This is a genomic window from Metabacillus halosaccharovorans, assembly GCF_002019635.1.
Taxonomy (GTDB): domain Bacteria; phylum Bacillota; class Bacilli; order Bacillales; family Bacillaceae; genus Metabacillus; species Metabacillus halosaccharovorans.
On record NZ_KV917372.1, the window covers coordinates 1 to 57671 of the forward strand.

Annotated in this window: 47 protein-coding genes and 4 pseudogenes (1 of these 51 running past the window's edge); 36 read left to right on the forward strand and 15 right to left on the reverse strand. The window is 34.9% G+C overall.

Annotation, left to right across the window (positions count from 1 at the left end; all coding sequences use genetic code 11):
• Nucleotides 1–230: 230 nt before the first annotated feature.
• Nucleotides 231–1241: pseudogene (locus tag BK577_RS14335) on the reverse strand (IS1595 family transposase).
• 228 nt (nt 1242–1469) lie between these two features.
• On the opposite strand from BK577_RS14335, the gene BK577_RS14340 reads away from it, so the two are divergent.
• The gene (locus BK577_RS14340; protein WP_078433586.1) at nt 1470–2429 is read left to right on the forward strand and encodes an NAD(P)H-dependent flavin oxidoreductase; all 960 of its coding nucleotides are present in this window, start codon (nt 1470–1472) and stop codon (nt 2427–2429) included.
• 116 nt (nt 2430–2545) lie between these two features.
• On the opposite strand, the gene BK577_RS14345 is transcribed toward BK577_RS14340, so the two are convergent.
• Entirely contained in the window at nt 2546–3079 is a 534-nt protein-coding gene (locus tag BK577_RS14345) for a GNAT family N-acetyltransferase (RefSeq protein WP_078433587.1), read from the reverse strand.
• 162 nt (nt 3080–3241) lie between these two features.
• On the opposite strand from BK577_RS14345, the gene BK577_RS14350 reads away from it, so the two are divergent.
• Entirely contained in the window at nt 3242–3712 is a 471-nt protein-coding gene (locus tag BK577_RS14350) for an HIT family protein (RefSeq protein WP_342743295.1), read from the forward strand.
• A gap of 152 nt (nt 3713–3864) precedes the next feature.
• Nucleotides 3865–4755 (forward strand): protein kinase domain-containing protein, encoded by an 891-nt coding sequence (locus BK577_RS14355; RefSeq protein ID WP_078433588.1) that lies wholly within the window; start codon nt 3865–3867, stop codon nt 4753–4755.
• 339 nt (nt 4756–5094) lie between these two features.
• Here BK577_RS14355 and BK577_RS14360 read toward each other — a convergent pair whose 3' ends face one another.
• Nucleotides 5095–6186 (reverse strand): NAD(P)H-dependent flavin oxidoreductase, encoded by a 1092-nt coding sequence (locus BK577_RS14360; RefSeq protein ID WP_078433589.1) that lies wholly within the window; start codon nt 6184–6186, stop codon nt 5095–5097.
• Nucleotides 6187–6375: 189 nt separating this feature from the next.
• Entirely contained in the window at nt 6376–6486 is a 111-nt protein-coding gene (locus tag BK577_RS26385; RefSeq protein WP_342743296.1) for a YbfB/YjiJ family MFS transporter, read from the reverse strand.
• A gap of 124 nt (nt 6487–6610) precedes the next feature.
• On the opposite strand from BK577_RS26385, the gene BK577_RS14370 reads away from it, so the two are divergent.
• From BK577_RS14370 to BK577_RS14385, 3 genes are all read left to right on the forward strand, one after another.
• The gene (locus BK577_RS14370) at nt 6611–7471 is read left to right on the forward strand and encodes a LysR family transcriptional regulator (RefSeq protein ID WP_078433590.1); all 861 of its coding nucleotides are present in this window, start codon (nt 6611–6613) and stop codon (nt 7469–7471) included.
• Nucleotides 7472–8152: 681 nt separating this feature from the next.
• Nucleotides 8153–8362 (forward strand): hypothetical protein, encoded by a 210-nt coding sequence (locus BK577_RS14380; RefSeq protein ID WP_078433592.1) that lies wholly within the window; start codon nt 8153–8155, stop codon nt 8360–8362.
• 93 nt (nt 8363–8455) lie between these two features.
• The gene (locus tag BK577_RS14385; RefSeq protein ID WP_078433593.1) at nt 8456–8770 is read left to right on the forward strand and encodes a hypothetical protein; all 315 of its coding nucleotides are present in this window, start codon (nt 8456–8458) and stop codon (nt 8768–8770) included.
• Nucleotides 8771–8950: 180 nt separating this feature from the next.
• Here BK577_RS14385 and BK577_RS14390 read toward each other — a convergent pair whose 3' ends face one another.
• Nucleotides 8951–10642 (reverse strand): sulfite exporter TauE/SafE family protein, encoded by a 1692-nt coding sequence (locus tag BK577_RS14390; protein WP_078433594.1) that lies wholly within the window; start codon nt 10640–10642, stop codon nt 8951–8953.
• A 268-nt stretch (nt 10643–10910) separates the two neighbouring features.
• Between BK577_RS14390 and BK577_RS14395 the strand changes: the two genes are divergently transcribed.
• Nucleotides 10911–12182 (forward strand): MFS transporter, encoded by a 1272-nt coding sequence (locus BK577_RS14395; RefSeq protein ID WP_078433595.1) that lies wholly within the window; start codon nt 10911–10913, stop codon nt 12180–12182.
• Nucleotides 12183–12341: 159 nt separating this feature from the next.
• Nucleotides 12342–15137: an alpha-L-rhamnosidase gene (locus tag BK577_RS14400; protein ID WP_078433596.1), complete on the forward strand. Its 2796-nt coding sequence runs from the start codon at nt 12342–12344 to the stop codon at nt 15135–15137.
• A gap of 245 nt (nt 15138–15382) precedes the next feature.
• Here BK577_RS14400 and BK577_RS14405 read toward each other — a convergent pair whose 3' ends face one another.
• On the reverse strand, nt 15383–16396 hold the full coding sequence (locus BK577_RS14405; protein ID WP_078433597.1) for an AraC family transcriptional regulator: 1014 nt from the start codon (nt 16394–16396) through the stop codon (nt 15383–15385).
• A 201-nt stretch (nt 16397–16597) separates the two neighbouring features.
• On the opposite strand from BK577_RS14405, the gene BK577_RS14410 reads away from it, so the two are divergent.
• The 5 genes from BK577_RS14410 to BK577_RS14430 all read left to right on the forward strand — a co-directional run bounded on the left by BK577_RS14410 (nt 16598) and on the right by BK577_RS14430 (nt 20429).
• A complete protein-coding gene (locus BK577_RS14410; RefSeq protein WP_078435255.1) occupies nt 16598–17530 on the forward strand; it encodes a DnaD domain protein in 933 nt (310 codons plus the stop codon).
• Nucleotides 17530–18765 carry a replicative DNA helicase gene (locus BK577_RS14415; RefSeq protein WP_078433598.1) on the forward strand — a complete coding sequence of 412 codons (1236 nt, stop codon included), beginning with the start codon at nt 17530–17532 and terminating at the stop codon, nt 18763–18765. Before BK577_RS14410 ends, BK577_RS14415 begins: the two co-directional genes overlap by 1 nt.
• A gap of 52 nt (nt 18766–18817) precedes the next feature.
• Entirely contained in the window at nt 18818–19288 is a 471-nt protein-coding gene (locus BK577_RS14420) for a hypothetical protein (protein WP_078433599.1), read from the forward strand.
• 106 nt (nt 19289–19394) lie between these two features.
• Entirely contained in the window at nt 19395–19793 is a 399-nt protein-coding gene (locus BK577_RS14425; protein ID WP_078433600.1) for a GyrI-like domain-containing protein, read from the forward strand.
• Between the two features lie 159 nt (nt 19794–19952).
• Nucleotides 19953–20429, forward strand: a complete 477-nt coding sequence (locus BK577_RS14430; protein WP_078433601.1) for a YusW family protein — start codon at nt 19953–19955, stop codon at nt 20427–20429.
• A gap of 40 nt (nt 20430–20469) precedes the next feature.
• Here BK577_RS14430 and BK577_RS14435 read toward each other — a convergent pair whose 3' ends face one another.
• The 5 genes from BK577_RS14435 to BK577_RS14455 form a co-directional block, all read right to left on the reverse strand.
• Nucleotides 20470–21699 carry a macrolide family glycosyltransferase gene (locus tag BK577_RS14435; protein WP_169908288.1) on the reverse strand — a complete coding sequence of 410 codons (1230 nt, stop codon included), beginning with the start codon at nt 21697–21699 and terminating at the stop codon, nt 20470–20472.
• Nucleotides 21700–21906: 207 nt separating this feature from the next.
• A complete protein-coding gene (locus tag BK577_RS14440; protein WP_078433603.1) occupies nt 21907–23325 on the reverse strand; it encodes a Na+/H+ antiporter NhaC family protein in 1419 nt (472 codons plus the stop codon).
• A gap of 79 nt (nt 23326–23404) precedes the next feature.
• Entirely contained in the window at nt 23405–24304 is a 900-nt protein-coding gene (gene bla / locus BK577_RS14445) for a class A beta-lactamase (protein WP_078433604.1), read from the reverse strand.
• A gap of 181 nt (nt 24305–24485) precedes the next feature.
• Nucleotides 24486–26282, reverse strand: a complete 1797-nt coding sequence (locus tag BK577_RS14450) for a BlaR1 family beta-lactam sensor/signal transducer (protein WP_078433605.1) — start codon at nt 26280–26282, stop codon at nt 24486–24488.
• Between the two features lies 1 nt (nt 26283).
• Complete coding sequence (locus BK577_RS14455; protein ID WP_078433606.1) at nt 26284–26670, reverse strand: BlaI/MecI/CopY family transcriptional regulator; 387 nt, start codon at nt 26668–26670, stop codon at nt 26284–26286.
• 168 nt (nt 26671–26838) lie between these two features.
• On the opposite strand from BK577_RS14455, the gene BK577_RS14460 reads away from it, so the two are divergent.
• The 3 genes from BK577_RS14460 (at nt 26839) to BK577_RS14470 (ending at nt 33010) form a co-directional block, all read left to right on the forward strand.
• The gene (locus BK577_RS14460) at nt 26839–28902 is read left to right on the forward strand and encodes a peptidoglycan D,D-transpeptidase FtsI family protein (protein WP_342743297.1); all 2064 of its coding nucleotides are present in this window, start codon (nt 26839–26841) and stop codon (nt 28900–28902) included.
• A 96-nt stretch (nt 28903–28998) separates the two neighbouring features.
• Nucleotides 28999–31005 carry a penicillin-binding transpeptidase domain-containing protein gene (locus tag BK577_RS14465; RefSeq protein ID WP_078433607.1) on the forward strand — a complete coding sequence of 669 codons (2007 nt, stop codon included), beginning with the start codon at nt 28999–29001 and terminating at the stop codon, nt 31003–31005.
• A 448-nt stretch (nt 31006–31453) separates the two neighbouring features.
• Entirely contained in the window at nt 31454–33010 is a 1557-nt protein-coding gene (locus BK577_RS14470) for a histidine kinase N-terminal 7TM domain-containing diguanylate cyclase (RefSeq protein WP_078433608.1), read from the forward strand.
• 102 nt (nt 33011–33112) lie between these two features.
• On the opposite strand, the gene BK577_RS14475 is transcribed toward BK577_RS14470, so the two are convergent.
• Nucleotides 33113–34132 carry an AraC family transcriptional regulator gene (locus tag BK577_RS14475; RefSeq protein WP_078433609.1) on the reverse strand — a complete coding sequence of 340 codons (1020 nt, stop codon included), beginning with the start codon at nt 34130–34132 and terminating at the stop codon, nt 33113–33115.
• 222 nt (nt 34133–34354) lie between these two features.
• Between BK577_RS14475 and BK577_RS14480 the strand changes: the two genes are divergently transcribed.
• The 9 genes and pseudogenes from BK577_RS14480 to BK577_RS14525 all read left to right on the forward strand — a co-directional run bounded on the left by BK577_RS14480 (nt 34355) and on the right by BK577_RS14525 (nt 44158).
• A complete protein-coding gene (locus BK577_RS14480; protein WP_078433610.1) occupies nt 34355–35635 on the forward strand; it encodes a glycoside hydrolase family 1 protein in 1281 nt (426 codons plus the stop codon).
• Between the two features lie 673 nt (nt 35636–36308).
• A complete protein-coding gene (locus BK577_RS14490) occupies nt 36309–36587 on the forward strand; it encodes a toxin-antitoxin system YwqK family antitoxin (RefSeq protein WP_078433612.1) in 279 nt (92 codons plus the stop codon).
• A 215-nt stretch (nt 36588–36802) separates the two neighbouring features.
• Nucleotides 36803–37128: pseudogene (locus BK577_RS14495) on the forward strand (UDP-N-acetylglucosamine--N-acetylmuramyl-(pentapeptide) pyrophosphoryl-undecaprenol N-acetylglucosamine transferase); the annotation flags it as partial.
• Between the two features lie 848 nt (nt 37129–37976).
• Complete coding sequence (locus tag BK577_RS14505) at nt 37977–38492, forward strand: AAA family ATPase (protein WP_078433614.1); 516 nt, start codon at nt 37977–37979, stop codon at nt 38490–38492.
• Between the two features lie 83 nt (nt 38493–38575).
• A pseudogene (locus BK577_RS26820) lies at nt 38576–38742 on the forward strand (TetR/AcrR family transcriptional regulator); the annotation flags it as partial.
• A gap of 126 nt (nt 38743–38868) precedes the next feature.
• Nucleotides 38869–40014 carry an MFS transporter gene (locus BK577_RS14510; RefSeq protein ID WP_078433615.1) on the forward strand — a complete coding sequence of 382 codons (1146 nt, stop codon included), beginning with the start codon at nt 38869–38871 and terminating at the stop codon, nt 40012–40014.
• A 265-nt stretch (nt 40015–40279) separates the two neighbouring features.
• Nucleotides 40280–40729, forward strand: a complete 450-nt coding sequence (locus BK577_RS14515) for a hypothetical protein (protein WP_078433616.1) — start codon at nt 40280–40282, stop codon at nt 40727–40729.
• A 90-nt stretch (nt 40730–40819) separates the two neighbouring features.
• The gene (locus BK577_RS14520; RefSeq protein WP_078435257.1) at nt 40820–41575 is read left to right on the forward strand and encodes a class I SAM-dependent methyltransferase; all 756 of its coding nucleotides are present in this window, start codon (nt 40820–40822) and stop codon (nt 41573–41575) included.
• Nucleotides 41576–41866: 291 nt separating this feature from the next.
• Nucleotides 41867–44158 carry a phosphatase PAP2 family protein gene (locus tag BK577_RS14525; protein ID WP_078433617.1) on the forward strand — a complete coding sequence of 764 codons (2292 nt, stop codon included), beginning with the start codon at nt 41867–41869 and terminating at the stop codon, nt 44156–44158.
• Between the two features lie 278 nt (nt 44159–44436).
• Here the strand turns inward: BK577_RS14525 and BK577_RS26390 are convergent.
• Nucleotides 44437–44604 (reverse strand): annotated as a pseudogene (locus tag BK577_RS26390) (HIT family protein); the annotation flags it as partial.
• A gap of 397 nt (nt 44605–45001) precedes the next feature.
• Here BK577_RS26390 and BK577_RS14535 point away from each other — a divergent pair.
• The gene (locus BK577_RS14535; protein ID WP_078433618.1) at nt 45002–45472 is read left to right on the forward strand and encodes a hypothetical protein; all 471 of its coding nucleotides are present in this window, start codon (nt 45002–45004) and stop codon (nt 45470–45472) included.
• A 357-nt stretch (nt 45473–45829) separates the two neighbouring features.
• Complete coding sequence (locus tag BK577_RS14540) at nt 45830–46156, forward strand: DUF3221 domain-containing protein (RefSeq protein ID WP_078433619.1); 327 nt, start codon at nt 45830–45832, stop codon at nt 46154–46156.
• Nucleotides 46157–46473: 317 nt separating this feature from the next.
• On the opposite strand, the gene BK577_RS14545 is transcribed toward BK577_RS14540, so the two are convergent.
• On the reverse strand, nt 46474–47040 hold the full coding sequence (locus tag BK577_RS14545; RefSeq protein WP_218970494.1) for a VanZ family protein: 567 nt from the start codon (nt 47038–47040) through the stop codon (nt 46474–46476).
• Nucleotides 47041–47240: 200 nt separating this feature from the next.
• Between BK577_RS14545 and ant(9) the strand changes: the two genes are divergently transcribed.
• From ant(9) to BK577_RS14590, 9 genes are all read left to right on the forward strand, one after another.
• Nucleotides 47241–48029, forward strand: a complete 789-nt coding sequence (ant(9), locus tag BK577_RS14550) for an aminoglycoside nucleotidyltransferase ANT(9) (RefSeq protein WP_078433620.1) — start codon at nt 47241–47243, stop codon at nt 48027–48029.
• Nucleotides 48030–48374: 345 nt separating this feature from the next.
• The gene (locus BK577_RS14555) at nt 48375–49634 is read left to right on the forward strand and encodes an FG-GAP repeat domain-containing protein (RefSeq protein ID WP_078433621.1); all 1260 of its coding nucleotides are present in this window, start codon (nt 48375–48377) and stop codon (nt 49632–49634) included.
• A gap of 13 nt (nt 49635–49647) precedes the next feature.
• The gene (locus BK577_RS14560; protein ID WP_078433622.1) at nt 49648–50346 is read left to right on the forward strand and encodes a response regulator transcription factor; all 699 of its coding nucleotides are present in this window, start codon (nt 49648–49650) and stop codon (nt 50344–50346) included.
• A complete protein-coding gene (locus BK577_RS14565; RefSeq protein WP_078433623.1) occupies nt 50343–51725 on the forward strand; it encodes a sensor histidine kinase in 1383 nt (460 codons plus the stop codon). The genes BK577_RS14560 and BK577_RS14565 overlap by 4 nt, the downstream gene beginning before the upstream one ends.
• A 27-nt stretch (nt 51726–51752) precedes the next feature.
• Nucleotides 51753–53651, forward strand: coding sequence for an asparagine synthase (glutamine-hydrolyzing) (gene asnB, locus BK577_RS14570; protein ID WP_078433624.1), 1899 nt, complete (start codon nt 51753–51755; stop codon nt 53649–53651).
• A 40-nt stretch (nt 53652–53691) separates the two neighbouring features.
• Nucleotides 53692–54198, forward strand: coding sequence for a lysozyme inhibitor LprI family protein (locus BK577_RS14575; RefSeq protein WP_078433625.1), 507 nt, complete (start codon nt 53692–53694; stop codon nt 54196–54198).
• A 230-nt stretch (nt 54199–54428) separates the two neighbouring features.
• Nucleotides 54429–54884, forward strand: a complete 456-nt coding sequence (locus BK577_RS26250) for a hypothetical protein (RefSeq protein ID WP_180321221.1) — start codon at nt 54429–54431, stop codon at nt 54882–54884.
• Between the two features lie 148 nt (nt 54885–55032).
• Entirely contained in the window at nt 55033–55512 is a 480-nt protein-coding gene (locus tag BK577_RS14585; RefSeq protein ID WP_078433626.1) for a YjdJ family protein, read from the forward strand.
• A 471-nt stretch (nt 55513–55983) separates the two neighbouring features.
• Complete coding sequence (locus BK577_RS14590) at nt 55984–56622, forward strand: DUF1349 domain-containing protein (protein WP_078433627.1); 639 nt, start codon at nt 55984–55986, stop codon at nt 56620–56622.
• A gap of 484 nt (nt 56623–57106) precedes the next feature.
• Here BK577_RS14590 and BK577_RS14595 read toward each other — a convergent pair whose 3' ends face one another.
• A protein-coding gene (locus tag BK577_RS14595) for a DUF3231 family protein (RefSeq protein WP_078433628.1) crosses the window boundary here: on the reverse strand, nt 57107–57671 show its 3' portion. The gene runs 443 nt beyond the window's last position; only the last 565 of its 1008 coding nucleotides appear in the window; its start codon lies off the right edge, out of view; it ends in the stop codon at nt 57107–57109.

The window sequence follows — 57671 nt, forward strand, 5'->3', positions numbered from 1 at the left end:
AATTAACACAAAACCTTCCAAATCTAAACAAACGGAAGGTTATTTGGCATGCTTATTTTTAGTATAGCATGATATATTTTAAGTTTTTAATGAAAAATATTGACAAACTATTAGCTGGTTTAGTTAAACAAGTTTATTTCGATTATACAAATTTTAACATAAGTTCTTAAAGAGGTTTCCGGCTTATTTCAAATTTTTGCACACCAAATATACCATCAAAAACGGAATTTTTAAGCAGTTCTTAATATCTTCACTGTAGAATGTTTGGAATTCCGGCAAGAACCTAAGAGGAGTTGTTTTACCCGTTCAGATTTGGCAATAGTTTTTGTTTGGTTAATATATTTGAACCAGAAAAGGTAGTTATCCAAGAACTTGGTCGCCACACCTTTAAATCTTTGCATAAATTTCTTGAGCTGAGCGTGATAAGCATTGACGTGTTGGATATGGTAAATTGACTTCTTGACGTAAATTCCCTTTCGAATATTCACAATTTCGTGCTTTAGCTCTTTTTCTGCTGCAAACTTCATATAATTGGTTGCGTTATCCGAGCATAACAAAGCGTTATTTTCTATAAATTGACCCAATACACGATCTATCTCAGTACTTTTAATTCTCCCTGTGCCGGCCATTTCCGAAATTACTTGTCCATTTCGATCCTGGGCTACAAGCACGCATATTTGTTCATTAGAAATGCCCCTTTTTGTAGCTACACCGCCTCATTTACGGGCCTCACGGTGGGAGATATCTTTTTTGCCTTTGTGACTTTCCAAAAAGTAAGTTTCATCACTCTCGACAATTCCTTTTAATTTACTGTGGCCTAATGACCTAAGAGCATTAAGGATTTTATGCCGCCAATAGAAAGCGGTTGAGCTATGTGTTTTTAAAACATCAGTGATTTTAGGCAACGTATAGCCATCAACCATCATCTTGAAGTATTCCATCCATTTACTTGGGTAATGGGTGCACGATAGGGGAGTGTTAGTCATATCATTGAACGTTTTCCCGCAATCTTTACAGAGGTATCATTGCCTTCCTCGATATTTTCCGTTCTTTTTAACCAAGACACTTCCACAATGTAAACAAGCATGGCCTTCGTGAAATCGACTTTCACGGATATCCTTAATTATCTTTGCTACGTATCCTTGATCTGCCGGAAACAATAGAAACTTAATCGCATTATATAACTTAAATTGTTCTGATTTAGGTAGTTCTGAGAATCCCTGGAATAAACTTTCCCACATTTTTACCGCCTCCTAGAACGCAATTATAGCAAGGTCCAATTAGTATCGGGAAAAAACAACAATCTATACGAAAACAGCCTTTGTAAAAAAGCGCTATAGTTTAAGTGATAAATGCGCCCATTTACCACAAAAATGCGCCTTTTAACAATCTTTCATAGGATTAATGAATCTTTCAGTCGAATATCTAATCTTATAGCATAGAACATTCTTAAAAGGAGTGAAGAGGTTATGAAAACACGTGTAACGGAGATATTCGGCATTAAGTACCCAATTGTCCAAGGAGGACTTGCTTACCTTGCTTATGCCAAACTAGCTGCAGCTGTATCAAATGCGGGAGGACTTGGACAAATAACTGCGGCAACACTACGTACACCTGAAAGACTTAGAGAGGAAATCCGTAAAGTACGGACACTCACCGATAAGCCCTTTGGTGTGAATCTAGCAATTGCAAAACACGATGGTCAATATAAAGAATTACTTGAAGTGGCTATTGAAGAAAAGGTACCAGCCATTTCGATAACTGGAGGTAACCCGCAACCAGTTTTAGAAAGAATAAAAGGATGCAATATTAAAACGCTAGTTTTAGTATCGGGAGTTAGACAAGCACAAAAAGCTGAAGAATTAGGTGCAGATGCTGTAATGGCAGTAGGTCAGGAAGGTGGAGGTCATTTAGGACGTGACGATATTGGCACAATGGTGCTTGTTCCTCGTGTCGTAGATTCTGTTTCCATCCCAGTATTAGCAAGTGGAGGTATTGGTGATGGGCGCGGGTTATTGTCAGCATTCGCTCTAGGTGCGGAAGGCATTGAAATGGGTACTCGTTTTATAGCTACTCAAGAATGTGTTCATGCAAATGAAATATACAAGCAGGAAATTCTTAGTGCGAAAGAGACAGATACAGTTGTGATAAAGAGAACATTAGGTTCACCGGGACGAGTGTTGAAAAGTCAATATGCGCTGGGTATTATCGAGCGTGAACAGGAAGGGGCAACCTATGAAGATCTGAAAGAAGTAATTAGCGGTAAAGCTAATACTAGATATATATATGATGGGGATGAAACAGAAGGGTTTGGGTGGGCTGGTCAGGTAATCGGTCTTATCGATCATATTCCAACAGTTCAAGATTTATTTGATGAAATGATATTAACTGCAGAAAAAGGATTGAGTCGTTTGCATAAGATTTTTTAACATTATAGTTTGATTACTTAGTTTTTTGGTATCTGTTAATTAGATAAATACACTTTGATAGAAGTACTCACGGATTATAAAAAAGATTGCTCAATATCCGTGAGTACTATTTCATGTTAGTTCCGTAAATCTAAGTCTGAACGTAACATCCCATATACAATGCTATCTGTCCATTCATTCTTATTCCAAAAATCCTGAATAAAATGAGCTTCTTTTCTCATTCCTATACGCTCACATAATTTTTGTGAAGCTTTATTTCTTGCATCAAGATTTGCTTGTATACGATGCACATTAAATGTATCAAATAACGTCTTGACTAAACTACTCACGGCTTCTGTAGCAAAACCCCTTCCTGAAGAATCATTAGAAAAGCTATAACCAATTTCAACGGTATCTTTCATAGATGTATACCAAACAGATAAATCACCAATTACTTTTGTATTGTTGACTACTGCCAAACTTAAAGATGTTTCTTTTGTAAGTTCTCTATTTTCTAGCTTTTTATTAAATTCTTCATGCATATTTTCAATTGTCCACTTATCATGTAAAAGATATTTACATGTATCATCGTTGTTATAAATAGTAAATACATCATGTAAGTCATTACTTGTATAAGGTCTGATTGTTAATCTTTCAGTTTTAAATTCCAAAAATGCTCCTCCTCTCTGATGCCTGAAAAAGGACTAGTTGACATCCTATTCCAATTTTAATCTATTATGATTATAAAATGAACAGGCAGTTTGATAAGAAGGTAATTTCTGATCAAGAAACAAAATATGCATAAAGAATGAAAAGGGATGGAGAGTGAAACTATGAGTGTGGATTGGAAAAAAGACCGTTTTAGAGCTATAGAACGTGGAGAAAATCCTTTGGTTATTGCAAAAATGAAAAGTGGTTATGCAGTAATTGGGGATACTCAGTTTTTGCCTGGATACTGTGTATTACTTGCATATCCGAAAGTTTACACTCTTAATGATTTAACAATTGAACAGAGAGGTGATTATTTAGTAGATATGAGTCTAATAGGTGATGCCATTCAATCTGTATGTAATCCAAGACGCTTAAATTATTCGATGTATGGAAATTCAGATGCGTTTTTGCATGCTCATATTTTTCCTCGCTATGAGTGGGAACCTGAGGATAAGAAACCTTATCCAGTTTGGCAGTATGGTGATTTATGGCATTGGGAAGAGCTGCAATACAGTGAGGAAAAACACGGTGAGTTAAGAAAGAAAATAAAAGAAAAATTAATTGAAATAATGAAGGAGAAATATGGTGATTAACCCTACCTTCTTTCCAACCGGTGCAAGAGTATTAAGACAAAAATAGCATTATGGCACCTTTTCTTCATGCAATAACACATCAAGTTAGTGCATGAAGGTAAAGTTTTTAATATTTATAGAATATGTCTTTAAAAGAAAAATGGAGGAGTTAAATGGGCGAAATGCAGGTTATCAATTTAGATAGAGTATCCTTTCAATTAAAAGAAAGACATAACTTCGAATGGCTAACAAACATGGGAGAAGTATTCAGTGTTTTTGATGAGCAAGACTCAGGGAATATATGTTTTGGTATTGAAAAAGATGGAGTAAAAAAATTTGTGAAGTATGCAGGTGCAAAAACAAAAGAATATACCGGACAACCAGAAAAAGCGATCGAGATATTAAAGAATTCAATTTCCCTATATGAAAATTTGCGACATAAACACTTGATAAATTTACTTGAGCATTTTGAAAAAGATACAGGATACGTGTTGGTTTTTGAGTGGTTTGAAGGTGAATGTCTTCACTCCCATTGGTCATTCCCGCCACCACATAAATACACTCACCCAGAGTCACCTTATTATCGGTTTAAAAAATTACCAATTGAACAACGTTTAAAGTCATTTAAAAATATAGTAGAATTCCATCTAAATGTAGAAAGGAATGATTATGTAGCAGTTGATTTTTACGATGGGAGTATTTTATATGACTTTAAAAATAATATCACGAAGATTTGTGACATTGATTTATATAAGAAAAAACCATTTATCAATCCAATGGGGCGACTGTGGGGATCATCTAGATTTATGTCCCCGGAAGAATTTGAGTTAGGTGCCAAAATTGACGAAAGAACAAACGTATTTAATATGGGAGCAATCGCATTTGGATTGTTAGGTGGAGAACTTGACCACTCATTTTCTAAGTGGGATGCTGGACAGGAACTTTATCAAGTAGCAAATAAGGCAGTTAAATTAGATAGAGTAGAAAGATATTCAACAATAGAAGAATTCCTATCTGCTTGGGAAACAGCTTCAAAACAGGGGGTGAAACCTAGGACAGTATAGCATATTAATCAGTAATCTTTATATGTATCGAGTAGTTTTTTCTTCAAGGAGTGCGTTATTGATTAACTACATTAAAGCGCTTTTCTTGAACAAAGAAAGGTGCTTTCTCATGTTAGGGACAGATTGGAGAAAATCACTTAGAATGGGAAGAGGGATTGTGATGCGTTTTACATAAAATACCGGAGCAGGGTAGTACAGTAACGGATATTGTGTTACTGTATTACCTTGCCTACTTTTATAGTAGAAATTAATAAAAAATGTCAACAAGAAATATTTGGTTGGCATTTCAAAACCTATAGGAATTAGTTTGAAAAGAGTTCTACATAGGACCCCAATGAGTTATAAGAACCTTTGTATATCTAAATTTATTTTGTTAGCTTCTGCAATAATATTTTTAATTAATGATTCAACTGTTTGACTTTTAGCTAATCTTGGGCTTTGACCAGACCAAAGTGACACGAAATCTAGATTATTTTGATCACTAGAAGTCTTCCTAATATCCTGGGTTAGTATATTAAGAACAGGGAAATCTGGCAAAAATCTTTCGTGCCTCTGCATTTCTAAAATAAATTTATTTTTTATTCCTCTTGCCCATTTACCAGAAAATGAACGAGTTAATACAGTATTATCCTCGGTAGCATTAAGTATTGCCTCTTTATGTATCTTATGTGCTCCACTTTCAATACAAGTCAGGAAAGCAGTACCCATTTGTACACCCTTTGCCCCTACACAAATTGAAGCCATTAACCCTCTTCCATCCATAATACCTCCTGCGGAAATAACCGGAATGTTTACATTGTCAACAACTTGTGGGATAAGTGACATTAAACCAACTAAACTCTCCTGATACCCATCGATAAAGTTCCCACGATGTCCACCGGCTTCACTTCCTTGAACAACAACAATATCCATTCCTGCTTTTTCATTTTCAACTGCTTCTCTAACAGTAGTAGCAGTACCCACCAAAATTATGTTATTTTTTTTCAGTTTAGCAATTACTTTCTTAGAAGGAATGCCAAATGTAAAGGAACAAATAGGAACCTTCTCTTCAATTACGACCCCTATTTGATCAATAAATGTTTCGAAAACAGTGTTAAAATTAGGGATTTCAACACTATCTTTTCCAGGTAAATCCAGTTGTTTGCGAATAGGGTTTAATATTTCGTTAACTGATTTTACTTCTTCCTCTATAACATCATATTCATCAGGAACAAATAGATTTATACCGAAAGGGTTTGATGTTAACTGTTTTATTTCTTTAATTTGTTCCCGCATTTGGTTAGGTGTCATATAACCTGCACCAATCATTCCTAGACCTCCAGAATTTGAAACCTCGGCTACTAATTTCGAAGTTGATACTCCGCCAGCCATAGGAGCTTGTATAATCGGATATTGAATTTGTAAAAGTTCTGTCATTTCATTCTTTAGCATAAATCTCACCTCGTGATTTTAAATACATTCTTTTTTTGTGATGATCCGTGGTATTCTCCTTAAATTGTATTCCAAATAAAAGTATTCCTGCTCCAATTAAAATGACACTAGCTGCTCCTATCAATGCTGTATTAAAATTATACTTCTTAAAAGGAAAGGAACCTGCTAAAATTGCCCCAAGCAAATATCCTAAGTAATATAACCAGCAATTGTATTTGAAAAAGAAAGTTCTTTTTGCATAAGTGGAAGAATAGGAGTATATGCAAATCTTCCAATCCCCATAGCAATGACTAAAGACAACATTCCTCCTAAAAAGTTACTCTATTTAAAGGATATCTGTTTTTTGGTATATTGAATAATACATAATAATGATAGTTGCTATCAGTTAATTAGATGGCTAAATGGAAGTTGGGGGAGTAATACAATGGATTTGCATACATTAAAAATTTTTCAGACTGTTGCTAAAATGGGAAGTATTTCTCAAGCAGCAAGAGAACTTCAATATGCACAGTCAAATATCACAATGAAAATACAGCAGTTGGAATCGGATCTTCAAACAACGCTTTTCTATAGACATAATCGCGGAACTGCATTAACAGCCAAAGGAAGCTTGTTGCTAACATATGCAGAAAAAATATTCGATCTTATTGAAGAAACTCAAAATATGATGACTGATGATCAAACACCAAGAGGTCCGTTAATCATTGGTTCAATGGAAACAACCGCTGCAGTTCGATTACCAAGCGTACTTTCAAAGTATCATAAAGACTTTCCTGAAGTAGATCTAACGATAAAAACAGGTTCTACGGAAGAAAATATTCAAGGAGTACTTCAGTATGAACTTGATGGAGCATTTGTAGCTGGACCTATTAAGCGCCCCGAACTGATTCAGAAGGAAATATTTGAAGAGGAATTGGTACTAGTTACTGATACAAAACATCCACCTATTTCTTCTATTAAAGATATTCAAACAAGGACGATGCTTGTATTCCGTACTGGATGTTCTTATCGGGAAAAGCTTGAACAATGGTTACAGCAAGAGAGGATAATCCCAAATAAAATAATGGAATTTGGCACCCTGGATGCAATCATTGGTTGTGTATGTGCTGGACTTGGTCTAAGTATGCTACCACTGAGTGTGGTTGCAAAGCATATACAAGAAGGAACCCTTAGACAGCATTCAATTCCGAATGAATATGGAATAGTAAAAACAATATTCATTTATAGAAAAGAAAGGTATGTAACTACGCCTTTATTTAAATTTATAAATACATTAGGTAATTAAAGTGAGCTTTTACGTTTAATGGGTTGAAAATTGTCTTAAATCAAAAGCTCTTGAAGGATTTACTTAACCTAACGGGTGATCTCGGATAATAACAGTCTTCAGCAATCAAGCTCTTTCCTGGAACAAGGAAAGGCGCTTATTTCAATTTAAATTCATTTTATTAAAGAAAATAGTGAAAGTAATTGGATATTTATGTTAAAATATTTTGGGATTGTGAGAAATGAGGTGTTACGGTTGATAAGTGCTTCTACTTGGTTTGATCCCTATGTTTTGGAAGTTCTTGAAATACCAATAGCTATTATTCTAGGAACGCTATCAGCATGGATTACCAGGATCGTAATACTTGGCCCGTTAATACATGTTTTACTGTCTTTGCTATTTTATATGTGGGTTTGGGGATATTTTTATTCATACAATTCATCACAATTTTTTGCTATACATATGAATCACTTGGAGTCATATCTAATAGAAGGATTTTTTATTGGTGTTACTTGGGTGTTATCAAAGGGCTTAGTAAGTACAAGAAAGAAGAATGTTTACTAATATAATAGTTTGAATACATACTTAATAACCTTAAGTCATCAAGCGCTTAGATTGAAGACCATGCCTTTAAGAAGAGGGATAATATATTCAATTGAAATATAATTTAAGCAATATTCTAATCTAAATAGGAGATAAATTATGAGGAAGTATTACTTATTGCTGTTATCATTTGCAATTATTATCATAAGTGGGTGCGGATATAATGGTGAATATGTACGTTGGGGAGATACTGTACCTGTTGTGAACACAGACAGACTAGAAAAGAATAATATTCCTTATAAGATTAAAGACAATAAAGTTTATATTCCAGAAGATGCCTTTGATAAAGCAATTTTTTGTTGTTCATAGTCCTTTTCATAAAAGTAGGTTAGCCAAAGAAGTACCGAGATTATAAACATGTATATGATTAAGAACAAATTCATATGAAAGGTGCTGCAAGTAATGAAAATCAAAATGATTATTTTTCTAACATCTTCAAAAAAAGAAAATACTACATCGGAATTAGTCATGAAAACAATTGAATCGACTATTCGTCCTGTTAAAGGAGATATAATTCATGACCCTGGATTTGACTCGAGATTTCATAATGGATATGAAGTTGTAAAAGTTACTATAAATTATGAAAGAAATGAATGCTATGTATCTCTACAACCCCTTGCAATAGAATTAGAGGAAATTGATATCAAAGACTATTTAGACAAACTTGTAGCAAATGAATGGCGTATTGTTTCAAAAGAAGAATTATTAATTTCATGAGTTATTGTTTGCTAAAGAGACAGGTTAGTTAACTTAAAAAAGAATAAAATATTGTGAGATAATATTATTGATTTTCTAGCTGTTATGGAGTTGAGAAAGTCAAAAAAAGAGAACCCGCCTAATTTTGGGCGAGTTCCTTTTATATGCTATTGTTTTTTTAGGCGTTTTTTATTAAAGCCCTTATTCCAACCCGTCGATCACCATTTCTTTAACCGGCAAGAAGTTTTCTCCCGTTTCCAGATAGGTTATCGTGACTTTGTCGTTTTCCTGGAGATATATGGCCAACGGTTGATTTTCAGATGAGATGACGAAATTTTTACGATTGTCTAAAAGAAATGAAACAATCGTGAAATCACCGGTTTTTTCTTTGTAAACACGTACTACTGTTCCTGTTACAGTTTTTTCTTCTGCATCAGATGTTCCATCTACACTGCTTCCACCTTTTTGCAAGGCGATTTTATAATTCTTTAATGCTTCGTTAGGTGTAGCGGCATATACAGATATTTCCGGATTGGCAGCAGAAACAATAAAGTAATTTTGTAAAAAGCCGTTAGAGTCTAAAACAGGTGTTAGCCAGCTGGCTTCTCCATAGAAATTATATAAAACAGGCATTTCGCCATGCCATTTTTTTTCGATGAATTTCTTTTCGATTATTTGCAGAGCGCCTTGGGAATCCATATATGATTCTTCAAGATTTCCAGTATAGTAAGTTGCTTTACCGGTTCTTGAGTTAGTGAGGGAGTATCCCAACATAGAATCGACGCCTTCTTTAGGGCTTGTAAAATCGGTAAAGTAATACATATCACCATTTTCATCAAAAATAGGGCTGACATTCGCTTCCGTTCCTTCATCAGAAGGCAGTTTTACATCAGATTTGCCAAAAATACTATTCCAAAATCCGTGTATATAATTTCCATAGTAGCTGTTCTGTAAGCTAACTGTTTCAGGGGAAACAGCTCCATCAATGAATGAAGGTACGTCAGCTAGTTTATAGTCTTTCGTATCCCCGTTTTTAGGATCTACCATAACAATTCCTTCCACCTTGAAACCATTACGTGCTGAAACATATTGGCCATAGGTACGGAGATAATATGGTTTTCCTTCTTCGTCAATTTCTAATTGAACATCTCCATAAAAAATATGTTTAGGGTAGTTCATTCGAATATGACGCTCCACTTTTTTATTAAAATAAGAGGAGGGTGTATAGGTCATTTCAGATTTAATAAATTTAGGGTTTTTTGATGAATCAGTAGCACTTAACGTGAAATATCCAGGTATTTCGTCACCATTAAGCCATTTGAAAAATCCGGAAAATTCAACAGGCGCGATATAAACAAACTCGCCATTTACCTTTTGAATTTGTAGATGTCCAAGTTCATAATAACTCGTATTTGGTACTTGACCAAATGCCTTTTTCATTTTATTTCTTGCAAACTCCGGCGGTACACTTGCAGGTGTTTTGGTTTCATCAAATGCTTTAATTTCGACCGATTCCTTCATATCAGCATATTCGAATTTTTCATTTGCATTAAAGAAAGGTGCTGAGAGAAGATATATGCCAAATACTAAACTTCCTAAGAAAATAACGCCCTTTATTATTCTTTCCTTACCTGAAGCAATCATTGCTCCCAATGCAGAAACAACTATCATAAAAATCCATAATGATGAAATATTGCGGTCTAAATTGCTCATGTAATAAAACGCAAACGTCCCGATCATAATGAGGGCGAGTAGTGTGCTAATAGCCCCTATACTGAGTGTTTTTTGAGCTGTTTTGTTTTCTTTCTTTGCTGGCTTTTTCTTTGTAAAAGGAATAATCAGAATGGCTGAAACGAGCCCAATAATAAGAGAAAAGATAAGAATATTGACCATGATGCTCTCCCTTCGGTTTGTGTATATTCTTAATACGGTTTACGTTCATGAATGGTTTCATTTATTTGTTGGTATCGTTTACCAGCATATTTGAGTCGTTAAAAGGAGGGGACGATTCCTCTCCATTTTTCATTTGGGGATTTAATAATGAAATGTTTGAAATGGATAGTTTTTGTGTCTTAAATCGCCATAGTTATTTAGGGCTACCTCTCCTAAAATAGAACTATAAGCGCTTTCAACAAATAAAAAGAGAAAGAAGGGGTTGGGAATGAATTCTAAAGCAATAACACCGTTTCCTAGATTGATAGCAGGCATTTCAATTGCAAACTTTGGGTACATTGTTGGGGCGATTGTTCCGATTGCATTATTACTTACAATGAAATTAGCTATGCTTGATCCTGAAAATGTAACCAAAAACTTTAGTATTGTATCAATTGTTAGTGCTTTAGTAGGGATTGCAGGTCTTTATTTGGCAGGGTATATAAGTGACCGTACATCGTGGAAATTTGGCCGGCGTCGTACTTGGATTTTAATAGGGGCATTAACAGGTGGTGCAGCACTTTACATGGTTGGTGCCGCTCAATCAGTAGTCATGGTGTGTGTGACATTCGCAATTGCTAAATTTTTGTTAAGTTTTATCATGAGCTCTGTATATGGACTAATTCCTGATCAGGTTGATGAAAGCAAGCGAGGTACTGCTTCGGGGATTATAGGGATCATCTCTCCACTCGGAATTATGCTTGGTATTAATGTCATGCTTATTTTCAACAGCTGGAGTATTGAATTTAAATTTTTGTTACTAGGGCTAGTTGTGATTGTATCCGCTATCATTTCTTGCGTTTTAGTAAAAGAAGAGCAAGTCATCTACCAAAAGCAGAAACAAACATCAGAATCAGTATCTTTTGGGCAAAAACTGGCACGTATTTACCCAAGTCCAAGAAAATACCCGAATTATTCGTTTGGGTTATTAACAAGATTTTTCATGGCAATCGGGTATGCAGCTTCAACATATACAAGTGTTTATTATTTAGAGCATTTCGGTGTTTCTCCTGAAAATCTGACACATTATGTATCAACAAGCATGAATATAACCGTTCCATTACTTGCCATCTTTAGTATACTTGGCGGTTTTCTATCAGATAAAGTTGGACGCCAAAAACCGTTTATTTATAGCTCGGCACTTGTAACGGCAATCGGAATTATAGGTTTTGGCTTTTCACCAAGTATTACGATTTCCTATATTGCGGCAGCGGTGATTTCGATGGGATTTGGAATGTTTTTAGCAGTCGATATTGCCATAATGACGAGAGTATTACCGAACAAAGAAGATGCAGGAAAAGACATGGGGATTGTCAATATAGCGAATGATATTGGTGCTCCATTTGCAAACTCGATCGCAAGCCCGCTCGTATCTGCAGGAGGTTATCCATTATTCTTCGGTGTCCTTTCTATTTTTGCAATATTGGCTGGAGCTGTTGTAAAACCAATACCGGAATTAGAAGTGAAAGAAGAGGATGACGATTTATTGATTGCTAAGTAATTTTAGGTGCTCCGCGTTTCCTTACGTGGAGTTTTATCTCTTTTATTTAGGAGGAGGGAAAAAATTGGCTATGATCATCACAATTGCAGCGCTGATATTACTGGAAATCTTTATAACACCATGGATGTTAAAAAGAAAAATGTTGAGGAGGAATAGAACATGATACAAATTACCCAACTTAGAACAGAAAATCAGGAACACTTATTTGGGACAGATATTTTACACCCCCGATTTAGCTGGACATTAAAAAGCAACAAACAAAATGTGATTCAACATGCGTATCAGATTCATGTGTTTGAAATCGATAGTTTTGGAAGAAAACAGATCATATGGGATACAGAAAAGGTTGAATCTGATGATTCTGTTCATATTTCTTATAAGGGTCCGCAACTGCGTAGTAGAGCACACTATTGTTGGAAGGTTCGAATATGGTTTTCTACCAATGAATACACATCATGGAGTAAAGAAGCCCATTGGGAAATGGGATTCCTAAATTCAAACGATTGGGTGGCAAAGTGGATTGAACCCATACAGGAGAGTGTAATAGAAGAACCGGAGCTTACATTGGAGGATATGTTTTTAAACAAGAAAAAAGGAGAGCAGATTTCGCCGGAAAAAAGGCTTCATCCACCTAAATTGGTGAGAAAATCATTTTCCATAAAAGAAAAGGAGATTGCTAGAGCAAGATTATATATTACTGCACATGGCCTCTATCATGCAAGAATCAACGGAAAAAAAATAACGGATGCTGAATTCACACCGGATTATACGTCTTACTCTAACTATCTTCAGTATCAAACATATGATGTCCTTCCTTTCTTGGAAAAAGGGGAAAATGTTCTAGGTGTTATTTTAGCGGATGGCTGGTATGCAGGCAGAATCAGTATTCCTGGGGGTAGTGCTCAATTTGGAAATAAATTGGGATTACTTGCTCAGTTGGAGATTACTTATAGTGATCAATCAAGTGAAGTGATTGGAACAGATTCCTCATTTATTTCTTCGGAAGGTGAATATATTTACAGTGATCTTTTTATCGGAGAAAAACAGGATCGTAACTTAGAGAAGGTGGGCTGGGATTGTCCAGGTTATGAAGACGTAGCTCAAAAGTGGAGAAACGTTGAAGTTACGAATGACACATTAGATCATTTACGTGCTCAATATGGTGAGTTTGTTAAACCAATGAAGAACATCTCGCCTATCAATATCTCGAAGGACAGTAATAACGTGTATGTAGTAGATTTTGGGCAAGTTATTGCAGGCAGAATTCGACTGCACTTACAAAGCACCAAAACACAAGAAATTAAAATCGAGCATAGTGAAGTGTTAAATGAACGAGGAGAATTTTTAAGCAATATTGTCGGTAGAAACAAAGATCAAACAGATTATTATCTTTCTCGTGGAGATGCTGAGGAAATATTCGAGCCTACTTTCACGTTTCACGGTTTTCGTTATGTTCGAATAACAGGGTATGATGGTGAGCTTCGTCCTGAAAATATTTCAGCGATTGTTTTGTATTCAGATTTGAGGGAAACAGGTAATTTTTCCACTTCAAACACGAGTATCAATCAACTTTGGAATAATATTCAATGGAGTCAACGCGGAAATATGTTATCGATACCAACCGATTGCCCTCAGCGGGAAAAGGCTGGTTGGACAGGTGATCTGCAAGTTTTCGCTCCAACGGCTGCATTTAATATGGAGGTTGACTCGTTTTTATCAAGGTGGCTATGGAATCTGATGGTAGAACAGACCGATGAGGGGGAAGTACTGAACTACTGTCCGGCGCCTAAGGATATTTGGAATGATCTAAAGTTTACCGGCTCGATTTCTTCAGCAGGCTGGGGAGATGCCATAATCATTGTTCCATGGATTCTTTATCAAAAATACGGAGATAAAAGAATTTTGGAGCAATGTTATCCGGCAATGGAAAAATGGATGAAGTATGTACAAGAAAGTGCAGCAGCTAATAAAGAAAGCGATATGTCACCCTATTTGTGGGACACAAAATTTCATTATGGCGACTGGATGATTCCGAGCTTTATGTTAGGTGAAAAACCGTTAGGACCAATTGAATCAGCCAAAGCCACGAAAGATAGTATGGCAACAGCTTTTTATGCTTATTCTGCTAAGCTTTTAAGTGATATTTCTATGGTGCTTACCAATTACGAAAAAGCTGAATCTTATCTTCACTTACATCAAAAAGTCAAGAATGCCTTTGTAAGTGCATATGTGAAAGACTCCGGGCTGTTAACAGCTGATTACCAGGGTGTATATACAATTGCACTTACTTTTAAATTATTGTCAGGAAAACAGAAAACAATGGCAGTGAATAGATTGGTAGAACTGATTCGAAACAATGATTATAAAATCGATACAGGATTTTTATCCGTTCCGTATATCATGGATGTTTTATGTGATCATGGCTATGAAGACATCGCCCATAAACTTCTTTTTCAGAGGGAGTGTCCTTCCTGGCTTTATGAAGTGGATCAAGGGGCCACAACAATTTGGGAATCGTGGGAAGCAATTAAACCGGATGGCACAGTCGGAGATTTTTCCTTTAACCACTATGCATTTGGATGTATCGGTGACTGGTTGGTGCGTTACTTTGGCGGATTAACTCAAATAGAACCTGGATACAAAGTGTTTAAGGTTGAACCACATTGGTGTGATCAAATAAAAGAAGTAAAAACAGAGTATAAATCCGTTTATGGACAGATTAGAGTCGAATGGAAAATTGTTAGTGGAAATGAAATGGTTCTTAACGTAGAGGTTCCGCCAAATTCAAGTGCACTTATTTCATTACAACATATAAATCTAAAGGATCTTTCGAGATTTGAGGAACAATTTGAAGGATATACAGAGCTTGAAAGTGATAGCCATTTAAAGTTCACAGTACCTAATGGTAAATATGAATGGCGTTATCAATTAGATGGTCAATTTGTTAGGAGTTAAATAATATATATGTAGACCGTACCATGGTGTACGTGTAAAAAAACTGTAATTGATAAGCTTTATTTTCTATTTTCTTAATATATTTACTATTATCAAAATTTATTTACTATTTTTCTAGTTTATTTTCGATTATTGAATTTTATAAACTATTTGTCAAATTTCGACAAGTTTCAACGTGATTACAAAAAAAAAGTCTGTCTCAATAAAATAGTTCAAAATTAAAAACCAACGGCTTAATCAACTAATTATTGATTAAGCCGTTGGTTTTCTTTTCGGTATTTGGCAGGTGTAACTCCATGGAACTTTTTAAACGTTTTATAAAAGAACGTAATATTTGTATAGCCGGTTTTATTGGCAATTTGATCAACGGTTAGATCCGTGTTTTCAAGCATTGTACAAGCATTTTTTATTTTTAATTGATGTGAAAGGTCAATAAACGTTTTATTTAGATTTGTTTTGAGCAATCTGGTTAAATGGTTTGGATGGAAGTGGAAATATTCCGCTGTTTTTTCTAATGTGAGAGTGTCATAGTTTTTTTCCATGTAATCTAAGATCTCAGAAATAATTCCTTTTTTCATAACCGGTTGATCGATGTTATGAGGAGAGTCATGATAGATCCTGACTAATTCCGTGAAAATTAACAGCATGTATGAATTTATCGCTTCTTTGGAACATAATTGCGGTTGGCTGTATTCTAATAATGCCTGTAAAATTAACTCTCTTAATTTGCTAGTAGAGTGCTTTGAGAAAATAATGTATCTGCTATCTTCTTTATGTTTATAGATGGTGTTAACAAAAAAGTCTGTAAGTAAATCATTTCCTGATAGTCGTCTAAGTAACGCCGAATCAAAATAACTTGTTCGAATCATAATGTTAATCACAATGTCATTCTCCCCGGCTTGATCAATCGCATGTGTCACATTGGTATCCAGCAGGCACAAATCTCCTTCTTTCAACATCACTTCTTTTCCATTAATCATTTGTTTACAGGATCCCGAAAGGACATAATTCATTTCAATAAATGAATGTTTGTGTGTCGAGAATTTTATATATCGGGGATGTTTTAAAAAGACAACATTCTGCTCCGGTTTGAAAAAGTACTCAGTAGGGACAACGTCTGGTACTTCATTTTGTGGAGACAGGACGAGTTCGGATCCAATAAGTGTAGAAAAACTGTTTGGTTTTTCAGGGGTTCCGGAATACTTTTGTTCGAAACTGTTCATTATCTTTAATTGTTTTTCAAGAAGTGTAGCATTCACTGGGAGACCCCTTTCATATGTGGTGTTTTCTTTCTATTATAATAAAAAACTTGATATTCCCCAAATTGAATTAGTTGAGAAAAAAATATTTTGAAAAATTTTTAAAAAAGTACGCTACTCTTCTTCGTAATTTTTATATATAGGGGGTGAAAGAAAACTTATAAGAAGAAAGGGTAGTGATGAAACATGGCGAGATACCGGATGATTAATACTGATTTTTGGATGACACCGATTGTAGGGGAGGAGTTGACAGCAGATGAAAGGTATTTATATATCTATCTTCTGACAAACTATCATACAACTCAAATTGGAATCTATCGTATTTTAAAGAAACAAATAGCAGTGGAAATGGGGTTTTCGTTAGAGCATATTGAATCTTTAATGGAAAGTTTAGATCAGCAGCACAATTTGATTCGTTACAATCCTGAGACAAGAGAGGTTGCAATGATAAATTGGGGAAATATGATTCATAGTAGAGGTGGTAAACCTGTCATGGATTGTATTGATTCAGAATTAAGGAAGGTTGTAGATACCTCGCTTATTTCATATGTTTTGGATTCTATTAAAAGACCTGAAATTCGTAGTCTTTATGAAAAGTTTTGTGATCGAAATGGTAAGAATTATGAGGAAGGGGACGATACACCTTCACTAGATGAACCGATACGTAGGCAAAAAAAAGAAGAAGAAAAAGAAAAAGAAAAAAAACAACAACAAAAAGCTCTTAAAACAAATATAGAGAATAATCCTAATACGCGAGAACAAAAGCAAAATCAAAACCCAAACGATGTGAAAGAGATTATTGAGTTTTGGGACGATAATGTATTTGGCTTTTCAAACGTGAATGCTAAACAGCAGCTGTTAGCTTGGTTGGTAGATTCCAACTTTTCAAAGCCAAAAGACGTTATTTTAAAAGCTTTAATGATTGCCTGCTCAAATAATAAGCGCAAGTTAAACTATGTTGTTGGCATCCTTAAAAACTGGGAAAATGAATCGTTATTGACCGTTGAAGAAATTGAGGATTATCACGAAAGCAAAAGGCAGGACCAAAACGCAAGAAAGCCAATTCAATCGTTTTCAACCGGGAGAGATATCCCGCGTGGATTTGTTCTTGATCTAACGGCTGGTGAAGAGTGATGAATCTTGCAGAAAAAGGTTTCTTAGGAACGTTGATGAAGGCTGAGTATCTGCTTAAAGATACGGTGATTCAACCTGAGCAACTGGAAAGTACACGTCATAAAGAATTAATGCACAGAATGGTGAAGTTAAATCGAGCGGGAAAGAGCACGGATTTAGTCTCTTTGACAACCTTACAAGACCTTGAATCGTTTGGCGGTATGACCTATCTTAGGGAGCTTGAATCATATGCAGATGTTGAAAAATTTGAAGTTTTAGAAAAGCTCATTCTGGACCTTTGGAAGGAACGGGAAAAGCGTAATATTTTAAACATTGCGGCTGTGAATGATTGGGAGATTGCTAAGGTCATTGCTGAACTGGATAAAATTAATCAAGCCAAGATGGATGATCATACATCACTGGAACAAGCGTTGCTAAAAATCTTTGAAGCACCATGGCAGGATCAACCATTTTCGAAAGGTGTGCCAACAGGCATCAAAAAGCTCGACGAAATGACGGGTGGCTTTCAGAGTGGGGAAGTGACAATCATCGCAGCAAGACCATCAATGGGTAAAACCGATGTCATGCTTCACTTTGCCAAATGGGCGGGATGGGCAGGATATTTACCGCTTATCTTCTCATTGGAAATGCCGGAAACCTTAATAACAAAACGATTAATTGCATCAACAGGTAACATTAACCGCAGTAAATTGAGGGAACCGAAACGAATGCTAAGTGAAAACCAAAAGAAGAAATGGCCGGATGTCATTGGTGAACTGAATGAAACATCCATGCAGATTTTTGATGGAGCAGGACAAACAATCGCTGAGATGAGAGCGAAAACTAGAAAAATAATCAACCAGTTTCCAACGAAAAAACCAATCCTTTTAATTGATTATTTAACCCTCATTCAATCCAGTGAAACATATGGCGGGAATGCTCATTTACAAGTAACAGAAATTTCAAAATCACTCAAAACGATGGCAAAGGATTTTGATTGTGCAGTTATTTGTTTGGCTCAGTTAAATCGCTCGGTGGAATCAAGAGCAAATAAACGGCCGATGATGTCGGATATTCGTGAATCAGGAAGTGTAGAACAGGACGCCGATGTCATCATGTTTTTGTATCGTGAGGCGTATTACGACAAGGAAACGGAAGATCGGTCACTTGAACTTATTCTTTCAAAAAACCGAAATGGTCCAGTTGGTTCAGTCAATGTGAATTATAACGAGTATACAGGAATGATTGAGGAGTAATCGATCAGATATAGTAATGAAGACGTTAAATTCTTAAATCGGGGTGTTATAAATGATTGTAAAAGACCTTTACCTTGAATCTATACGTGATGAGGAATCTTCATTGGCCCATTATATATGCCATTTACTTGAGGAACAGAAAATATCATTAGAAGACGATGTATCCAAAATAGACTTTGATCAAGCTGATCAGCGGAAAGTAGCGGAAATGATTGAAAAGAATAGATTAGGTTTTCAAAAGGTTGGTATTTATTCACTGAAGATGAGTGAGAATGAATTTGTTTTTATCTTTGCTGGAAGTAGGGAACAAGCCACCCAATTCTATATGAAAACATTTCGAGATTTCCCATTGAATTGTATTGAATATTCGCTTGATTTTCATCTTACTAGAGGAATAGGTGTGATTTCGTTCCGGGAGATGAGAAAGGAGTTTGAGAGTTTTCCGGTTGTGGCCGGGTATTTTGAGAGGGAGTGGGTTAAGGAAAATATGGCAGAAACTTTGAATGAATTTGCTTCTGTCTAATTTTAAAGCTTGACCAATTAAAGATTGGTTAATAGGAAAAAGAAGGAAATTATCGTGTTTTGTAGAATAATCATTTAGATAAATGTAGGATGGAGTGAAGAAATTGATGAGATTAAAAATAATTAATAATATAAAAACAAATAATTTTAGCGATAATCTCTTGATGGAAAAGATCACAGGTTTGTGGAAGGAAGCTTCTAATCACTTACCGGACCGAGATATGAATATCTACGGTGTTTATCATGATTACGAAAGTGATTATAAAGGTGATTACAGATTAAGTATTGGAATAGAAGATAGCAAAAGTGACCCTTCACTAGAAATACCGGATCATGAAAAGTATGAAATCTTCAAAGTGGACACAGAGGATGAACAAGGTATTATAAACACTTGGAAAATGATTTGGGAACGTGAGAATTCAGGTGCTTTGAAAAGGGCGTACACATACGATTTTGAGAAATATGATCCTGATGGTGAAATTGAGATATACATAGCAATAAAATAATGAAAAGAGGAATTTATTTTGACAAAAAGGGAACCAGTATATAAGGGTTCCCTATTTTTATTTGATTTTGAGTCAAATAAAAGCTGAAGAGAGGAATTGGGAAAGTAGTATTAATAAAAAGGTTAATGTCAAAGCTAAAATATAAAAGGAGTGATTTTATTGAAAAAATTAGCTAATCTAGTCTTATTATTAGCAACTGTTTGCATTGTACAAGCTTGTAACAATGATGAAGTGTCAGATCCTCCACCGGCAGCTCCTGTGGAGAAAGATGATTCAGTAAATCAAGATACCGTTGACCAAAATGAAAATGCCGACGCAATGTTTAATTTTACTAATTTTGACTTAGATGTAGATTATCCTGATAACAAAAATTATGATGTTGATTATGATAATGAGCAGGATGGTATGGAAGCAGAGATTGAAGATACGTTAAATCAAAACAATCTTTCAGGTGACGAGGCTTTTGAAGAGCTGAAACCTAAATTTGAAAAGTTAACATTTGATCAAAACACAAAGAATGAAGATGTTCTAAGTGAAGTGAAAGAAGTCTTTGAGATTAACGATGATTATACGAGAATCAAAGTGGAAGTTGAGTTTGCAGATGGTACGGAAAAAGAATATAGTGAACAGAAATAAAGATGCAGAGTTTTACCTGCATCTTTTTTGAAAGGTTGTTTTATTTGTGGTTTCCAATAAATGGTGGGACAGTGAACCTGTCCCCCTGTCCAAATTTCATTATTTCAGATGCAGCGCGTTTGTAGCCGCCTTTTTCTTGTAGGAGGGTTCCAAATTCAGTGCAGTTTTGTTTGTATTTTTTATTGTTTAATAAGTTTAGTAATGATTGTTTCAGAGTTTCTGAGTTACATTCTTTTAAATGGATGCCGCATCCTAAACGTTCAACTTGTTGTGCAATCATTTCTTGTTCTTGTTGTTGAGGATAGAGGATTAAGGGGACTTTAAAATATAATCCTTCTTGGGCACTGTTCATTCCTCCATGTGTAACGAATATGTCTACTTTTTGCAGCAAGTCTATCTGATTCACAAAGCTATAAAGAATAAAATTTTCAGGTATAAAAGAAAAATCAGTTTCGTTCATTTTTTTTCCTAAAGATAGGATAAAGGTTGCTTCGATATCTTTAAAAGCTTGAAAGCAGTCCTCGTAAAATTTTTTGTTATCTCCAAATATACTTCCCAGAGAAATATAAACGATTGGTTTTTCACTTTTAGGCAGTGCAACGATTTCTCCTTCTTTTCGATCCGATATAGAAGGGCCTACAAAACAATATGTATGATCAAACACATTTTTGTTTGGAGTAAATTCCGCAGCGGTAAAGACTATATTCAATTTTTCTTTACTACTCAAAGCATCTAAAAGAGGAGGTTTCTTCATATTGTATTTTTTGCATAAATGGTGTTGAATGCTTAATGCTTTAACAAGATGTTTTAAATCTCCTCGTGCAAATTGAAATACCAAATTGAGTAGCTCTTTTGGCATATTTAAGAATGATTCATGAAATGGAAAGGTTGTTGTGGAACAAATGGTAGGAATGTTTTTAATTTGACCTACATATTTACCCCAAGTTGCTAAAGAATCATGAATAATATAGTCAGGTTTTTCTCTGTCGACTTCGCTTAATAAAAAGTCTAACATTTTCTCAGTGCTCTCGATACAAACCCTAAAAACAATGGGAAAGTATTTCAGCTGTTCTTCTGTATAATTTGTATCCTCTAAACGATTGATGCTATAAGGCATATATGTAGCACCAGTTTCTTCAATCTTTTCCTTTAAATCAGGAAAAGAGTAATATAATACTTCTTCTCCTTGATAAATTAACTCTTCCACTAAAGCGAGAGTAGGGTTTGTATGACCATGAGCTGGAATATTAAAAAAGATAGCTTTACCCAAGAAAATTTCTCCTTTAATTAATTAGTAATGTTTTCCTTATTATACACGTGATAACTGAAATTGTTTTATCTTTACTATCAATATTGCAAAAGATAAATGTATAGGAAGAAAAAAGCTCATCTCAGGAGCATGAGGAGACAATCTATGAAAGAGAGTGGAATTATTTAATGGATTTACCAATAAATGGAGGGACAATGAACCTGTCCCTCAGGTCCACAAGGCAGTTACAACAAATAATACAGCTGCGATTAGTCCGCCGATTGTGGAGATTTTCAGTTTATAGCGTGCGTAATCGATGAGGTCCATGTCTAGGATGGATGCGGTTGTAATGGTTGTGTCGCCTAGTGGGGAGGTTAGTGCACCGAATGCTCCGCTGGCGAATACTGCACCGACTGTTAATGGAATGGAGGCTCCGGTGGATACGGCTAGTGTGATGCCGAGTGGCATGAACAATCCCCACGTTCCCCAGGAGCTTCCGATAAAGTAACCGACAACAGAACCAAGAACAAATATAGCCGCAGGAGTCAGATAGGCTGGCAAAAAGCTTCCTAGTGAACTGCTGATAAACTCGGAAAAACCAAGATCTTCAGCTGCTAAGGTTAAGGTCCATATGAGAATAAGGAGGCTGATCGCTTCCATCATCTGATTTCCGCCGTCGTAAAAATGGTAAAGGGTTTCGTTCATTTTCACACGTCTGATCACATAAAAAATAAAGGTTAAAACAAGAGTGATAAATACAGCCAAAAGCATCACAAACGTTGCATCAGCCATAGAGTAGGCCTCGAAAATCGTTTCAGCCCCTTGAGCTATACCGTTTTGCCATAATAAAAATAAAGATAATGATAGCAATAAAAAGACAGGAACAATCAAATGCCATGGCTGTGCTTTCACAAGGGACAATTCTTTTTTAATTCCTATGCGGTGAAATTCGTGTTCTTCTTCTTCCAAATCTTTCTGTGCTCGCTTGTCGGTTTTAGACTTTTTAGGTGTCCAAAACGTCTGCACAATTCCAATGAGAAGCATAACGATTGCATAAAAATTAAACAAAATACTTAATAGGAATACCTCATAAGGGGACATACCTAAATTTAATTCACTTATGCCACCTTCCACTAATGAGACCATAAAGCCGACAAAAGCTGTTGCGACCGGCAGCAGCACGATCATTGATTCTGTTGAAATATCTAATGTTAATCCCACTTTTTGCTTGGAAAGGTTCATTTTTTTGATAAGTGATTTAATAATCGGTCCTATCATCATAATCCGAAACATTGGCATCATAAACGTAAAGGGGAGGGTAAGCCAAATAAAGATAAGAAGTCCTCGTTCAGTGCGAATTTTAGATCCGGCCCATTCTGAAAACCCCTTAATGCCGCCAGATATATTCATCATCCCGACAAGACCACCAAATAAATATAAAAAAACGATGATCTTAATATTTGTTTCATCGGAAAGGGTGGTGACAATGTAGGAAACAGCTTGCTCTGTTCCAGAAAGCAGATCGGCTGAAACTAGAATGGATCCAACTAAAATCCCAACAACTAAACCAGGCAGGATGTTTTTTAACCAAACAGACATGCCAATGACGATAATAAATGGTAATAATGAGAGCCAGGTTTGATTCAAAAGTTACTCCTCCCGGGACAAAAAATACAATGCTTAGATTAGTTTGTCTAGAGAGGAGTTGGATTATGATTGTTCGTAATTATTTTTTCTCAAATGCTGAAAGTACGACTTTTGTTGCTTCTGCAATGAGCTCATCATCATAAGTAGCATCTTTTTCATTTCGGTTTGATAGAATGGCTAAAACAATTGGATCTTCATTTGGTGGCCAAATGATCGCAATATCATTTCTAGTGCCATACGATGCTGCTCCGGTTTTATCTGCTACTTCCCAACCTTTTGGTACTCCGGCACGAATTAATGCATCACCGGTTGTATTTCGCTTCATCCAGTCAATTAAAAGCTCACGTTTTTCTGGTGGAAGAGCATCTTCAAGTGCAAAAGTCTGAAGGCTTGCAGCAAGGGCTTTTGCTGTACTTGTATCATGGGTTTCACCAGGGGCTACATCGTTTAATTCTGGTTCCATTCGTTCAGGATTTGTCATATCATCACCAATTTGTCTTAGGGCATGTTTAAATTCTTCAGGTCCACCTATTTGTTCAAAAATGAGATTTGCAGCGGTATTGTCACTGTAGCGTAATGATGCATCAGAAAGATCCCGAAGTGTCATACCGGTATCGACATGTTGTTCTGTAATTGGACTATATGTAACAAGGTCATCACGGGAATAGGTGATCGTTTCGTTCAGATCTTCAATAGATTTCTGCTGCAAAAGGACTCCTACCGCCAAAGCTTTACTAGTTGATGCATATGCAAATCGTTCATCAGGTCGATAGGAAATGGCCACATCTGTTCCGGTGTCCAGAGCGTAAACTCCCAGCTTAGCATCATATTTTTCTTCAAGTTTAGAAAATTCATCCTGACTAGCAGGTTCATTTTTTTGTTGTACAGATTGAGTTGATTGTGCTGGATCGTTTGAACATCCCATAAGAACTAGAAAGGAAAGTAATAACACAGATGCCAGTTTGTTTTTTGTTTTCATTAAATCTTACCTCTTTCTTTGTTAATTTTGTTTTATCCTAATAAAACTTACATATGTAATACTTAAAATATTACACGTGTAAGTTTTTGGAGTCAACACTTTTTTGTGAGTGTTTTACATCAAATAAATAAAAAAACCCACAGATGTTAATCTGTGGGGAGGATGGATTCTTTCAAATTCACTATGATTTAATAATACCTTCCTTCTTCAATATGGAAAGGGCGATTTCCGATGCAGTACTTCCTCCAGCATCTTTTTCACCTTGTATGTGTACAGCAAAAAAGAACGTATTATCTGCGGTCTCTACATATCCAATAAACCAACCATCAATATTTTTACCGTTTACTTCTGCAGTTCCCGTTTTTCCGGATAATCGATGTTCATTTGTTTTTTCTAGTAGTATTGCGTCTTTGACAGTTTGAATAGTAGATGGATCAAAAGATAAATCATTATGATAAAACGTTCTCAACATACCAATCTGTTCAACAGGTGAGATTTTTAGTGAGCCATCCATCCAATAATCAGTCATGTTATTTGACATATCTTTGTTTCCGTAATTCAATTGTTCAAAGTAAGTTAGCAACTTCTTTTTACCGAGATGCTTGTCAAGATGTTGAAAATACCATGTGGTGGAGTTTTTCATAGCCGTAAATAAATCCTGGTCTTGATTCCATTTATCATATTTGTGTAAAGTTCCATCCCAGGCTAATTCGGAATTTTCTTTTGAAATAATCCCATTTTCCAACGCAAACAAAGCACTGAAAATTTTATAAGTAGAATTGGGAGCGAACCTCGTAGTACTTTCATCCTTATTGTATATTGTGTACTGATCCATTTTGCTGTCGTATAAGACGGCACTTCCAGTAAGATTCTCAAAATAAGGAGAATAATCTTTGTTAACAATATTTTGATGCGAAAATGGATGTGTGTCTTTGTTGAAAGCAAGCACAGATATTGAAGGAATACTACCTAGTATGAACACAAGAACAGCTGTAAAGATTAGTCCGCTTTTTACTTTTTGCCGTTTTGATTCTACTTGGAAATTTACGATCGTCACTATGCGCCGTTTTACTTGTTTATACGAGCTGCTAATTTCTGATGCAGCAACTAAAGGTGAAACTTGTTTTGATTGAGAAGCAAATTTTAATATAACCTCACCATATTTAAGCTGAGAATCTTCATCAAGCTTTTTTAAAACAGCATAATCGCAAGTAATCTCCATCTCAGTTTGCATTTCTTTTAAGAAATACCAAACGATAGGATTAAACCAATAAACAATTCTAGATAGACCCATTACATAATTGATGAGAATATCTTTACGTTTACAATGAACCAATTCGTGAAGTAACACACTTTTCATATCGTCATCAGTAAGCATTGAAAAATTGATTGGTAAGACAATATATCGTCTGAAAAACCCAAATGTAATGGGGGACTTTACTAAAGGTGAATAGGCTAATATGACCTTTTTATGAAAGTCTATATCCTTTTTGCATGCTGTAAGTAGGTTTGTTAAATCTCGGTTTACATTAACTTTTAAACTCTTTTTTATCTTATGGATTCTTAGATTACTAGAAAAAGTAGCCAGAAGGATAACCATCATTCCTATTATCCATATGCAAAAAAAGACAGAATCCAGCATGTTTAAGGGTGATTGTTCAATAGAATTGGAAAAGTTTTGTTGCCAATTTCCATTCTGAAGAAACGTTTCAGTCATGGTTGCATCAGAATTGATGTCGGTTTGGCTTGGATGATGAACTCCAAAATTTATGAACTGTCGAAAAAATGAGTTGATTTCAAGGAATTGCAAGGGGATAAAAGGTGCAAACAAAACCAAAAGAGAAATTAGACTGATGTGATATTGGGTATTGACAGTGATTTGCTTATTTAACCCCTTTTTTATAACGAAAATGATACAAAAGATGACAGATACAATCATGTTACTAATGAAGAAGAGAGTGAAGAAAGAATTGCCCATATTATTCTTTCCTTTTGTTCTTACGATCTTCTAAAATTTGATACAACTCATTAATTTCATGCTCTGACAGCTTATCTTTTTCCAAGAAGTTTAAGACCATGGAATTGAGAGTACCATTATAAAACCGATTTAAAAAACTATGACTCTCTTCTTCTATATAATCACTTTCCTTAACATTTGCTGTATAAACAAAGATACGGCCTTCTTTATGGTTTTTGAGGGCGCCTTTTTTAATCAATCGCAATAGCATCGTTTGAATTGTTTTAGGGCTCCAATCACTCGTTTTGGATAATTTTTCGATCACCTCATTTGTATTGATCGAAGGGTGTTTCCATACGATTTTCATTACTTCTAATTCAGCATCTGAAATTTGCGGGATATTTTTCATCGTAACCACCTTTAAACTTACATTTGTAGTATTTTTATTATATTCCGCTTTTAGGTTGAAGTCAATGAAACGAGAAAAAGGATTGACACAAAAACTTACATGTGTAATATTTACCTTATTAGTTCAGTGACCTCTTAGAAATAGGTGAAATGGAAAGGAGATCATAGTGTGACAGCAAGAATTGAACAACACAAGTTACAAAAAACAAGACTTATGCGGGTGAATATCTTTTTTATTATAGTGTTTTTATTTTTTGTCGCTCTTATTTTAAGACTTGGATTTGTCCAAATTGTTTACGGAGAAGAATATAAAAAAGAAGTAAGGAAAACTGTTGATACTGTCGTTAGTATTCCGGTTCCACGTGGGAAAATCTTTGACCGGAACGAAAAGGTCATTGTTGATAATGTTGCAGTTAAAGCCATCACATATACGAGGATGAAAGGGACAACTCCACAAGAAATGCTTGGAACGGCAAAGGTGCTTTCGAACATGATTGATATGGATGAAGAAGAAATCAAACAGAGGGAACTCAAGGATTATTGGATGGTCACCAGACCTGATAAGGCAAGAGATAAGATAAAAAAAGAATTACTAGATGAAAGCTTAACTGATAAAGATCTATATGATCGACAAATCGAACGAATCACCTCTATTGATTTAAAAGAAATAAACAAGGAGGAGCTAAAAATTGCAAAAATATTTACAAAAATGATTAGCGGCTATACCCTCACTCCACAAATCATTAAACGCTATGTGACGGAAGAGGAGTTTGCCGTTATAGCAGAACATTTAGCGGATTTGCCAAATGTAGACATTTTAACGGATTGGGACCGTCACTATCCGCACAAAAATATTTTTCGTTCTGTATTAGGAAATGTGACATCATCAAAAGAAGGATTGCCAAGCTCTAAGTTAGATTATTTTTTATCCAGAGGGTATAGCAGAAATGATCGAGTTGGAAAAAGTCAGCTGGAATTATATTATGAAGACGTTTTGCAAGGTCAGAAAGCAAAGGTAAAACATGTAACAGATCAGAGTGGTAATCTTTTAGAAACAGTAGACGTCTCTGATGGACAAAGTGGGAAAGATCTCGTTCTATCGATTGATTTTGATTTGCAGAAGGCAGTAGAACAAGTGATTCAAGGTGAACTTAGCAGAGCAAATGGGAGAAACAGTTTTCTAAATCGTGCATTTGTTGTGATGATGAACCCTAATACAGGGGAAGTGCTTTCAATGGCTGGGAAACAACTTGTTCGAGAAAACGGGAAAGATGTGTTTCGAGATTATGCATTAGGAACAATTAATTCCCAATATGAAATGGGCTCAGTCATAAAAGGGGCAACGGTATTAGCAGGGCTAGAAGCTGGTGTTATTTCTCCTGAAACAGTGTTTAGTGATGAAAAATTAAATTTAAAAGGTACACCGCTGAAAGGGTCACATTCTACCTCATTAGGTACGAATGGAATTGAAGGAGCATTAAAAAAGTCCTCGAACGTATTTATGTTTAAAACAGCGATTCGAATGATGGGGAAAGAATATCAATCAGGGATGGCACTTCCTAAAAAGCCTGAGGCTGTTCAACAGTTCCGGAATTCTTTAAGTCAGTTCGGTTTAGGTGTGAAAACTGAAATCGATCTTCTGAATGAATCGGACGGGTTAATCGGTAAAGAAGCTTACACGAAGCCTGGTTTATTCCTTGACCTTTCAATCGGCCAGTATGATAACTATACAACAATGCAATTGGCACAATATATTTCGACGATTGCAAATGGCGGTTACAGATTGAAACCACAATTAGTGAAAGCCATTCATACATTCTCAAATTCCGATGACATAGGTGCAGTGGTTCAAGCAGTACAACCAGAGGTTTTAAATAAAATAACAATGGATGATAGGTATTTACAACAAGTGCAAGAAGGGTTTCGACAAGTTTACCAAAGTCCTGGTGGCACAGCTTATAAATATTTTGGAGGAGATCGTCGGTACAAGGAATTTCAAGCAGCAGGAAAAACAGGGACAGCACAGTCTTTTTATCATGATCAGAATACAAAAAAAACTTACTCAACTTACAACTTAACGTTAGTCGGTTATGCTCCGTACAACAATCCCGAAGTTGCATTCTCGATTGCTGTTCCTAATTTGGATACAGATACTGACCCAGTTAATAAATATATTGGACAAAAAATACTAAAAGCATATTTTGATTTAAAGAAGCAACACAATGAAGAATAGTAGCAAATCAATCTCTCTTATATCAATCTTTACAACTAAAACTTACATTTGTAATATTTATTACCCATCAAAAGGTAGATGCGAGGAGGAAATCTAATGAAAAAGAATCATCTGCTAGATCCATTGTTTATACTGATAATAGTCTGCTTTTTAGTTATATCTGGCTGTTCAAAAGAAAATAAACAGAATGAGACGTTTGATCAATTTTCGAATCTGTTATCAAATCAAACATATGATCTGCTATATGATTTATTATCTAATGAATCAAAAAGAACAATCACAAAGGAAGAGTTTGTAACACGATATACAAATATTCACTCTGGTATTGAAGCGGTTGATATAAACATAAAAAGAGTAGACGAAGAAAGTGACGAAAATGTGATACCTTTCTCTATCGAAATGGACACGGTAGCAGGAAAGCTGTCATCATCACCTTATCAACTACATCTAGTAAAGGAAGAAAATGAATGGAAAATTCAGTGGGACGAAAGCTTAATTTTTCCTGCCATGAAAAAAGGTGATAGAGTCAAGGTGAATACAATGAAAGCAACAAGGGGACGTATACTTGCACGAAATGGATATCCACTTGCTAAAGATGGTGAAATCAAAACGGTAGGTATTAATCCTGAGGTGTTTGATAAAAACAATCGCGAAGAAAAAATACAAGAACTGGCAGCGTTGTTAGACATAAGTGAAGAAACGATTATGAAAAAATTAGATCGGAATACAAATCCAATTTATTTTGTTCCTATTGTAGATATGTTGCCGGATGATGAAAAACTAAAAAAATTAGAAGATCGAGGTGCTGAGGGTATTTTTGTAAATGATAAACTTTCAAGGGTGTATATCAATCATAAAGCTTTCGGACGACTTCTTGGATATGTCGGAAATATTACGGCTGAAGAAATGGAAGAAAACAAAGAAAAAGGCTATAGTACGACATCACTAATCGGAAAGGCTGGTCTTGAGCAAGTATATGAAGAAACATTAAGAGGAATTGATGGAGTAGAGATTTATATTGTAAGAGATAATGAAAAAATAGAAACCCTTGTAAAAAAAGAACCACAACATGGTCAGGATATTAAATTAACGATTGACTCGAATTTACAAAGTATCATTTATGATGAAATGAATGGTGAGAAAGGTTCAGCAGCAGCCGTTCATCCAAAAACTGGAGAAGTACTTGCTTTAGTAAGTTCTCCCTCTTATAACTCAAATCGTTATACAACCTATGTGACAAAAGAAGAGCAACAAAGACGTGAAAAAAGTAAATTTACTGATGAAGTGAATCGATTTAGTAAACTGTATTCACCAGGATCTGTATTTAAATTAGTGACTGCAACGGCTGGACTTGAAAAAGGTATATTAGATCCTGAAAAGCAAATTTCCATCAAGGGCCGTTCATGGCAAAAAGATCGTTCATGGGGGAACTACAGGATAACAAGGGTGAATAACCAATCCTCTGTTAATTTAATAGATGCGGTAAAATACTCAGATAATATTTATTTTGCGATGACTGCACTTGATTTAGGCAAAGAGGAATTTATAGCTGGTGCAAAGAAATTTGGAATTGGTGAGCCATTAGAGATTGGTTATCCATTGGGAGATAGTCAAATATCAAATGGAGAACGCCTAGACCGTGACATCCTGCTTGCTGATTCAGGATACGGACAAGGAGAAGTGATGGTTACATCATTAAATATGGCTCTTGCTTATAGTGCATTTTCAAATGAGGGAAATATCATGGCACCATCATTAATTCAATCAGATAATCAGAAAATAACAGTTTGGAAAGAAGAGGCTATCCCATCTGCACATCTATCTACTTTGCAACGTGCATTTACTGCTGTTATTAATGAAGAGGGTGGTACAGCTAGTGCTGCAAAAATTTCGGGAGTTTCATTAGCGGGAAAAACAGGAACAGCGGAAATAAAAGCATCCCAAGTTGATGAAAATGGAACGGAAAATGGCTGGTTTATTGCAACTGATTTAGATTCTGGCAGAATCTCTCTTGCGGTCGTACTTGAAGATGTAAAAGAGAAGGGTGGTAGTCATGCTACCTTACCGATTATAAAAAACACATTATTATCTTATTTACAATGAATCAATTGCACCTCTAAGATCATAATTTAAGGCTGTTTTTGCATACTTTGTTGTTTTTTGATGTATTTTTAAGGTGAACATTAGTACGTTCCAAAGCGTTCCATTCCCTGGCTTTCCTCTCTCAGGAGCAGAGTGTCTTCCACTCCAATTCACTATAAATTAAAATAATATTCATAAGCAACAATCTTTGCGAAAACAGCCTAATGATATAAGGTCGATCAAATTTCTCCTGCTAGAGAAATAGAAAAAAATAAAAAGAGATTTACATTGTTGAACAACAGTAAGGTGCAGATGTGTTTTTGAATCCTTTTATTTGAGAAATCGATACCCTTAATGAAAGAAAATGAATTTATTTATCGTTTTCTCCTACGTTCGTACTAGTCAGAATTTCCTTTACTCCATTATAATAGTATTAGCAATAGTGTTTGTAATCAATGGAGTTGAATTTATGCCTAATGAAGCTTTCGTATACATAGTGGTCGTTAGTTTAGCCGGAATTTTAAGTTCTTTGTTATGTTTGTACGCTTATTTTCGTCTGAAGGATGTTCCAGGGGGAAAGCCGTATATATTCGTCACCTTATTTTCTGCTATATTCACATTTTCTTATGCGGTGGAGTTATCAAGTACAACTTTGGAGAAAATCCTCATTTGGTTAAGTGTCGAATATCTTGTTTTGCCATTCATTCCTACATTTATCCTGTTGATGTGCTTAGGGTATGTGGGGCAAACATTAAAACAATGGATGTCCTATCTATTATTTCTACTTCCAATTTTGACAATCTTTATGCATGCCACAAATGAGCTTCATCATCTTTATTACACATCTATTGAATTAAATCGTGACAGTCCATTTCCGATCTTGAAATTGGAATACGGTCCTTGGTTTTATGTTCATTCGATCTATTTCTTTTTGTGTTTCATGATGAGTATGATTTCGTTAGGTATGGAATTGAGAAAAACAAGATTATTTCGATTTCGTATGCAAATTATATTGATGGTAGCAGGAATTATGGTGCCAATCATAGCAAACTATTTTTATTTAAATGATTTGAGTCCATATGGTATTGATCTGGGACCGGTTTCTATGAGTATTTCTTTTATCCTTCATGGTGCAGCCCTTTTTTCTTATCAAATGTTTCATGTCACACCTGTTGCCAGAGAGACAGTGTTTGAAAATATGAGGGAGGGGGTTATTGTTTTAAATCAAGAGGGAGTGCTTGTTGATTATAACCACGCCATGCTTAATGTCATTTCAACCTTAAGCTCTCAATGTATTGGCAAGCCTATCGTGGATGTTATTGGAAGAGGGACAAACCTTGCTGAAATCGTCTTACATGAAAAAGAATGTGACTTTCGATCATCTTTATCAGGTGATAACACCTATTATCATATTCGGTTTTCAAATGTGAAAAATAAATATAAATTCATGAAAATTATCACATTTGTTGATGTGACTGAAAGAGTAGATTTACAAGAACAGTTACAATATTTAGCTCGAATTGACGGGTTAACAGAACTTTATAATCGTCACTTTTTTATGGAAGAATCTGAGAGACTTGTAGATTCTTTGAATAAAAAAGGTGGAAACGTATCCATTATCATGTTTGATATTGATCATTTTAAAAGCATTAATGATACATTCGGACATGAAGCAGGTGATTTGGTTTTAGCACGTGTTGCTGGTGTGGTGAAGAATTGTCTGAGATCTCATGATATTGTTGGGAGGTATGGCGGGGAGGAATTTATTCTATGTATGCCTGATGCGTCCTTACTTGCAGCGGAGGAAATGGCAGATTTTATTCGAAGGAATATCTCTCAGGCGGTTGTACGTTATTCGGAGAAGGAAATTACGGTTACGTCAAGCTTTGGGATATCTTCTGTCTTGATAGGAGGAGAAGCTGATCAAACAATCTTGCAAACTCTCATAAGAGAAGCCGATCAAGCCCTTTATGCTGCAAAGCGGAAGGGGAGAAATTGTGTTGAACTTTTTGAGAAGGTAGGTTGAGTGTTCGGTCTGAGTTTTTTATAAATCAATCTAAAAAAATTCCCTGCTTTGATAAGTGGGGAATTTTTCAAATCCAAACTATGTATATTTTGGTAGTTTTGGTTATTTTCTAATAAATGGTGGGACGGCGAACCTGTCCCCATGTCCCTTTCGGTAGTCACTTGGAGTCATGTTAAAGATTTGTTTGAATTTTTTGTAGAAGAAGGTGACGCTTGAGTAGCCTACTTCGTCGGCGATTTCAGGGATTGGGATGTTTGAGTTTATGAGCATCATGCCTGCTTTGCTTATTTTTTGGAGTTGCAGGAGGTCTTTGAACGATTTGCCGGTTCCCTTTTTTAATAAGTTAGATAAATAGTTTGGGTGAAAATTAAAGTGCTTTGCCATTGAAGTTAATGAACAGTCTTGATAATGGTCTTCGATATACTGTAAAAAATCGATCAATGTATAGTTATTGGAATTTGGAACATGAGTGTGCCGCTGACTAATTTCATCTTCACGGATGAGCTCCGAAAACAAAATAACGAGATAGGAGTTAACAATTTCATCAGAATACATTCTTTTGTGAAAGTATTCCCACACAATATTGTTCACAACTTCAATAATTTTTTTGTTTTTCCCATGGTTAAATAATAGATAACGATTCGACTCTCTGCTCTCCATTAGTAAATCAACAAGGAAAATGGATATGATACTTTGAGAGGAAAGTCTACTTAAAAAGCTGGGAGATAAATAGTCTTTTTTTAGTGTAATGCTTAATACAATATCATCTTTACCGGTTTCTTCCACTGTATGAGGCGTATATTTGTCAATCATAACCAGTGTTCCTTCAGTTAGAGGAATAACATTCTTATTAATCACAACATTGCATGTGCCTCTAAAAACATAGGTGAGTTCAATGAATTCATGGACATGAACGGGTATCTCTGAATGATAGGGCTGTTGTGTGATCACGATGCTATCTTCTATAACAGTATTTTCTATTGCATTAATTGTGTAATTATATAAAAATACTTCCTCATCATCTATTAAAACAGTCTCAGCTGGTATGAGTGCTTCAATTTCTTCTCTTTTCTTTATAAATTGTCTCGCCATTAAAAATTCGGTTAATTCCATCGCATCCATAGTCTCCCCTCGACAATTATCCAAACCTTAGCTTAAGACATTTTTAACACTAGTTTTACTCGAAGTCAAGGGTAAATAATCGAGGGGAAGCTATATGTTTTCTACAAATGATAACGCTAACTCAAAATCTTTGAAATGAGTAAGGATAATCTTTAGTTCTAACATTATAAGCGATTCAATTAATTGATAGTATGTAATCAAATAGTAAATGAGGTGAATGAAATGAACCGTAGTTTTCCGCAGCAATTTATTTGGGGATCAGCAACTGCAGCATATCAAGTAGAAGGAAATAATGTAAATAGTGATTTTTGGGCTGAAGAGCATGCTGAAGGTTCTCCTTATAAAGATAAATCCGGCGATACAATTGATCATTATAGTTTATACAAGAAAGATATTGAATTGATGGCGAAGTTAGGATTTAAAGCGTATCGTTTCTCAATTGAATGGGCACGAATTGAACCGGCAAAAGGGCACTTCTCAGTTTCTGCGATTCTACATTATAAAGATGTATTAGAAACATGCCATGCATATGGATTGACTCCTGTTGTAGCACTCCATCATTTCTCATCACCACAATGGTTAATGAGAGTGGGAGGGTGGAGCAGTCCTAACATTCCTGAGCTTTTTGCTAATTATTGTGAAGTCGTGATGAAAGAATTGGGACACTTAATTCCATATGTGTTGACGATGAACGAAGTGAATTTACCAGTCATGCTTAAGGAAATTTTCTCAAAAATAGGCTTTGTTCCACCTGTTGGAATTGACAGAGAGTCATGGGTAGCCCCTAAGTGGAGACAATCCGCTGCCACTCTATGTGGTGCAGATCCAAGTCAATATTTCACTTTCCACATGATTTCTGATGAAAAATCGATCAAGCTTATGAAAGAAGCACATAAACAATCACGTGCAGTTATTAAAAAAATTCACCCGGAAACAAAAGTGGGCTTTTCTATGGCACTTCCACATATCGACTCTATTCCTGGTGGTGAACTGTTAGCGAAAGAAAAATGGAATAGTTATTTTCTCCAATTTCTCGATATGATGGAGGAAGACGACTTTTTCGGATTGCAAAATTATACGCGTGAAATTTATGGACCAAATGGACAGATTCAACCAGATCAACATACAGAAGTAACACAGATGGGATATGAATATCATCCTGAAGCACTAGGAAAAGTTGTCGAGGAAGTAGCAAAATCTGTAACGATTCCAATCATGGTCACAGAGAACGGTCTAGCAACAGCTAATGATAAAAAGCGTGAAGAATTTATACAAAGGGCGTTAACAAGCTTGCATGCTTGCATAGAGAATGGCATTGAAGTCATCGGGTATTTACATTGGTCAACATTCGATAATTTTGAATGGCAATCAGGGTATGGTATGCAGTTTGGATTAATCGAAGTTGATCGTACCACACAAGAAAGAATTCCTAAGAATAGCGCGTATCTTTTAGGGAAAGTGGCAAAAGAAAATAAATTGGCGGTAAATTTGGAGGTACGCTGATTCTAAATAAATAAGAACATTAAGAGGTATAATGGTACTTTCATAGTGTCATTATACCTCTATTCTCCATATGCGATTTAAACACTTCCATAAATAAGTGCAATTCTTTAATCCGATTTCTTTTTATGAGTAGTATAATGGGAGAAAGCAGCAGAAGGTAGAGATATACTATACTCGCATTTTACACATGCTCATAAAATTTATAAATCTCTATTTAAATACTTAAGGTAGTGTTATCAATAATCTAACTGCCGTAAATACAAAAGAAGTTCACCTTTACTATTTTTTATCATTTTATACAAACGCATTTTGCTAGTAATCTTTTCAATTTTCTTTTGTTCATCTTGTTCGTACTTTTTATTCTTAAATAATTTGGATCTGCGCTTATTTTGAAGAAAATGGCCATTTCCCTGTAGGACCATTTTATTTAAAAGATATGAGCCCTACAATCATAATTGCAGCTGGAATTGGAACATATCTCTTTCTTCATCAATCAGGCCAGATTGTTCAGGATCAATGTATAGCATAATAGAGATTGTGAAGAATTACACTTAAAGTAACGGGCAGGATTGTTGAATTAGTTTTATATAAAAAAATGAACACTAAATGTGCAAAAGTAAAACAATATCATTAAAATGAGATGAAAATAAAAAATGGTTATCGGAGGTAAATCATGAAAAATGAAAAATGCGACTTGATAAACGCGAACGGTATTAAGGAAAAGAAACTTGAAGTGATTGATGGATACACGATAAAGTACCATGCAAACGGAAAAACTATATGGTCAAAGGGGAAAATAATTGAAGATAAGCCAGAGGGCTATTGGGAATGGTATCGTTTCGATGGCACAATAAAACGTTCAGGATATTTTGAAATGGGTGAGCCTGTTGGTGAATGGGTGACCTATGATAGCAAAGGTGAAAAATACAAAACCACCAATCGTAACAAATAATAAATAATAGGTTATCTATTGTGGAAATAGCATCTTTACCTTATTACAAAGAAATACATTGCAACAAAATATGTAGTTAAGTTTGACGGAGACTTATTTTTCAATCAATGAATTGCCTTTTCTTATTGAAGTAACGGGGGTAGCTTTCCTTAAGGAATGAAAAATCATCCTTTTTTGTATCAGTTATTAGGGGCAGTTTAGAAGGGTGTTTTTGAAGTAAGAAGTATTTAAAAAAATTAAAACCCAAATTAATATTTTCTAAAAGTGGATTTGTTTCAGTACCTGTTATTTTAGCTGCAAAATCCTTAAGAATCCCTATTTATATTCATGAAAGTGATATGACACCAGGATTAGCAAATAAAATTTCTCAAACATTTTCAACAAAAATTTTTACTTCCTTTGAAGAAACAAAAAAGTTTTTACCAGAACATAAAACTACAGTTATAGGTTCACCGATTAGAAAAGAAATATTAAACGGATCCGCGTAAAAGGTAGAAGTTTACTTGTATTTGATAAGAATAGGCCAATCTTAACCATAATACCGGTTCACATATATGGAACGGACATGCAATATTTTAAATGTTGAAAAGAAGTGATTTTATGACTTACATACATATTGTAATCATAGTTAATGAAATTTACAGTGAATAAAATGATGGTGATTTATTTGGTAGACATAGAATGCATGCTTACTTTAATAGTAGATATGAGTTATTAAGAGTTAATATATAGAAAAAAATTAGATCTTTTCAATACGAGTTGGAGGATATTTGTTTTATGATTGAATATAAGGATGGAAAAAAGTATTGGAACAGACGAGAATGCGATGCTAATTTTGTTAATCGTACATTAGCAGATATGTTCCCTCAAGATTATGAGAAATATATTAAGGACTCAAGAGATTTTATTATAAATAATACAGTATTACACTGCAAAATTTGTTATTACGAATGGGTACATAATGAATCCAAAATAACTCCAGCTCAATGTCCCTCATGCAAATCATTTAAAACATATAAATTGTAATTCCTTATACTTTTACGTTTGTAAACAGGATTATAATTGAGTGTTTAAGATCTCCAGCAAGAAAGCGCTTATCTTGAGGAGAAATCATATTTCTTAATGAAAAAAGGTCATTTTCTTTAATAAGAGAAGAGGTTATCTGTAAGTAATCGAACGATAACTTATCCGATACCGAGAGCAGTATTCTTCAAAAATTCCTGTGTTATTTTATTGTTAATGACTTATTAAAAAATGAGGTGAAAGCAATGGTGAGAAGGAGATAGATAGCCTCCTGGAATAGATGTGTTATTAGTTTTAGGAGGCTACCTAATTGGCAATTGTTATTGAACAAAAGTGCAGTTTAGCGGCAGAAAGGAGGGTCTAGCAATGGGAATTAGGAATTATTTAATTGAAGGCGTTTCAGGCACTGGCAAAACTTCGGTCTGCAATGAATTGAAACGGCGCGGCTACCATGCCATTAATGGTGACCGTGAATTGGCTTATCAAGGCGATCCGGAAACTGGTACACCGACGGAGGGTGTCACGCACGTGCACCACATTTGGCATGTAGATAAAGTAAAAGATTTGGTCGCCAACCAGGATGAGGAGGTAACATTTTTTTGCGGTGGTTCAAGGAACTTTTCGAAATTCATCGATCTATTTGATGGCGTGTTTGTCCTCGATGTCGACCTTGACACATTGAACCGGCGCCTTGACGAGCGACCAGAAGATGAGTGGGGCGGAAAGGGAAGAAAAACGGAACGGGAACTCATTGTGCGATTACACCAAACGAAAGAAGACATTCCGAAAAACGGTATGATAATCGACGCCACCGCACCGATCGAAGAAGTCGTTGACGAGATCGTCCGTCAAAGCGAAGAAAATAAACACGAACGACAGTAATTTACTGTCGTTCGTATATAACACAATACGCAGAAGACTGATCTTAAAAACAACAGATTACATAATTACTAGATAAATTATAAATACATAGAAATTTTCTACTTCATTTGTTCAAAATGAACAAGTTTGAAGAGCAACTGTTTTCACTAAAAAAATTAGTGAAAACGAGAGTAAGAATACATGGAGGGACCTACCTGATGAAGATATTTCCATTGATATTAAACCAGCTTCATTGGAACGGATGATCATGAATGAGATCGGTTGCTTATTAAGCAGCCTTTTTTATTTATCGTACTTTAATAAACGTTCATTTTATTTGAACAATTAGGATTCTAAAAAATATACATAGAATAATAATTGTAAACGGGGGGATGTAATGGGCTCAAGAGGGAGAGTCAGCTTAAGTGTTGGTTGGATCACTTTGTTTCTGATAGGTACAGATTTATTTGTCGTATCTCCGTTACTACCGTTCATTTCGGAAGCGTATAATGTTAATCCAGCGATGACAGGATGGATGGTAACTGTTTTTGCTATAACATATGCGATTGCAGCACCTCTCTTTGGTTGGGCTTCAGATAAAAATGGAAGAGGGATTTTTATTACGTTTGGGTTATTGTTATTATCCTTCTCTAATACCTTAACCGCTATTTCACCTTCTTTTACCTGGTTAATCATGAGTCGTATTTTAGCTGGTTTGTCGGTAGCTGCGATCACCCCTTTGATTTATGCCATTATCGGGGATATTGCACCATCTAAGCGGAGAGGAACTTGGCTTTCTATTGTTGTTTCAGGACATTTAACAGCTCTTTGGGCAGGAGCACCAATCGGTACGTTCCTAGAGCATTTTCTTGGTTGGCGTTCCGTATTTGTTGTAATGGCTGTTGTAGGGATTATAATGGCAGTATTAAATTTCAAAACATGGAAATATGTTCCACGAAGTGATTTGACAAGAAATCTAGTAGAAGGAAATCTGCTAAGAATACTTGGTTCGGTAAGTGTTACCACCATTTGGGCGATTTCAATGTATGCTCTTTATGTTTACTTAGGTGCGGCTCTTTATTCAGAAAATAGATTCTCTTCTTCAGAAATCGCAATAGCTGTTACTTTTTATGGTATTGGTGCGGTTTTAGGCAGTCTTATAAGTGGACAATTTACAGATAGGTTTGGAGTAAGGAAGATTTCGAAAGCTACATTTATCTTTTTGACTGTAATACTTGTTTGTTTAGGAATATTCTTTTCGTCTGGCGATTGGATTTATATCTTTCTGTTTATATGGGCTTTGGTGGGATATTCAGGATTTACATCATACCAAGCGCGATTAGCAGTCGAATATCCAAAGGAACGAGGAATTGTCATGGCCTGGAATAATACGGCTCTTTATATTGGTATTACGATTGGTTCAATGATAGGTGGCTATGTCATAACTAACTGGGGATACCCTTTCCTTCCGTATGTTTGCAGCATCGCAGCATTTATTAGTTTTGTGCTTAGTATCCGAACAAAGACCCAAGAAAAAATTTAGCTTTCCACAGATGGATAACTTCAGAATATAGTCTTTTTATTTAACGAACGAGCGTTTTAATTTAATAGTGATATTTAATAATCGAGTGCTGTTCTTGAATAAGGATATCTGCTTTTTTTATTTAGAGGACCCTCCTAAATAAGATCCCTTTGTATGATAAGAGAAAAGTGGAACGTTTAAATTAGAATAACGGAACATTAGTTTAATTTCTAAATGAGTAACCTTTCATCATTTTATACGTCTTTAATTATAAAGGGGGTTGGTTATGAAAAAATGTCTTTATTTATTAATCGTTCTTTTTGGTCTAACCAGTACGGGTTGTTCTAAGGGCATGTTGGGAGATAAACCTCCTGAGGTATATATAGATATTGGAAATGAAAAGTATGAAACAAAACTTGGTGCTTATTGTTGGAAAGGTACATGCGTTGATACGGCTGGACCTATTGAGCTGTTAAAGGGAAAAGAACCAATTAAAGTAATTCCTGGTGAGAAAATATCTTTTATAATGGAATATGAACCTAAACCAAATGAATTTCATCTTATCCAAATGAATGAAAATAATGAGAATGACATCATAGTTAAAGAAAATAGTTTTTCCGCACCAACACAAAAAGGGATTTATTATTATTCTTATGGTGTATGGTGGATGGATGAAAAGGAAGAGAATCTATCTAATGGAGATGCTTTTTACGCATTAGTTCTTGAAGTAAAGTAGTTCTTATTAATCTATTTAACTAAATAAAACACTTCCACATCAAGCTAGAATTTTATACCTTACTATTACTATATTGGAGATGTATGAATGATGAAACAAAACAAATATGATGATGAAAACTTCTTTTCTGCATATGAGAAAATGCCACGATCGATCAATGGACTTGAAGGTGCGGGAGAATGGCATGTTTTAAAAGCACTGATGCCAGAGTTGAAGAATAAGAATGTGCTTGATTTGGGTTGCGGTTTTGGTTGGCATTGCCGTTATGTTCGTGAGCAAGAAGCAAGTTCAGTGATAGGTGTAGATATTTCGGAAAAAATGCTTCAAAAAGCTCGCGAAAACACAGATGATCCATTAATTTCTTATATAAAAATGCCAATTGAAGAAATCAATTTTACAGACTCTCAATTTGATGTGGTTATTAGTTCGTTGGCTTTTCACTATATTATGTCGTTTGAAGAAATCTGCAAAAAAGTCTACAAATGCCTAACAACTGGCGGTACTTTTTTATTCTCAGTTGAACATCCAATATTTACTTCCCAAAACGAACAAGATTGGTATTACGATGAACAAGGGTATCGTCTACATTGGCCAGTAGATCATTATCAATCAGAAGGAGTACGTGAAACGACATTTTTAAAAGATAATGTAATGAAATATCACCGTACAATCTCTACATATATAAATGCCTTAATTGGTGCCGGCTTTAGTATAAGAGCAGTCAAAGAACCAACTCCTTCTGATGAAATGTTAAAGAGTGTACCCGGAATGACTGATGAACTCCGAAGACCCATGTTTTTAATGATCTTAGCAGTAAAGGATAATACATCTTCAAATAAAATTTAGTTGATTACTTCAAAAGTAAGCGTTCCCATAAAAAGTAGGAACGTTTTTTCTTGTTTCTGTTTTGGGATTTCTGCAAAAAGCTACAACTTTTCAAAAAAACTCCGTACTCTGGCTATTTGAAATTTACATAACTTTAACATTTTCCCTATATTCAAATAACATATAATCCTTATAGTAAAATTTGTGTCTTAAATTTCGTCTAGGAAATTGAATAAATATTAAAAAGAGAAAAAAAGTAGTTAAGTTTTAATCATTCAAAAATTTGCAGAGAAAAGGAGAAACACAAAAGGTATGAAAAAAAAATCAATAATATTACTTGCAACACTAACTATGGCATCTTCTACACTACCTGTTCAAGCCGCCAGTCAATATTCTGATATCGAGCGGAGCTTTGCGAAAAATGAAATTCAAACTGAGATTGATAATGGCTCAACAAAAGGATATCCTCACGGTTCTCGTACAGAAGCAGGAGTTACATCAAATAATACGTTTAAAAAAGGGAAGCCTTCAAAACCTGCAAAGCCACAAGGGACTACTGAAGAAGTAGATTTAGATGCTTCTGAAGTTGATCAACCTTTACCAGCAGTGGATAATGGCGGAAATGCTAATGATCCTATCTTAAAGAATATAGCTGCGACTAATCCTTTTATAAATATTTTAGACGGTTTTGATCAAATATGGTCTATGAATCAATCAGATTGGAGAGACGGATCAGCGTTAACTAAACTAGGAGCAAATGGTAAGGTTGCAAACTATGGTGACGGACCTACCGTTTATTTTGATGGATATAAAAATGATAAGACCAAAATAGTAGCAGATAAGAAGACATATGCTAACGAAGAAATCAGAGATTCAGAGACTTGGGAAGCTAATATAAAATATGTAGAAGACGTTACCCAAAACAGAACTGATGAAGAGGCGTTAGCGGCCTATTATGATGATCAAAGAGATAAGATTTATAGTATGATGGAGGCTTATGGTCCTTTAGCTAATACATACGTGGATATTGTTAACCCGATTACAAGTGTTGTAAGATCAACAGAGGACATGAATAAAGTATTGGAAGAAACGACTGTTGAAGACCAAAGTCAAGGAATGGGACAATGGAAGGGATCTGAACTATCAGATGCGATGGATTTAGTTCATTTAATCCGATTTAGGAATCCTTCTTCGTCAAACCCTTCTAAGTACTTTTTCTCTTCTCCAAGACCGTACAGAATGAATTCAAATGGAGAAGTGAAGGAAGTTGTTGATAAGAACGGTTTACCTGTTTGGAAAACAATAGGTAGTGGTGAAAGTACAGTAGAAGAATTACCTTCAGGTGGTACAAAAGAAACGGGAGAAAGACATTTTCAACAATATGAAACAAATGTGGAAGTTATTCCTGCGTTAGAATATGTAAAAAGAGAAGCGGAAGATGGAAGAGGAAAAGACGGAGCTTTTCCAAGTGGGCATACGAGTGCATCTTATTTGTCAACATTCGGATTTGCATATGCAACACCGGAAAGATATGCTGAATTTTTAACAAGAGCAGCTCAAATGGGAGAAAACAGAATAGTAAGTGGAATGCACTCTCCGCTTGATGTAATAGGAGCAAGAATACAATCTACAGCAATGACTGCCTATGCTTACAATCTCCCAGAAAACAAAGAGGTATTGGATAAGGCGTATGAAAATGCTGGAGAAGTATTCGGTGAATTAGCTGAATCAAAAGATATGAGCTTGTACGAATATGCACATACAGTAACTGAGGATTATAAGTTTGAAAGTGCGTACGATGAAGAAAAGTGGGAAGATCATGAAGCAAATAAAGCTTTCTATCGGGAAAAACTTACTTACGGATTACCTCAAACAGGAACAAAAGGTTTAGACCCTGTAGTACCCAAAGGGGCAGAAGTTTTATTGGAAACTCGTCAGCCTTATTTGACAGATAAACAACGTAGAGAAGTATTGTATACCACTGAAATTGAATCAGGTTACCCTGTCATAGACGAGTCAAATGGTTGGGGAAGACTTGATTTGGTAACAGCATCTGATGGATATGGTGCGTTTTTAAGCAATGTAACTGTGGATATGGATGCTTCAAAAGGAAGATTTAATGCCCATGATTGGTGGAGAAATGATATTACTGGCAGTGGTATGCTTACCAAGAAAGGGACGGGAACACTCACATTGACAGGAAATAATAGTTATTCAGGGGGCACATTGCTACAAGGAGGTACGTTAGAAGCTACTTCTAAGACTGCTTTTGGTGAAGGCGATCTTTATGTAGAAAATGGTACAGTTTTAGTTAATGTAAATGGACCTTTAAATTTAAAGGGCCATTTCACAATGGAAGCTGGAAACCTGGATATTGCAATGGATGATGACAAAAGTCAACTAAATGTAGATGGACTGTTATACCTTGATGGTGGGGACTTGAATTTGGACCTTTCTAATTATGAATTAGAAAAAGGTACAAACATTACTTTAATGACTGCCGACAAGGTGAAAGGTAAATTCGATCATGTAACTGCTGATGGTTACAAGGTAACTGTTACTTACAGAAAAAATAGTGTCGTTGCACATATTAAAGCAAAATAATAGCATTACCAGTCAAGAGCAATCTTCAGCAAATAAGCGCCTTTTTGGAACAAGATAGGCGCTTATTATATTTAGGCCAGATATATGAAAGAATATTAAATAAGTAGAAAAAAAGAAGGGGTGTGTAATGCCCTTTAATTCATTCTGTCTAAAAATTGGAGGCAGTTCAAAATAGAAAAGCGTTTTTCTTCATGGAAGGGCAGATTGTTGAGGAGTTGTTTTCTTTAAAAGGATATTACATAAAATATAAAAAAGCCACCGTTTTGAAACACAGTAATTCAATCAGGATTAAACAATTTCTTTATAGCTTTTGTGATAATCCTTGATGCCTTAATTACCGAGTTTCCAGTATTTTCGTCAAGTTCGTCAAAGTATCGTATATGTTTTTTAGGCAAAATCAGGACGTGTCCTTCGTTATAAGGATTGTGGTCTAAGATGCAACAAACATAATCGTCTTCTCATACAACATTAACAGCCTCTTCTTTATATGCTAAATGACACCCTAAACAGTTCATTTATATTCCCTCCCTTTTGCTCACATTATATACAAATATATATTCACTTTTTAAATTGTGGAAAACTCTCGTAAGTAGATTATATCTTTGATGTCAAAAACCTTTTTAGTTATTCCAAGTCGTTCCAGCAGGGGTTAGTCTTTTGCCATCATACATTTGGTTAAAGCATATTGAGCGTATTTTGGGTTAAAGTTATTCCGTAATAGAACATGAGTTGTTGATCAATGTATGATCGACAGCTCTTTTTTATTTGTATAGATGTAGGAGGAATAGATATCTTTTTATCGAATGTTTGGAAGGGAAATCAAATATGGGGGATTAGATTATCATGGCTTATAATCCAAAAAAAATTAGTATAGATGAAGCTCGTGCGGCTGGTGTAGATTTGAATTTTGAACTAATGAATAATGGAGAAAAACGTTATAGGTTAATTAGTTCCGATGGAAGTTCATATTGTCGTACGGTTGGTTCAAAACAAGGTGCATGGCAAAATAGTCATTATCACAAATCCTGTTCCGAGTTTTATGTAGTTCAATCAGGGTGGATTGTTTATGCACAAATTAGTGTAAATGGAGAATTGGATTTATGCTTACTTAGTGAGAAAGAAAGTGTAACAGTAAATCCATTTGTTCATCACAATATTTTTATGTCTTCTCATTCAGTTGTTCATACAATTAAATATGGAGTAGGAGGGTCTGAGCCTGATTGGTATCCTTCTTTAGAATTTGATAAATACACCAAAAAACTTTCCGAAAATGATTTGCTTGAGTTGATGAGAGCTAAAGAAAAAGGAGAATAAGATGGATTACATAAAACAATTAAGATCTATGGTTGGTCACGAAAAAGTGATTATGGTCGTTTCAGGGGCATATGTAGACAATATATGGGTAACTTAATTGAGACCAACGAGGAATCGATACAAAATAAGTTTTTTTTACTTGAAGAGCTACCGGAAAATCTGTTTACGGAACACCAGATGTTGATCAATGATTTATTAGCAAAAAAACAAATTCCTATTATTGGTTAATACATCTATTTTTTAAAAGTAACAGTCCAGAATTGTTGTTCAATAAAACTCTAAATACGCTGTAACTTTAATACCTATTTCTACAACTAACCTAGTGAAGAGAAATATTTATTAAAGGAGAGATATATAATGAAAAAAAGAAATAGTTTGTTAATAATAATTTTATTAAGTAGTTTACTATATGCATGTAATTCAGAGTATACCAAGAATGAAAAGGATAAAGTAAACGCAACTTTTATCGGAACAATTGAAGAAATTACGGATAATAAAATCGGACTTGTAGAAGTTGAAGAAGGAGAAATTCTTAGTTCTGGTAGTAGAGTATCAGTCAAACTTTCGGTTAACCCTACAGAAACATTTCAAATAGGAGACAAAATAAAAGTAGGATTTGATGGTACGATAATGGAAAGTTTCCCATTACAGATTAATACCCTAACTGTTGAACATGTTGAATAATTTTAAGAGCGATTAGAAATGATTTTTGACTCATACCAACCATGTCCATTTAGCATTGTAGTAAGAAACAGTAAGAAGAGGTGGAACATAATTGAAATTTGATAATAGTGGATTGAACCTCGAATAATTTACTCAGTTTATAAAAGAAAATTACCAAATTGGGAGTATAAACTCTATCCGCTTTATTCCAAAAGGAGAAGATGGATACGGCTATTCAATTAAAACGGATAGTGACAATCATTATTTTGTAAAGGCTCAAAAATCTAATGAGAACTCAAATTTCTTCATTTCGTTAAAAGCAGTTTCAGATTTAAGTTTCAAAGTACGATTATTTTTTCAATAAATGGTGTAAGCGTATTGTTAAATACCCAAGCAACAAGGAACATCAACAAAAATAACCCCGTTATGGACATTCCTATCGAAATAAAAAACGTTGTTAAAGTATTCATTTGTTTACTAACTCTATAGGAAATGAAACCAATTGTTGCACCCATTGAATTGACAAGAATGTCCGTTGTATCAAAGCTCCCTAAATAAGTTACCATTTGAACAATTTCCAAGCAAAGAATGAAACACACAAACAAAACAATAAATTTAAAATATGTTTTTATTCGCTTTTCAAACACCATCGGTACAAGTATTCCGAATGGAACAAATGCTAAAAGGTTGCCAATAGCAAAAATCCATAGTTGCAAAATATCTAATGTAAATTGATTAGGTAGCCACAATGGAATGGAAGTAGGTATTAACGAATACCGGTATTCGTGGATCTCTATCTTTTGCGGCCTGCCAAATCCGAAAAACATAAAGTAGATTAACATTGCTAGATAAATAACTAAGAATATATATATTAACATCTTTTTCTTCTTTTCAAGACGGTTCAACTAAAATCACTTCCTTAGTCTAAAAAATTCTAAATCTGTATCAAGCTAATTATAGATAATATAAGAATATATAAAGTAAGTGAATAAATCTACTAAAAACATGAGAACAGTTTATAAACGGAGAAAATTTATTATTTACGAATGTGGAATAATGTTTGATGAAATTTAAGCTGTATATCAAATAGAGGAGAATGTAGTAGATGAATAATCTGACTAATAAAGAAATACCAAATGAAGCGATTCAAGCATTAAAAATCGTAGAGGAATTGCTTGGAAGTTCGATAATCGGGGTATATCTATATGGTTCATCAGTAAAAGGTGGTTTACGCATAAACAGTGATGTAGATGTCTTAGTGGTCGTGAGTCATAACTTATCTGAAGACAGTCGAAAAGAACTATCTGATAGATTGATGCTTATATCTGGAAAGATAGGGAATACAGATTCTGTGCGATCACTTGAGGTTACAGTTATAAACCATAGCGATGTCGTACCCTGGAAATATCCTCCCAAAAAAGAATTCATCTATGGTGAATGGCTTAGGAGTGATTTTGAAAAAGGGAAAATCCAAGAACCTACATATGACCCAGATCTAGCTATTATCTTAGCAAAAGCACAAAAGTATAGTGTTTCACTATTTGGTTCTGAAGTTTCTGATTTACTTGACCCCATTCCAATAACAGATGTAAGAAGGGCAATTAGGGAGTCTATGACAGAATTAATTGAAGGGCTTAATGGAGACGAACGTAATGTGATTTTAACTCTGGCTCGAATGTGGCAGACAGTAGCAGTAGATGAAATCTCTCCAAAAGATGTGGCAGCAGAATGGGCTATACCTCGGTTACCTAATGAACATGCGGATTTACTCGATTTAGCTAGAAAAGCGTATCGAGGAGAGTATGTTGATAAGTGGGAAGGACTGGATTCCGAGGTGGTTTCACTTGTTAATTATATGAAAAACTCAATAGAGTCGTATTTTCGTAACAACTGAGCAAGTCTTGGGAGAATACGATCTTCATCAAACGGCGCATTTCTCTAAGAAATGCGTCTATTTTCATTTAAGTCCATTTTTGTTTAATAACTCATTTCAAATAGTTACATTTGTTTTCAGCTTTTCAACTAGAATATACTGTCCTACCATTCTTTTTTAAATCATTGAATTCTCCTGATACTGCTTTACAATATTTGAAGTGAATATAATACTAGGTTTGAACAGTATTTCGACAATAAATTCCATATTGTAACTTTTTTGTAACTCTTTTATAGAGTAAGACATATATAATAAATTTATTCGAAGGAAACAGTAATTTTTGGAAAAATGAATGGAGTGTCCATCATGAGAAAGAAAAGCAAATTAACATTAATAATGGGTCTAGTTATGAGCAGCATGATGTTATCGGGATGTCAACTTGTTGAATCTCCTAATGCATTAATTGAAGCTCCACAACAGGAGAAAGAACAGAATATAGAATTGAGTAAAAAAGCGGCAGAGCTGCTCCCTTCTAATAGTGAATTACTAACTCCGGTAAATTCTAATAAAAAACAGTCAATTTTTATTGCTGATATTAATGACGATGGGAACCAGGAAGCATTTCTTTTGTATAGAGGTTTAGGGGAAAATCGTAAAGTTCATCTTCTTTCATTACAAGAAACTGAAGATGACTGGAGAGAAGTATCAGACTTTGAATTGGATTACCTGCAGTTTGATTATTTTGATCTCCATGATTTAGACAATGATGGACGAATAGAAATAGTCATTGGTCTTGGAGGGTCAGACTTTGAATCAGAGAAAGAGCTTATGATATACCAATGGAAGGAAGAGGGACTGACAAAAGTAGTAAATAAAGGCTATGAAGTCCTTGATATCGCGGACTATGATCGTGATGGAAAAGCAGATGTTCTAATTGTCCACGGGAAGAGAAGGGAATTTATGGAGGCGGAGCTTCTTACATTTAGGTCTGGTCAACTAGAGACAACTTCAAGTGTAAATATGGATGCTTTTGCATTTCATGAAAATGCTGTCAGTGGAAAATTATCTGATGGTAATCAGGCATTGTTTATTGATGGAGCAGTTGGTGCTCATTCTATGGTGACTGAAATCATTGCCTTTGAGGACGGGAAGCTTATTAAGGTTGATGAAAGAGCAGGTGGGATGCTCATTAAAGAATACCCACTTTATAGTAAAGATATTAATGACGATGGGGTCATTGAAGTAGGTGGGATGTATATCCCTAAAGGGTGGGAAGAAGAGGCATTTGCTGATATTCCGTTTATTGAATACTATTCAACATATTCAATAAATGGGGATGAAAAAAAGATTGAGGAAAGATATACGAACAGAGCACATAAGTTTTACATCACAATCCCAGTTGATTGGCATGGTAAGGTTACGATTAAAAAGGTTGATAATAGTATCCAATTAATCTCTGTTTCAGATGATGAACTGCTTTTTGAGGTTAAATGGGGTAACCGCGAATCCGTTGAACCGAAAGGCCATGTCTTTAAGAAAACAAAAGATACAATTTTTTATACAGAAATGAAAGAAAAAGATGCTTTTCCATTTAATGAGTTTCATTTATTAGAAGATGAGTTTTAAGAGAGGGAAGTTTATGCATAAAATTCTTGTTGTTGAAGATGAGTTATCCATACGTAGCTTTGTCAGCTTAAATCTAAAAAAGAGGGGGTACCTTGTAACGGAAGCAGAAACTGGAGAGGAAGCATTACGACTCTATCATCGAGAGAACTTTGATATTATTTTGCTTGATTTAATGCTCCCGGGTGTTGATGGATTTGAAGTATGTCAAGAAATTCGAAAGATCAATCAAACAGTGGGCATTATTATGTTAACGGCTCGTACACAAGAGAAGGATAAGGTCGAAGGTTTAATCATTGGTGCAGATGATTACTTATATAAACCATTTAGCTTAGTCGAACTTGAGGCTAGAATCTTTTCTCTGCTACGGAGACTAACTGTCGACCGTTCACTTTCAAAGGAAAATGATGAAAGGATTACTTCTGGTCCTTTTCAATTGGACATGAAAACGAAGCGATTAATCAGTTCTGGACGAGAAATAAAATTGACTCCAACTGAATTCTCTATTCTTCATTACTTTATGGGCCATCCAAATCGTGTCTACACAAGAGACGAATTATTGGATGAGATATGGGGAAAGAACTATGTTGGTGATTTAAAGGTCGTGGATGTAAACATTAGACGAATCCGACAAAAAATCGAGACAGACCCGTCCTCGCCAGTCTATTTATGTACGGAGTGGGGGTTAGGGTATATATGGATGGGTAATGTATGAAACGAAAAGTCATCCTTTATTTCATGATTATTATCCTTTTGACTTTAAGCTTAGTCATGACGGTGTTTGGCTTTGCCTTGACAAATTATTATTATCAAGGAATAGCAGGTACTTTTCGCAGTCATGTTGAAGCAATTAATCCGATTTGGGAAAAAGGAAACGATCTTAATTATGGCAGTTTAGAAGATTATAGTGATCTCATTATTAAAAGCTATCAATATCATTCTGCAGAATTGCAACTATTATCAAATGATGGAGAACTTATTCAATCATCATCTGGTTTTTATGAAGACAAAACATATTCAATTGATCCTGATGTATTTACCTATGAAACAGTTTATAAAAAGGAAGTTATTAAACAAACAGGAGAAAAAGTGATTGCTGTCTACATACCACTAATGTTAGACGGTCAGGTTGTTGGGGTGCTCCGGTATATTTCTTCGTTAGCAAATGTTCATGATGTCATTCAAAACCTGGTTAAGTATGGAATCTTGATTTGTGCAGGTGTTGCAATCGTTGTCTTTCTTATTAGTCTTCGTCTTGCAGATTCGATTGTAAGGCCATTTAAAAAAATCATTCAACATACACGTGAATTATCAAAAGGACGATTTGAAAAACGATTAAATGAAATATACCCTCATGAACTTGGCGAAATGGCGAACACACTAAATTATATGGCGGATGAAATTGTCAAGATGGATCGATTAAAAACAGATTTTATTTCCTCGATTTCCCATGAGCTCAGAACGCCGCTTACAGGAATAAAAGGGTGGGTTGAAACGATCGAGTCACCAGAAGACTTAACAGAGCAGGAAGTGAAATTTGGCTTAAGGATGATTCACACTGAATCTGAGCGTTTGATGAAATTAGTTGAAGATTTACTGGATTTTTCTAGGTATGAGTCAAATCGAATCACTCTTAACCAAGTTGAATTAAATTTTGATGAACTCGTATACGAAGTGACATTACAGCTTCAAAGGAAAGCAAAAGATAAAAATGTCTCGATTGACTTAGAAAGTGTATCGGTTCGGCTTATGGCTGATGGAGATAAAATGAGACAAGTCATGTTAAATTTACTGGATAACGCGATCAAATTTTCAAAAAAGAATGGTGAAATTCAAATAAATCTCTATAAAAGAAATCATTTTGCTGTACTTGAAATTAGTGACAATGGAATAGGGATGAAGCCAGAAGAGTTATCACATATTATGGATTCCTTTTATAAAGTTGATTCAAAATCAATTGGCGCCGGACTTGGTTTAGCGATCACTCGAAATATTGTCACAAAACACGGCGGGAAAATTGAAGTTCTTAGTCAGTATGGAAAAGGAACAACAGTAGTCGTTCAATTACCTTTGGTTATGAATTCAGTGGAATAAGTAAAATAATGGAAAGAGGTAAAGCAGATGTGTGGGTTTATTGGATATATGAGTACTAATCTAAAAGAACAAGCACTTGAAAAAAGACTAACTACTGTTGATATGACAGCTATGATAACCCATCGGGGGCCAGATGATGTAGGCTATTATACAGATGAAAATATTCACTTAGGCTTCAGGAGATTAAGTATTATTGACGTTGAAACTGGTAGACAGCCTCTATCGTATGATGATGATCGTTACTGGATTACGTTTAACGGTGAAATTTATAATTATATAGAGCTAAAAAAAGAATTAGAGAAGAAAGGATATAAGTTTCATACTGATTCAGATACAGAGGTTATTTTAGCCTTATATAGCCATATTGGAACACGAGTTGTTAATGAATTGCGCGGTATGTTTAGCTTTATTATTTGGGATCGGGAGAAAAAGGAAGTATTTGGTGCTAGAGACCACTTTGGGATAAAGCCATTTTATTATTATGAAACAGATGATGAATTCTATTGCAGCTCGGAAAAGAAAAGCATAGTTAGTGCTATTAAAGGTAACGGCATTATGGATTTAGAATCTTTACATCATTATTTGACTTATCAATATGTCCCAGAGCCTCAAACTTTATCAAAAGAGATTAAGAGACTAGAGCCAGGTTGTTTTTTCACAAAAAAACTGGAAGGAGCTATGGTTATTCACTCCTTTTATAAACCAACCTTTTGTCCAACTAATCAACCGTTTTCACAAGAGGTAAAGAAGATTCAACATGTATTAAGAGATTCGGTTGCTATGCATTTACGAAGTGATGTACCAGTTGGCGCCTTTTTATCCGGAGGAATTGACTCATCGAGTATTGTCGCTTTGGCAAAGGAGATTCATCCACGTATAAAAACGTTTACCGTTGGATTTAAAAGAACTGGATATAGTGAAATCGAATTGGCTCAGGAAACAGCTGCCGCATTAAGTGTAGATAATCTTCATTATATTGTAACGCCTGAGGAGTTTATTAAAGAACTTCCTAAAATAGTCTGGCATCTAGATGAACCAGTAGCAGACCCAGCTCTAGTTCCATTATATTTTATTGCACGTGAAGCTAAGAAGCATGTCACAGTGGTTCTCTCTGGAGAAGGGGCCGATGAATTATTTGGAGGTTACAATATTTATAGAGAACCACATTCGCTAAAATACTTGAAGCATTTCCCAAGTAGTATGAAGAAAGGCTGGCTTGCATTAGCAAGTAAATTACCTGATGGTGCGAAAGGGAAAAGTTATATTGAAAGAGGTACAACAAATCTGGAAAAAAGATATATTGGTAATGCGAAGATATTCTCTGAACGTGAAAAAAGCCAGCTCCTACGAAACTACCAAGGGGATTGGACGTATACAAATGTAACGAAGGAATATTATCAAACAATTAACCACCTTCATGATATTCAAAAAATGCAATACATTGACATCCATACCTGGCTGCGTGGTGATATCCTCGTCAAAGCAGACCGAATGACGATGGCGCATTCTTTAGAGCTAAGAGTTCCATTTCTCGATAAAGAGGTGTATAAAGTTGCATCTCAGCTAAGTCATGATAAAACGGTTACAAATCAACAAACCAAATATATACTTAGAAAAGCGATGGAAGGAATAATTCCTGATTCCGTGCTAAATCGCAAAAAACTTGGTTTTCCGGTTCCAATCAGACACTGGCTACAAAACGAGCTATTTGATTGGGCCTATCAATTAATAATTGACAGTCAAACAGATCATTTATTTGAAAAGAACTATTTGTTATTTTTATTATCTGAACATCAAAGAGGGGTACATGATAACAGTCGGAAAATCTGGACAGTATTAATTTTTATGATATGGCATCAAGTATATGTCGAAAAGAAATACAACTTTCATCACCTTTCTATGGAGAGGGAAACGGTTGTCGTATAAATAAAAATAAGATAAAGCACGTGAAAGAAGAGAAGAGTAAATGAAAAAGTCAATTGGGTTAATTGGGCTTGTTTGTTTCTTATTCGTTGGATGCAATCCTAAACCAACAACTGAAGTAATAAATAGAACCTTCGATAAAACAATGAAAGAAGCTGAACTAGCTGAAACAGAACAAGTACCAACTGTGAGTAAACGAGAGGATTTTTTGAAAAAGCTTGATAAGATTGAACAAAGTCTTGCTGAATTTGATCAGGTATTAGAAAACGGGACGACTGTTGAATTAAAACAGGCTCAAGGTGAAATTTTTAAAAGATGGGATAAAGTGTTAAATGAAATTTACCAAGCACTCGAAGAACAGCTTTCTCCAAGTGATATGGAAAAATTAAGAGAAGAACAAAGGGAATGGATTAAATACCGTGATGATACTGCAAGAGAAGCTGCCGCTAAATACGAAGGTGGGACGATGGAATCGCTGGAATATATAAGCGTACAAGCAGGGCTAACAAAAGAAAGATGTTATGAATTAGTTGATAGGTATATGGAGTAGTACCTGTGATTAATCCGCTAATCCAGAGAGGAAAGCGGATTTTTTATATAGAAATTCAAGCTTTATGAATTAACTTTATATTTTTTATTATATATGGAATAGAACATTTAATAAATTTAAATAAAAACCTTAAACATGTTGAATAAATAGATAATGAAATATGGATATTTATGTTAAAATTTTATGTGATATTGTGAAATGAAAGTAAAAGAGGTTCGAGTATGTGATTTATGAATATTGTTGGAAGATTTAAGTTTATTGTTAAAAAAATATCAGAGGGGGAAATTGCTATTTTAAAAAGAAAAATTTTATCTGCTATTCTTAGTAGTTTGTTATTTGCACTTATCTTTTCCTTTCTTGGTGGCTTCGAAGTGGACAGATTTTTTAATTTATATTTTAATTTATATTTTTTAAACCTTATGTTTGTCATGACGTACGGAGTTATTGTTTCCTTCTTTAGTGACTGGCTTAGTAGGAAGGTTTCTAAAAGGGCATATACTCGCGAAATTACTTCCTTCTTATTTCATTGTTGTTTCGGAGCAGTATTACAAGTTTTTGGGCTTGGTTCTGCTATCTTATTCTTTATTGTTGACCGTTTATTAGGTAGGGTGAAGATTGGATGGCTTTCAATAATCATAGCATTATTGATCGTAGTAGTAGCATTTATCATTTTGATAAATATGTAGAAAGGTATTATTTTTATTTAAAGAGGTTTCAGAGAGGAAGCATAAAGAAAGGTTTACTTGTTCTCATTGCCATTCCAATAACACCGTTCGTTCTGGTAAATATATTGTAATTTTAAATTGTACTTTTCATAAAAGGTGGAATGATTTTGTGAAATATTTTACTCAGTTCCTAATAGCAACTATGGTAATGGTTTTTTCAACGTTTTCTGCATGGTATGAAGGAAGTGCTATAAGAGATAACCCTTGGGAATGGAAATACACTGCCTATTTTTCGAAATTACTAAATGGTGAAATTACAAGTAGTGCAGATTTATCACAATTAGATCATTTTATATATGCAGCAAAATTCAGCCCTATCTATCCATCGTTCATTGTTTTAAGCTTATTTTATATTTTGATATTAAGTGGTTACTTGTTCTTAAAAAGTGAAATGAAAAGAATGAGATATTTCATATTCCTGTGTATTATTTCCTTTTTAATTGGAGTAGCTGTATCAGACTCCCCAACAATAGGAGGCAGATACTTTTCCATTATCTTTACAACACTTGGAATTATTCATTTAGCTCTAGCATTATCAATTTATTTAAAGCTAAAAAAGAAAAAGGGACATATAGAGAATTTAGTTTAATTACGAACAACTCGATTTTATATTCTTATCTTGGGTAATTAGAATCTATTTCTTTACTTACTATCGAGAGGAGAAGGTAGTACTGTGAAAACAACAGAAAATTTTACCGACAAGGCCGATGTCTATGCGGAATATCTCCCCTATTTCGAAAAACACAGTAAGAATGGAAAAAGTGTTCCCCAAAACATAACACGAAGCTATCTAGGAAATGTTTAAATAGCAGAACATATAATGAAGATTTAATCGAAGTTTCCTATGTGAATTTTAGTTTATCATACGATTTTAGCAATTGAAAATTTTGATATAGAAATTACAGAATTGATCGATAAAGCAATAAAAAAAGTTTTCACCTCAAGAACCCATCTATAAAAATCATTTTACTTACTATTTTAAATGTATCTTTTATAAATAAGGACAGATGCAGTATAATGAAAAAGAAAGTTAATAATTGTAAAAAATGGAGGGGTTTGGTTGGGGGGACAATGGATACTTGAGGAGAAATTTCAAAGTGAACAATTAAATAGCTTACTAAAATGGCGTTGTGAACCTAAGAAATGGATTATCGACACAACGAGTTCTCAATTGGTTTTAAATACCGATCAGGAAACAGATTACTGGCAAAAGACACATTACGGCTTTGAAGCAGATAATGGTCATTTTCTTTATATGAATACAGATAAGAATTTTAGGATGACAACAAAAGTCAAAACTTATCCAAAGTCAAAGTATGATCACGCAGGGTTGATGATTCGCTTTTCAAAGAATGTGTGGGTTAAAACTTCTCTAGAATTTATAACAAATACTTTGAGTAAAATGGGGACAGTAGTTACAAATGGGGGTTACTCTGACTGGTCCACACAATATATGGAGTCTAAAGAGATTGACCAATATTTTCGAGTATCCAGAATTGCTCAAAATTGTTATGTTGATTTTTCCTTTGATGGGGAAGAATGGATGCAAATACGCATAGCTCACTTGGATATTCCGTCTGACTCAACAATTTCAGCTGGATTATTTGCATGCAGCCCTCAAGGAAAGGATCTTACTGTGCGTTTTGATTTTCTTACGATTGAAGAGCTTTCTTCTGATCCGAAAGAAGCTTACCTATAACAGGCATATTATTAATGGAGTTATTTTTATCAAAAGGTTGCTTTCCTTAAATAAAATTCAGTAACGATCATCAAAAATAGAAGCGCTTATCTTGTTCAAAGATAATGCGTTTTTTTTTATAGAGCATGTTTAAGGTGTAAACTGACCTAAGTTTTTAAGAACCTGTTGAGTAATTTACGAATTAGAATGGAAGTAAATATTGATGTTAAAACATCTTTTTATGGTTGAATATGAATATGGAAGTTTTTTATGTATCATTTTCTAACGGAGTGACAGAAAATTTTCTTTGCTTTATAGCTAATTTTGCAAGTGTAACGAAAGAGATTCTGATGGTTGCAAATATGATTCTTTCCCGCACCAAATGTATGGTCTTATAGAGATTCGACTTCTTTTTATATTATGTAAGACAAATTTGCTAAAACGATGGATTTTGCAAAAAAAAATGGAACAAGAGATCTTTGGGATCACTTGTTCCATTTGAAAGCTAATTTTCCGCCAACTCCTCCCTATTCGGAGTGTGTGGAGGTTCTTCCAGCCATCCTCTTTCTATCAAAATGTCGGTCCCATCCTTACCAAACTGCAATATTTCAGGAATAAGTTTTGAATATTCAGTAGCGAGGTCTATTCTTGCTGATGAAGCTAATGCATGACCAATATAGGTTATTCCTTGAGTATTGAGTATAGTCACAAGGTTCATGATGAGCTTTTCTGAAAAAGGAGATGTAGTAGAAGTTGACACTTCCGAGTTAACCATTATAGTGCCAAGCAGATCTTCCTTGATTAAAGTTTGGTTTAGGAACTGAATTTGTTTTTGAGCTAATTCTTTTCCTTTTGTCAAAAATTTCTTTATTTGTTCATCTTTCACAACTTGAATAAATCCAGTGAGTAAAACTAGAGCAAAATAGTTCCTTTCAATGTTAAAAAATATTTCAGATAGTTCAAGAACATTTAGAGGACGTTTCCTCTCGAACCATTTGGATAAAAAAGTTTCCTTCTTGTTAATAAATTCAACTTTATCGGGATAAGGGATCATTGTTGGGCGATCGTAT

Excerpts from the sequence above, each read along its gene's own strand:
- BK577_RS14340 (WP_078433586.1), top strand. The coding sequence starts at position 1,470 with ATGAAAACACGTGTAACGGAGATATTCGGCATTAAGTACCCAATTGTC.
- BK577_RS14350 (WP_342743295.1), top strand. The coding sequence starts at position 3,242 with ATGAGTGTGGATTGGAAAAAAGACCGTTTTAGAGCTATAGAACGTGGA.
- BK577_RS14355 (WP_078433588.1), top strand. The coding sequence starts at position 3,865 with ATGGGCGAAATGCAGGTTATCAATTTAGATAGAGTATCCTTTCAATTA.
- BK577_RS14360 (WP_078433589.1), bottom strand. The coding sequence starts at position 6,186 with ATGCTAAAGAATGAAATGACAGAACTTTTACAAATTCAATATCCGATT.
- BK577_RS14370 (WP_078433590.1), top strand. The coding sequence starts at position 6,611 with ATGGATTTGCATACATTAAAAATTTTTCAGACTGTTGCTAAAATGGGA.
- BK577_RS14380 (WP_078433592.1), top strand. The coding sequence starts at position 8,153 with ATGAGGAAGTATTACTTATTGCTGTTATCATTTGCAATTATTATCATA.
- BK577_RS14385 (WP_078433593.1), top strand. The coding sequence starts at position 8,456 with ATGAAAATCAAAATGATTATTTTTCTAACATCTTCAAAAAAAGAAAAT.
- BK577_RS14390 (WP_078433594.1), bottom strand. The coding sequence starts at position 10,642 with ATGGTCAATATTCTTATCTTTTCTCTTATTATTGGGCTCGTTTCAGCC.
- BK577_RS14395 (WP_078433595.1), top strand. The coding sequence starts at position 10,911 with ATGAATTCTAAAGCAATAACACCGTTTCCTAGATTGATAGCAGGCATT.
- BK577_RS14400 (WP_078433596.1), top strand. The coding sequence starts at position 12,342 with ATGATACAAATTACCCAACTTAGAACAGAAAATCAGGAACACTTATTT.
- BK577_RS14410 (WP_078435255.1), top strand. The coding sequence starts at position 16,598 with ATGATTAATACTGATTTTTGGATGACACCGATTGTAGGGGAGGAGTTG.
- BK577_RS14415 (WP_078433598.1), top strand. The coding sequence starts at position 17,530 with ATGAATCTTGCAGAAAAAGGTTTCTTAGGAACGTTGATGAAGGCTGAG.
- BK577_RS14420 (WP_078433599.1), top strand. The coding sequence starts at position 18,818 with ATGATTGTAAAAGACCTTTACCTTGAATCTATACGTGATGAGGAATCT.
- BK577_RS14425 (WP_078433600.1), top strand. The coding sequence starts at position 19,395 with ATGAGATTAAAAATAATTAATAATATAAAAACAAATAATTTTAGCGAT.
- bla (WP_078433604.1), bottom strand. The coding sequence starts at position 24,304 with ATGAAAACAAAAAACAAACTGGCATCTGTGTTATTACTTTCCTTTCTA.
- BK577_RS14450 (WP_078433605.1), bottom strand. The coding sequence starts at position 26,282 with ATGGGCAATTCTTTCTTCACTCTCTTCTTCATTAGTAACATGATTGTA.
- BK577_RS14455 (WP_078433606.1), bottom strand. The coding sequence starts at position 26,670 with ATGAAAAATATCCCGCAAATTTCAGATGCTGAATTAGAAGTAATGAAA.
- BK577_RS14465 (WP_078433607.1), top strand. The coding sequence starts at position 28,999 with ATGAAAAAGAATCATCTGCTAGATCCATTGTTTATACTGATAATAGTC.
- BK577_RS14470 (WP_078433608.1), top strand. The coding sequence starts at position 31,454 with ATGCCTAATGAAGCTTTCGTATACATAGTGGTCGTTAGTTTAGCCGGA.
- BK577_RS14475 (WP_078433609.1), bottom strand. The coding sequence starts at position 34,132 with ATGGATGCGATGGAATTAACCGAATTTTTAATGGCGAGACAATTTATA.
- BK577_RS14480 (WP_078433610.1), top strand. The coding sequence starts at position 34,355 with ATGAACCGTAGTTTTCCGCAGCAATTTATTTGGGGATCAGCAACTGCA.
- BK577_RS14490 (WP_078433612.1), top strand. The coding sequence starts at position 36,309 with ATGAAAAATGAAAAATGCGACTTGATAAACGCGAACGGTATTAAGGAA.
- BK577_RS14505 (WP_078433614.1), top strand. The coding sequence starts at position 37,977 with ATGGGAATTAGGAATTATTTAATTGAAGGCGTTTCAGGCACTGGCAAA.
- BK577_RS14510 (WP_078433615.1), top strand. The coding sequence starts at position 38,869 with ATGGGCTCAAGAGGGAGAGTCAGCTTAAGTGTTGGTTGGATCACTTTG.
- BK577_RS14515 (WP_078433616.1), top strand. The coding sequence starts at position 40,280 with ATGAAAAAATGTCTTTATTTATTAATCGTTCTTTTTGGTCTAACCAGT.
- BK577_RS14520 (WP_078435257.1), top strand. The coding sequence starts at position 40,820 with ATGAAACAAAACAAATATGATGATGAAAACTTCTTTTCTGCATATGAG.
- BK577_RS14525 (WP_078433617.1), top strand. The coding sequence starts at position 41,867 with ATGAAAAAAAAATCAATAATATTACTTGCAACACTAACTATGGCATCT.
- BK577_RS14535 (WP_078433618.1), top strand. The coding sequence starts at position 45,002 with ATGGCTTATAATCCAAAAAAAATTAGTATAGATGAAGCTCGTGCGGCT.
- BK577_RS14540 (WP_078433619.1), top strand. The coding sequence starts at position 45,830 with ATGAAAAAAAGAAATAGTTTGTTAATAATAATTTTATTAAGTAGTTTA.
- BK577_RS14555 (WP_078433621.1), top strand. The coding sequence starts at position 48,375 with ATGAGAAAGAAAAGCAAATTAACATTAATAATGGGTCTAGTTATGAGC.
- BK577_RS14560 (WP_078433622.1), top strand. The coding sequence starts at position 49,648 with ATGCATAAAATTCTTGTTGTTGAAGATGAGTTATCCATACGTAGCTTT.
- BK577_RS14565 (WP_078433623.1), top strand. The coding sequence starts at position 50,343 with ATGAAACGAAAAGTCATCCTTTATTTCATGATTATTATCCTTTTGACT.
- asnB (WP_078433624.1), top strand. The coding sequence starts at position 51,753 with ATGTGTGGGTTTATTGGATATATGAGTACTAATCTAAAAGAACAAGCA.
- BK577_RS14575 (WP_078433625.1), top strand. The coding sequence starts at position 53,692 with ATGAAAAAGTCAATTGGGTTAATTGGGCTTGTTTGTTTCTTATTCGTT.
- BK577_RS26250 (WP_180321221.1), top strand. The coding sequence starts at position 54,429 with ATGAATATTGTTGGAAGATTTAAGTTTATTGTTAAAAAAATATCAGAG.